The organism is Paenibacillus camerounensis (genome assembly GCF_000723885.1).
GTDB lineage: Bacteria > Bacillota > Bacilli > Paenibacillales > Paenibacillaceae > Paenibacillus_AQ > Paenibacillus_AQ camerounensis.
In genome coordinates, this window is the sequence record NZ_CCDG010000024.1 from 1 (window position 1) to 57,671 (window position 57,671).

Here is a 57,671-nt window from a genome sequence, read left to right on the forward strand (position 1 = left end):
CAGCCCGGCTGCGGCGCAGCAGCCGGGCCAGGCACCCGCCCCTGCCCAAGACGCGGAGTCTTGGGTCGGGCGGGTGCTGAAGCTGCTCGGTGCGGAGCACGAGCAGCAGGCGGTCCGCGGCGGCATGGCAGCCGCGGGAGGGCGCGAAGCAGCGCTGCCGCTGGCGGCGCTGCAGGCAGCGGCCGGCGGCGGGGCGGATGCCGCCGCCGATACGCTGAAGGGCGTGCTGCTGCAGGTTATGGGCAGCAGCGAGGCCCCGCCCGCGGTCAAGGATGCCGCGGGACAGCTTGTGGCGCAGCTGACGGGCCAGCAGCTGCTGCTGAATACGGACCGCACTGCGCCGTTCGCGCAGGTCACGCTGTTCCTGCCGCTGCGCGGACCGGACGGCGAGGAGACGGCGTCGGTGCATATCCAGTCGCGGCGGGGCCGAAAGGGCGAGCTGGATGCGGCGAATTGCCGACTCTGGTTCGATCTGGATATGAAGCAGCTGGGCCAGACCCTGGTGGACGTGCAGGTTGTAGACCGGATTGTCAGCCTGAAGCTGCATAATAACGATCCGTGGGTGCTGGAACTGCTTGAGGGCAGAAGGGAGGACGTAGCGGCGGCTGTTGAATCGATCGGATATCAGCTGTTAAGCTTGCGGACTGAGCCGCTGCCGGAATTAAAGGCGGCATCGGGGTTGTCAGCGTCAGCCAAGCTGGCTGATTTTACCCCTGATTCCTATAAAGGAGTCGATTTTCGCATATGAGCAAGCAGGAGAAGCAGGAAATGTCACCAAGGATGAAAAAGGCGGTTGCCCTCAAGTATAACCCCGGCCAAAGTGATGCCCCGGTCGTTGTAGCCAAAGGACAGGGTGTTATCGCCGATACCATTCTGCAGAAGGCGAAAGAAAGCGGGGTAGCAGTACAAGAGGATGCTGCCCTTGTCGAGGTGCTCTCTAAGCTCGATCTGGACCAGCAGATTCCGTCCGAGCTCTACAATCTGGTGGCAGAAATTTTAAGCTATGTCTATCAGAGCGACCGGCAGGCTGGAAAGCGGAACCTGCAATGAGCAGACCCTCGGCAAGCGGACAGTACACCCGGAAGCAAAAGGGGGCTGCGGCTGAAGCGGCGGCGGCACTCTATGTGGCCTCACGGGGCTACACTGTGCTAGAGACCAATTGGCGCTGCCGCAGCGGTGAGCTGGACCTTATAGCAGAATATCAGGGCGTGCTGGTATTTATCGAGGTGCGGAGCCGCAGCGGAAGTCCGCTGCCGGGAACGCCGGAGGAATCAGTGAATGCCCGCAAAATCCGCCAGGTGCGCAGCACTGCCGAGGTGTATCTGCACATGCGGAGTCTGCAGGAGCAGGCTGTTTCATTTGATGTAATCAGTGTACAGCTGAACCCGGACTTAAGTGTCGCAGCACTCCGGCATATCCGTGAAGCTTTTTGAATAAAAAGCTGTTCAGCCCTTTCTTTCTGCGCCTGCCGAAGCGGCCGAACCTGGTGCGGACGCACAGATTGGGTCATTCCTCCAAGGAAGTGGGTAAACATTATTGTGACTTTTAATGCTACCATGAGGAGGCTGTTCCCGTGAATAACCAACCGGTTAATATACAGGTAAGCTTTGCTTGCCAATATTGTGATCACAAAATAGAAGTGGAGATGGGAGAGCGGCCTTCAGCGGTGATCTGCTGCAGCAAGTGCGGTAAGAGCTTTACCATCATGCGTCCGGCTATTGCCGAGGAAATCCTGATTGACTGGGAGAATGAGGCACTGATTCAGAAGATCAGAGCCGAAAAAAGCTTGAGCAGCCATAGCAGTCTTATGTCTCTGGTCATCCGGGTGATCGAGCTGCTGACCTGGCGCGACAGGGGCAACGGCCAGGTTGAGGCGATTAAGGAAATGCGCAAATGGCTGGTAGAGCATGAAGAGATACCGTCATTAGCTGAATTAATTCATTTGGATTCCAACCAGCGCTCCGGCAAACGGGATTGGCCCAAATCATAGCCGTTACAGCCTGAATTTCAGATTATGCTGATGCCGGCCGCCGCTTCTTATGGGGTGCCTGAGTGATCATTGATCGTGAAGCCCCAGTTTGTGGGGTTATTTTAAAATGTAAGAGTTTATAAGATCTGTGTTTGAAATGACCTTATAGATCCCTTGGATACGGACTCCGCCCTCTGTCTTGGACAGCGGAGCCGTTTCAGCTTGGTATATCTTCAATAGGGTATAAGGATTCGTTACATAACAGGGGGGTTATAAGTTGCCGGATGTCTTTTTTACATCGGATCATCATTTTGGACATAAGCTGATTATAGATTTTGAGTCAAGGCCCTTCGCAAATGTGCAGGAAATGGATGAGGCGATGATTGAGAACTGGAATGCTTCGGTCGCAGCGGGAGATACCGTTTTTCATCTGGGGGACTTCTCATTTCTAGGTCTTGAGGCAACCCGTGACATTGTCAGCCGTCTGAACGGCTATAAGATACTGATCCTCGGCAATCATGACCGCGGGCGGGGCCGGAGCTGGTGGCTGGAGGCGGGTTTTGATGAGGTCAGTGAATATCCGCTGGTGTACAAGGATTTTTTCTTTCTCTCCCATGAACCGATGTATATGAACAGGCATATGCCCTACGTAAATGTGCATGGCCATATTCACGGACAGAAATATGAAGGCAAAAATCACTTTAATATTTGCGTAGAGCATACCGGGTATAGACCGCTGTCTTTTGAATCGATTAGAGATACGGTTGTAGTTAGTGAGGAGGGGTAATGCACATAAGCGCAGATTATGCTGCCGAAAGGCGGGAATTTCATATTTGTGCAAAAACGTATTGTGTACTGATGTTCGTTACAGTGCTTGATCAAGCGTAACCGTCTCTGTATACTATGACTAGACAGCTATACTGCAGAAAATGAGGAAGCACCTTTTTTCTTATGTGATAACGTCCCTTGCGGGCGAATTTCAGGAGAAGAGGTGCTTTTTGTTATGTACGGAAAAATGCATAGTGCCTGCCTTTACGGTATTGAAGGCGTGATGATCGGAGTTGAAATTGATCTGGCCAATGGTTTGCCGCAGACTCATATTATCGGCCTGCCGGATTCTGCGATCCGTGAAGCGGTGGAAAGGGTTCGGGCTGCTGTCAAAAACTGCGGCTACCGCTATCCCCAGCAGCGTGTCACAGTCAACCTGGCTCCGGCTGATCTGCGCAAGGAGGGCACTGCCTTCGATCTGGCCATAGCGCTGGGAATTCTGACGACCAGCGGCCAGCTGGTGATGCCGGCGGCAGAGAAGATGCTCCTGATCGGCGAGCTGGCGCTTGACGGAAGCTTAAGGCCGGTCACCGGGGTGCTGCCAATGGTTGAAGCGGCACGGCGGTCTGGTTTCGGGGCTGTGCTGGTGCCCCGGGGTAATGCAGCTGAGGCTGCGCTGATCAGCGGGATGGCTGTCTACGCAGCCGGCCATCTGCAGGAGCTGCCACCGCCAGAATCGGCTGGCAGCGATGCTCAGCCTGTAATTCCAGCAATGCCTGCTTGCGGATTCGAACAGCCGCTTCCTTTTCCGGTTGCCGTAATTGATGGTCCCGGCACACCTGCGCGGGACAAGCCGCCGGTAATTGCGCGTACTCTTGAACACCTGCGGTATGTCCCGCAATACGATATCCCCGGTTTCACACCATCAGCAGAAGCCCTGATGAGAGAGGATTACAGTGATGTAATTGGCCAGAGCCATGTGAAGCGGGCACTCACTATAGCGGCGTCCGGTATGCATAACATCGTTCTGATCGGACCGCCCGGGACGGGGAAAACGATGCTGATCAAACGGCTTTCCGGGATCCTGCCGCCGTTGAACGACAGTGAATCACTGGAGGTAACCAAAATATTCAGTGCAGCCGGCAAGCTCACGGATACCCGCAGCGGTCTTTTGCGCGGAAGGCCGTTCAGGTCTCCGCATCATACCATATCTGCAGCAGGCCTGATCGGTGGAGGAAGTATCCCGAAGCCGGGTGAGGTCAGCCTGGCACACAGAGGCATTCTTTTTCTGGATGAGCTGCCGGAATTCTCACGGAATGTGCTTGAGGTGCTGCGGCAGCCGCTTGAAGATACTGTAGTTACTATAAGCCGTGCGCGTGCGGCATTCACCTTTCCTGCCCGGTTTTTACTTGCGTGCTCCATGAATCCGTGCAGCTGCGGGTATCTCGGCAACAGCGGCAACCAGCAGCGGTGCACCTGCAGTCCGGCCAAGATTGCCCAATACCGGTCCAGAATTTCCGGGCCGCTGCTGGACCGTATAGATATGCAGGTGGATGTGCCCCGTCCGCCGGAATGGAGCGGCCAGGCTCCCTCGCGCTCTACGGCCGAGATGCGTGATGATGTAATGAGAGCCCAGCAGCTGCAGGCAGAGCGCTACAGTAAGCTGCCTATTTCCTGGAACAGCGAGCTGTCTGGAGCAGCACTCCGTCATTACGCGGCCCTGAATAAGGAGAGCAGCGTGCTGCTGCACGGGATATTGGAGAGCCTTGGACTGAGCATGCGGGCACATGACCGGATTATTAAGCTCGCCCGGACGATAGCCGACCTGGACGGGGAGGCTTCCATCAGCTCCGCTCATCTGGCTGAGGCTGTGCAGTACCGGAATCTGGATAGGAAGGTTCTGGCTGAGGAATCGTTCTGAATCTTTTCCTTCATTATATATGTCACTTCGCAGTATTAACTCCTCAGCGAATCTGCGCATTAGCAGCCCGCAGCAGAGCAAGCCGTCCGGATTGTTTCCGGACGGCTTGCTCTGTTTCCTGACTAATGTTTCACCGGCAAGAGCGGTGATTATAGGATATTAAGCTCAACTTCAATGTTACCGCGGGTTGCGCGGGAATAAGGACAGGCGCCATGAGCTGCTTCTACAAGCTGCCTGGCTGTTTCATGATCGACGCCCTTTACCAGCACATCAAGCTTCACAGCGATGCCGAACCCGCCGTCTTCTACCTTGCCGAAACTTACAGTAGCTGTAACTTCGCTGCCTTCAATCTTTACCTTACCCAGACGGGCCACCATGTTCAGTGCGCTGTCAAAGCAGGCTGAATAACCGGCTGCGAATAATTGCTCGGGGTTTGTGCCTTCGCCGCCGGCACCGCCCATTTCGCGTGGAGTACTGATTGTAAGGTTCAGCTTAGGACTTTCGGACTCAATATACCCGTTTCTTCCACCGACTGCCTTTACAGTTGTTTCATACATTTTTTGCTGAATAGTCATCATTATGAATCACTCCGTTTCGTGTTATAATAAACATTGTACACAACATAATTTAACACAATTAAAATAATAGTCAATAAATTTTTTGCTATTATCATGATATTGCATGTGAATTGTGTTAAAATAATGACACAAAGGCAGGTGAAGAAAATGCAAAAACAAACAACAACCCCTGAATTAATGCTGGACAATCAGCTATGCTTCACTATTTATGCATGCTCGCGTGAATTTACGAAGCTATACCAGCCTCATCTGGACAAAATCGGCCTTACCTATTCACAATACCTGGTCATGATCGTGCTGTGGGAGAAGCAGCAGTGCACCGTTAAAGAGCTTGGCGAGGCCCTCTTCCTGGATTCCGGGACGCTGACTCCGCTGCTGAAGCGGCTGCAGGCTGCAGGACTGATTCTCCGTGAACGTTCGCTGCAGGATGAGCGGAAGGTGCTTATTTCACTGACCGAAAAGGGCTGGGAACTGCAAAGTGAGGCCGTCTGTATTCCAGCAAAGATGGCGGAGGGTTCAATGCTCTCGGCAGAGGAGTTTGTTCATCTGCTGGGCCAGTTCAAAGGCCTGCTCTCCCGGATTCATGAAGCAAATAAAAGTGCGTCTAAATAGTATTGCCAGGGCAGTGTCAATGCAATCGTTCGCATTCCGGCATGAAATCAAGCGAAAAAATATGTATAAATAGTGAAAGTTTTTGAGGAAAGCCCGATTAAATCGTGTTACAATATTCTGGGTTTCACTTTATATAATATAAGTAGGTGCAAATCTGTACCCCGCTGATCAAAACGGAATGCGGTATGGCTGCAGGCTGCCTGTATAAGCCGCCGCAACACTTTAGGAGGCTTCCGGTATGAATATCCACGAGTATCAGGGAAAAGAAGTACTTAAGAAGTACGGCGTAGCCGTACCGAACGGAAAAGTAGCTTATACAGTGGAGGAAGCAGTAGAAGCTGCAGCATCACTCGGCACGCCGGTGGTGGTTGTGAAGGCTCAGATTCATGCTGGCGGACGAGGGAAAGCCGGAGGGGTTAAGGTTGCCAAGTCACTGGATGAAGTCCGCACCTTTGCGGGAGAAATCCTTGGTAAGACACTGGTGACCCATCAGACCGGACCGGAAGGCAAGGAAGTGAAGAGGCTGCTTATTGAAGAGGGCTGCCGGATTGCAAAGGAGTATTACATCGGTATTGTCGTTGACCGCAGTTCCGGACGGGTGGTCATGATGGCCTCCGAAGAAGGCGGAACAGAAATTGAAGAGGTGGCGGCAACCCATCCCGAGAAGATTTTCAAGGAAATTATTGATCCTGCTGTTGGACTGCAGACCTTTCAGGCGCGTAAGCTGGCTTACAGCATCGCTATCCCGAATCAGCTGGTCAATAAAGCAGTCAAGTTCATGCAAGCGCTCTATTTGGCTTTTGTGGATAAAGATTGCTCCATTGCCGAGATTAATCCGCTGGTCGTCACTGAAGACGGAGATGTAATGGCGCTAGATGCGAAACTGAATTTTGACTCCAATGCCTTGTTCCGTCATAAGGATATTCAAGAGCTGCGTGACCTTGATGAAGAGGACGAGAAGGAGATTGAGGCTTCCAAATTTGATCTCAGCTACATCGCCCTGGACGGTAATATTGGCTGTATGGTCAATGGTGCGGGCCTGGCCATGGCAACAATGGATATTATCAAATATTACGGCGGCGAACCGGCCAACTTCCTGGATGTAGGGGGCGGTGCGACGACCGAAAAGGTTACTGAAGCATTTAAGATAATTTTGTCTGACGACAAGGTAAACGGCATCTTTGTGAATATATTCGGCGGTATTATGCGCTGTGACGTCATCGCTGAAGGTGTAGTAGAAGCGGCGCGGCAGCTCGGGCTTACCAAACCGCTTGTTGTGCGGCTTGAAGGCACCAATGTAGCGCTGGGCAAGCAGATTCTGGCCGGCTCCGGACTGAATATCGTGGCAGCGGATTCTATGGCAGACGGTGCCCGAAAGATTGTTTCTCTGGTGTAACACCGTACTCGTATTCGACAAACTAAGTAGGGATGTGACTTAAATCATGAGCATTCTTGTAGATAAAAATACGAAAGTCATCACACAGGGAATCACCGGATCGACGGGCTTATTCCATACTAAAGGCGCGCTGGATTACGGTACCCAGATGGTGGGCGGAGTGACTCCCGGCAAAGGAGGAACCTCTGTTAACATTACGCTAGAAAATGGAAGCGAGGTCAGTCTGCCGGTATTTGATACTGTAGCCCAGGCCAAGGCTGCGACCGGCGCAACAGCAAGTGTCATTTATGTGCCGCCGGCGTTTGCCGCAGATTCCATTATGGAGGCTGTGGACGCTGAGCTGGAGCTGGTTATCTGTATCACGGAAGGGATTCCGGTGCTGGATATGGTCAAGGTATCCCGTTACATGGAAGGGCGTTCGACGGTTCTGATCGGCCCTAACTGTCCGGGCGTCATAACACCAGGGGAATGCAAAATCGGCATCATGCCGGGTTATATTCATACTCCGGGGTATGTAGGCGTAGTTTCCCGCAGCGGAACCCTCACCTATGAGGCGGTACATCAGCTGACAGAACGCGGAATCGGGCAGTCCTCTGCTGTCGGGATCGGCGGTGATCCGGTAAAAGGGTCAGAGTTTATTGATATTTTGAAGCTTTTCAACGAAGATCCGGGCACGAAAGCAGTCATTATGATCGGCGAGATCGGCGGTACTGCTGAGGAAGAAGCAGCACTTTGGATTAAAGAGAATATGACGAAGCCTGTAGTTGGATTTATCGGCGGTGTAACTGCACCTCCGGGCAAACGGATGGGCCATGCCGGCGCTATTATTTCCGGAGGTAAGGGTACCGCCAGCGAAAAAATAGCAGTACTTGAGTCCTGTGGAATCAGAGTCGCTCCGACTCCGGCTGAAATGGGTTCAACGCTTGTAAGTGTACTGGAAGAGCGTGGCGTACTCAACGCTTTTACCACTCATTAAATAATGATTGTGCTCTCTTCAGCCAAATAGTATGATTTGATAAAGGTAAGCAACCTTTTATTCCTGTGCGCAGGGTAAAAGGTTGCTTTTTTTTGCGTTTAACCAGCTCTTTGCTTCAGCAGCTTGCATTTTTATCCGCATTATCACAAAATAGGGAAGGTTGACCCTTCCAATCAAAGGGAGAGTATACATATGGATACACGTGACTTGATATTCGGGCTGAATGAAATGGAGGGTATCGGCTGGAAGAGCATCGACAAAATCCGCCGGGCGGGACTTTTGTCGGATCGTGCGTTTAGTTGCCGGGCAGATGATTGGCTTCAGGTCGGATTAAGCGCGAAAATGTCACAGCGGCTGGAAGCGGAATTTCATGCAGGCTGGATCAAGGAGCGCCGTCTTATAATGGAAGAAAGCGGAACAGCGATGGTAACCGTTCTGGATGAAGAATATCCCGCTATGCTGAAAGAAATAGCCGAGCCGCCTTGGATACTCTATTACCGCGGGCTATTGAAGCTTGCTTCCCGGCCGTCAATCGCTATGGTGGGAACCCGTGTGCCGACTGCTTATGGCCGAAAGATCGGGGAGATGCTGGCGGAACAGCTCAGCCGTTCCGGTCTTGCAGTCGTCAGCGGCTTGGCCCGCGGTATTGACAGTGTGTGCCATGAAGCTGCACTGGCCTGCGGCGGAAGCACAATTGCTGTTGTAGCCACAGGGCTTGACACTGTATATCCGCCTGAGAACCGTGAGCTGGAACGGGAGATTTCCCGTAAAGGGCTTGTGCTCAGCGAATATCCGCTGGGAACCCCAAGCCATCCGGGCCTTTTTCCGCAGCGCAACCGGATTATTGCGGGGCTGACGCTTGGAACAGTGGTTGTTGAAGCAGATTCCCGCAGCGGCTCGCTTATTACTGCTGATGCTGCCCTTGAAGCGGGAAGGGACGTGTTTGCTGTTCCCGGACCGGTTACTTCCCCGAAAAGCCGGGGGGCACTGGACCTGATTAAGCAAGGGGCAAAACTAGTAACCTGCGGTGAAGATATTATTGAAGAATATATAGCATATCTGCCGGTAAAGGCTGAAAATTCGGGACAAAGCAGACGCTCGGATGCCGGTGACGGTGACAGGCTTGCCGAAAAGAAATTGACAAGTGAGGAGTCGCACCTTTACCATATACTGCATCAAGGCCCGTTTACACTGGATGAGCTTCTCTCCAGAACAAGCTGGGATTTTGGACATTTGCATTCAGTTCTGTTATCTTTAATCATAAAAAAAGCGGTAACACAATTGCCTGGTGCAATTTATAAGGTCATTTAATATAGAAGGAACAGAATCGAGTGCATTCTATCAGTCCGTATAACCGGAATGACGGCCGTGCTCACAATACTTTTAGGAGGATTAACCTATGGCGGATACATTGGTCATTGTCGAATCGCCTGCCAAAGCGAAGACAATCGGCAAATATTTAGGCAGTAAATATATCGTAAAGGCGTCTATGGGACATATCAGAGATTTGCCAAAGAGCCAGATCGGCGTTGAGGTGGAGAATGATTTTAGTCCCAAATATATTACGATCCGGGGTAAAGGATCTATTCTTAAAGAACTGAAAGACGCCAGTAAAAAAGTGAAAAAAGTATATCTGGCGGCTGACCCGGACCGCGAAGGTGAAGCTATTGCCTGGCATCTGGCACATGCGCTGGATCTGGACAATACGCAGGAATGCCGGGTTGTTTTTAACGAAATTACGAAGCAGGCAGTAAAGGATGCCTTCAAGACTCCGCGAAAAATTAATATGGATCTGGTGAACGCACAGCAGGCGCGGCGTATTCTGGACCGGCTGGTCGGCTATAAGATCAGCCCGTTATTATGGAAGAAAGTCAAAAAGGGCCTGTCGGCAGGACGGGTACAATCGGTAGCGGTAAAGATTATTATGGACCGGGAGAATGAGATTTCTGCTTTTGTACCGACTGAATACTGGAGCATTACTGCAAAGCTTGGTGTAAAGGGTACGGACTTTGAAGCTAAATTTCACAGGCTGAACGGTGAGAAGAAAGAGCTGGGTAAGGAAAGTGACGTCCAGGAAGTTCTGGAAGCGATTAAGAATGCAGACTTTAAGGTGGCTGAAGTAAAAGAGAAGGAAAGACAGCGTCATCCGTCAGCACCTTTTACGACAAGCTCCTTGCAGCAGGAGGCTGCCCGTAAGCTTGGCTTCCGCGCCGCCAAAACGATGTCTGTAGCCCAGCAGCTGTACGAAGGCGTGGAACTCGGCAAGGAAGGTACAGTGGGTCTAATCACTTACATGCGTACGGACTCTACCCGTATTTCCACAACAGCCCAGGATGAGGCTAAGGAACTGATACAGGCTAAATACGGAGAGAAATTCATCCCGGAAACTCCTCGTCAGTATTCCAAAAAAGCGGCAGGAGCACAGGATGCGCACGAAGCGATCCGTCCGACCTCTGCCCTGCGTGAGCCTGAGCTTGTTAAGGAATACATGAGCCGGGATCAGTTCCGCCTGTATAAACTGGTCTGGGAGCGGTTTGTATCCAGTCAGATGTCCTCCGCCGTTCTTGATACTCTCTCGGTTGACATCACTGCTGGAACTGCTATTTTCCGGGCTGTAGGTTCTAAAGTATCCTTCCCCGGATTTATGAAGGTATATGTGGAAGGCAATGATGACGGAACGACAGATGAGGAGAAATTCCTGCCTCCGCTGAAGGCTGGCGACGAGCTCGACAAGCAGGCGATTGAACCTAAGCAGCATTTTACCCAGCCGCCGCCGCGTTACACGGAGGCCCGTCTCGTTAAAACGCTGGAGGAGCTGGGTATTGGACGCCCGAGTACTTATGCCCCAACACTGGAAACAATCCAGAAACGCGGATATGTGGCGATTGAAGAAAAAAAATTCATGCCGACAGAGCTTGGTGAACTGATTATAGAGCAAATGGAACAGTTCTTCCCGGAAATCCTTGATGTGGAATTTACCGCACATATGGAAGGTGACCTTGACCATGTGGAGGAAGGTGCGGAGGATTGGGTCAGAGTGTTGGCCGGATTCTACGAGTCCTTTGAAAAACGGCTGGAATTCGCGGAAGAAGAAATGAAGGAAATTGAGATTGAGGATGAAGTATCGGATGAGCTCTGTGAGAAATGCGGCAAGCCGATGGTTTATAAGCTTGGCCGGTTCGGAAAGTTTCTGGCCTGCTCCGGATTCCCGGACTGCCGTAACACCAAGCCGATTGTGAAGGATATCGGGGTCACCTGTCCGAAGTGTAACGAAGGCAAGGTTGTAGAGCGGCGCAGTAAAAAAGGGCGGGTGTTCTACGGCTGCGACCAGTATCCGGGCTGTGACTTTGTTTCCTGGGACCGTCCGTCCATCAAACCATGCCCGGCTTGCGGAGCCTGGATGGTGGAAAAGCGCAACAAACAAGGCACCAAGCTCCAATGTACTTCCTGTGATCACACAGAGGCAGTGCTTGAGAGTGATGAATTAGCAGAATAAAAGACCGTTAGCAGGAGGAACAGAAATTGAAAGACTCAGCAAAAGTTACAGTGATCGGAGCGGGCCTTGCAGGCAGCGAGGCTGCATGGCAGATTGCCTCAAGCGGGGTGCCGGTCAGACTATATGAAATGAGACCAGTGGTTAAAACACCAGCCCACCATACCGACCAGTTTGCCGAGCTGGTGTGCAGCAATTCGCTGCGGGCGAACGGGCTTGGCAATGCAGTTGGTGTACTGAAGGAGGAAATGCGGCGCCTCAACTCACTGGTCCTCGGGGCAGCCGACCGCCATGCGGTCCCGGCCGGCGGCGCGCTGGCAGTTGACCGTGACGGGTTCTCAGGAGAAATCACCCGCACGCTGCACGACCATCCGCTCGTAGAGGTTATCAATGAAGAGCTGACGCAGCTTCCTGAGGACGGGATTGTCGTCATTGCCACCGGTCCCTTGACTTCCCCGGCTCTGTCTGCCGAAATCAAGGCGCTGCTTGGCGAAGAGTACTTCTACTTCTATGATGCTGCGGCTCCGATTGTTGAGAAGGACAGCATTGATATGAGTAAGGTATATCTGGCTTCCCGGTATGATAAGGGAGAGGCAGCTTATTTGAACTGTCCAATGAATGAAGAGGAGTTTGACCGGTTTTATGATGCACTTATTACAGCTGAGACTGCAGCATTAAAGGATTTTGAGAAGGAAATCTATTTCGAAGGCTGCATGCCGATTGAAATTATGATGAAGCGCGGTAAACAGACGGCCTTGTTTGGACCTATGAAACCGGTAGGTCTGCTGAATCCCCATACAGGCAAGCTGCCATTCGCAGTTGTTCAGCTGCGCCAGGATAATGCAGCAGGCACCCTGTACAACCTGGTAGGCTTTCAGACTCATCTGAAGTGGGGCGAGCAGAAGCGGGTGTTCTCCATGATTCCGGGCCTCGAGAATGCCGAGTACGTCCGCTATGGTGTAATGCACCGCAACACGTTCATTAATTCTCCGAAGCTGCTTCATCCGACCTATCAGATGAAGGGGCATGAAAGACTGTTTTTTGCCGGCCAGATGACAGGTGTTGAAGGTTATGTGGAATCCGCTGCTTCAGGAATGATTGCAGGTATTAATGCGGCCAAAGCAGCGCTGGGCCAAGAAGGTCTTATATTCCCTGAGGACAGCGTCCTGGGCAGTATGCCTGCTTACATCACTTCTGCTGATCCGAAGCATTTCCAGCCGATGAATGCCAATTTCGGGCTGCTGCCGAAGCTGCCGAACAAAATCCGCAATAAAAAAGAGAAAAATGAACTGCTTGCCCACCGTGCACTGGATAGCCTGGCTGCATTTGCAAGGCAGACAGGCCTTGACTATAAGGAACCGGTAGCAGCTGTGGAGCAGGATCAGGCATAATTTGAAGTTTGCACAGCATAAGCTTATGATTTATAGAGGATGAACTTAAGAATGCCAGAATTTTCATTCTTAAGTTCATTTGCGTTTTGAAGTGAGTTTATCCTAGGAGGTTGCCCAATTATGTTACCCATTTTTCATGCAACTACTATTTGTGCCGTAAGACATAACGGCCAGGCCGCGATTGCCGGCGACGGACAGGTCACTTTCGGAGAGAGTGTTATTATGAAGACGACTGCCAAAAAGGTGCGCCGGCTGTATAGAGGACAGGTAATTGCCGGCTTTGCGGGTTCCGTAGCCGATGCTATCACTCTGTTTGAAAAGTTTGAGGGTAAGCTGGAGGAGCACCACGGTAACCTGCAGCGTTCAGCAGTCGAGCTTGCTAAAGACTGGCGGCAGGACCGTATCCTGCGTAAGCTTGAGGCTCTAATGATTGTGATGAATAAGGAAGGCATGCTGCTCATCTCCGGTAACGGAGAGATTATTGAGCCGGATGATGACGTGCTTGCTATCGGCTCGGGCGGTAACTTTGCCTTAGCCTCGGGACGGGCTCTCAAACGTCATGCGCCAGACCTGAGCGCAGCCGAGATTGCCAAGGAAGCATTGCAGATTGCTTCGGAGATTTGCGTGTATACCAATTCCAATATCATAGTTGAACAATTGTAGGCACGGTGCCACAGAAAGAGGGAGGAAGTCGTAATGGTGAATCAATCGCTAACACCCCGCCAGATCGTCGCTGAACTTGATAAATATATCGTAGGCCAGAAGCAGGCTAAGAAATCGGTGGCAGTAGCCCTCCGTAACCGTTACCGCCGCAGCCAGCTCAGTGAAGAGCTGCGTGATGAAATAGTTCCAAAAAACATTTTGATGATTGGGCCTACAGGTGTCGGGAAAACTGAAATTGCCCGCCGGCTGGCCAAGCTGGTTAATGCCCCGTTTATTAAAGTTGAAGCTACTAAATTTACCGAAGTCGGTTATGTTGGCCGGGATGTGGAGTCGATGGTCCGGGATCTGGTCGAGACCTCAATCCGGATGGTTAAGCTTGAACGGACGGAAAAAGTAAAAGACCGTGCCGAGGAGCTCGCTAATGAACGGATCGTTTCGATTCTGGCACCATCCTCTTCCAAAAATAAATCCCAGCGTAATCCGTTTGAAATGATCTTTGGCGGGAATGCCGGTGCTTCTGATGATGTTAAGGAGGAGCCGGAGGACGGAAGCCTTAGTGAACGCCGCCGCGGCATCAAATTCAAGCTGCTGGCCGGACAGCTGGAGGAAGACATCATCGAGATTGATGTGGAGGATACCGCTCCGACGATGCTCGATATGTTTGCCGGCCAGGGAAATGACCAGATGGGTATGAATATGCAGGAAATGTTCGGCAATCTGCTGCCCAAACGGACCAAGAAACGTAAGCTGCCGATCAAGGAAGCGCGCAAGGTGCTTATTCAGGATGAGGCTGCCAAGCTGATTGATATGGATGATGTAATTCAGGAGTCCGTTGCCCGTGCAGAGCAGTCCGGCATTATCTTTATTGATGAGATTGATAAGGTAGCCAGCCAGGGGAAAGGATCGGGGCCAGATGTCTCGCGTGAAGGCGTACAGCGTGATATTTTGCCTATCGTAGAAGGTTCTACGGTTATGACCAAATATGGTCCTGTGAAGACAGACTACGTGCTGTTCATTGCAGCAGGCGCTTTCCATATCGCCAAGCCCTCCGATCTTATTCCGGAGCTTCAGGGCCGGTTTCCGATTCGTGTTGAGCTGAGCAGTCTGACGCTGGAGGATTTTGTGTCCATTCTGACTGAACCGCAGAATGCGCTCACCAAGCAGTATGTGAATCTGCTTAAAACAGAGAACATTGAAATTCAGTTCCAAGCTGATGCGATTCAGGAAATTGCCAGAATTGCTGCCTCTGTCAACCAGAACATGGAGAACATCGGAGCACGTCGTCTGCATACAATCCTTGAAAAGCTGTTAGAAGACCTTTCATTTGAGGCGCCGGAGCTGACGCTGGAGACTATGGTGATCACACCGGAGTATGTTCGCGAAAAACTGTCAGGGATCGCGCAGGACCGCGATTTAAGCCAATATATCCTGTAAAGGGGCAAGATTTGGATTTACTTTAAATTTAGGTATATTGAATTAGTGACTTGCATAAAAGTCCTGAGAAACAGCTAAAACGTGTAATAAAATGCTAAATAAAAGCATATTATGGCATATAACTGGTAGCAATTTGAAAAAACATGCTTTAAGCCCTCTCTTTTCTGAAAAGATAGGGCTTATTTCTTATTGTAATAATATACAAATTCTACGAAAATCAATGTATATGAGATTGCCAATAGAATCATCCATCGACACCTTTCGACTGCTTGTTCAAGAAAATAGCGAAAATTTTAGCTTTTTTTGTCGAAACAAGCAGGTATTCGCAAGAAGTTGTGGAATTCTTTTCATTATGATAGCTTTGGAAGGGGGATTTCGATGGGTTTGCTGAATAGTGTCAGTTTTCAGAGATTGCAGGGAGGCCTTGAGGCCGCCACTAAACGACAAAGTGTTCTGGCCAACAACATTGCCAATGCGGATACACCGGGCTTTAAACGCTCCGACGTTACATTTGAGAGCATACTCGCCGGGCAGGATAGCGGATTAAAGCCGACGCTCGGCGCGAAGGTAACGGATTCCCGCCACTTCCAATTCGGTTATGTTTCTGCCGCACCGGCTGCTGTCGTCAGCACAGAAGCTTCTACTTCGATGAATAACAACGACAACAATGTGGATATGGACAGGGAGATGGCGCTCAGTGCTGAGAATCAGCTCAGATACAACTCTTATGTCGAACAGTTAAACAGTCAGATTACTATGATGCGTACAGTTGTGCAGGGAGGGTAATATATAGTGAACTTTGGTAGCAGCTTTGGAATCAGCGCATCCGCGTTAACCGCCCAGCGGCTCAGGATGGACGTGATTTCCTCCAACATTGCCAATGCCGAAACGACCAGAGCCTCAGTAGTAGACGGTAAGGCTGTTCCGTACAAGCGAAAGCTTGTCGTGCTTGGAACCGAGCAGAACAACAGCTTTTCAAACATTCTTAATTCCAAAATGAACAGTGGCAACGGTGCTGAAGGGGTAAAGGTAAAGTCAATTATAGAGGATGATTCACCCTTGAAGCCGGTTTATAATCCGACCCATCCGGATGCGGATGCTGACGGGTATGTATACATGCCTAATGTCGATCTGACTAAAGAGATGGTGGACATGCTGTCTGCTTCGCGTTCTTATGAAGCCAACATTACGATGCTGAATGCATCCAAAGCAATGGTAAGCAAGGCACTCGAAATTGGAAGATAGAAGCTTAAGCGAACATTAGGAGGGTAATCATTGATACAGAATCTTTTGATAGGAACGCAAACTGTCCAGCCCCTTGCGATGAAATCTGCCGCAGCACAGATGGGAGAAACGGCCGGTTCCGGTCAAAGCTTTGGAGCTTATCTGGAAGACGCATTGAATCAGGTGGCTGCCCAGGAGCAGCAGGCCAAGGATATGAGCAACAAATTTGTTTTGGGAGAAGTCAATATCGATGAGGCGATGATTTCTTCACAACAGGCATTGCTGAGTTTGCAGCTGACTACACAAGTCCGGAACAAAGTGATTGAAGCCTATCAGGAAATTATGAGAACTCAAATCTAAATGATCCTAGCTTAGTTTCGGATGGGGTGACACTGTGAATGAAAGATTTGCCCAATACAGGGAGAAGGCGACCGAGTATTGGAACAGATTTAGCGGTAAACAAAAAATATTATTCTTTTCTACGCTCTTTATCATCATTGTAATTATTATTGTTTTGACAATGCAGCTTTCGAAGACGGAATACGAAGTGGCTTTTCGGGATTTGGACAATACAGACTCCGCCGGAGTCATGACCTACCTGGATGGCGCGGGCATTCCTTACCGGCTAAGTCCAGACGGCAGAAGCATTTCAGTGCCAAGCACCCAAGCCAACCGCATTAAAATAGATATTGGTTCCCAGGGGATTGTGCAGGAGGGTTCCATCGGATACAAGGTCTTTGATGAGTCTTCATCTATGATCGGCACGACAGACAGCGAGTTCAATGTTAAATATAACAACGCGCTGAATGGGGAAGTTGAACAGCTGATGAGGCGGATGCAGGGGATTAAGGATGTCAAAGTGCTGATTACTCTCCCGAAAGAGACTGTATTTGCTTCTCAGGAGGGCCAGGAGCAGGCTTATGCATCAATTGTGCTTACGTTTGATCCGGGATTCAGGGCATCACAGGATAATATCGACGGATACTTCAATTTAGTTAAGACTGCCGTTCCTAATTTACCGGTTGACAACATTACGATTACCAGTAACGAAACTGAATTAATGCCTTCTGCCAAAGGCGGGCAAGCGGGAATATCCAGCCAGGTCGAAGAGAACTTTGCCCTTCAAAAGAAATTTGAAGAGGAAGTCAAAAAGAATGTAAAGCAATTTCTCAGTACCTTAACAGGTCCTGATAAAGTCGATGTTCTGGTTTTTTCCAAGCTGAATTTTGATAAGGAAAGCCGGACGGAAGATATTGTTACACCTGTGGATATGGAGAATATGCGGGGGATTGAGATAAGCTCGCAGATTATCAGCAATACCTTTTCGGGTCAGAGTAACACCACCGGGGGGGTTGCGGGTACGGGATCGGAAGATGTCTCGGGTTATCCTTCGGGGGCTGACACAGGCACCTCTACTTCTGAAGAATCTTCGGAAACGAGAAACTATGAGGTCAACCGAATTACAAAGGATATAATCGCAAGCCCATATACTGTTAAAGATTTAACCATTAATGTTGCAGTTGAACCACCTGCAGGGCAAACAACTTTGGATGAGGCGACTTCAGGTGCAATCCAGAATATTTTAGTTAACATCGTACGGGCATCACTGGCAGATTCAGGGGTCACTTATACAGACGCTGATTTGACTAAAAAAGTTTCGGTCTATTCCCAACAGTTCGGGGGCAATACAGCTGAAGCAGCCACAGGCGGTCTGGCTACCTGGATGATCTGGGCGATTGGAGCAGCAGCGCTGCTGGTTGGCGCAGGAGGCGGTTTCCTGATCTACCGGAGCCGCAAAAACAAACAATTGGAAGAAGAAGTGGAAGAAGACATTCCGCTGCAGGTTCCTACCGAATTCCCGTCCATTAACTTGGAGAGCGTGACGAATGAAAGTCAGGTTCGCAAGCAGCTGGAGAGCCTGGCGAAGAAGAAGCCGGATGAATTCGTAAACCTGCTGCGTACATGGCTTGCAGATGAACAGAGGTGAACTAATGGCAAAAGCTAGCCAGCAGGGTCTCAGCGGCCGCCAAAAGGCGGCGATCCTGCTTATCACACTAGGGCCCGAGGTATCGGCGCAAATATTCAAACATCTACGTGACGAAGAAATCGAACAGCTCACTCTGGAAATAGCTAATGTCCGCAAGGTGGACAGTGGAGAAAAAGAGTCGATTATGTCCGAATTCCATCAGATCTGTCTTGCCCAGGAATATATTTCGCAAGGCGGTATCAATTATGCCAAAGAGATTCTGGAGAAGGCGCTTGGCTCCACGAAAGCACTTGAGGTTATTAACCGGTTGACCGCAACGCTGCAGGTTAGGCCTTTCGATTTTGCCCGTAAGGCTGACCCTAACCAGATTCTGAATTTCATTCAGAATGAGAATGTCCAGACTATCGCCCTTGTTCTGTCTTATCTGCAGTTTGAGCAGGCTGCCAGCATTCTGTCTTCCCTGCCTCAGGAGAAGCAGGCTGAGGTGGCGAGAAGAATTGCCATTATGGACAGCACCTCGCCGGAGGTCGTTACCCAAATTGAGCGGGTGCTGGAACAGAAGCTTTCGGCTACAGTGACTCAGGATTATACTAACGCCGGCGGTATTGAATCGATCGTACAGATTCTGAACGGGGTTGACCGGGGGACAGAGCGTACCATTCTCGACTCTCTGGAAATTCAGGACCCTGAGCTGGCTGAAGAGATCAAAAAGCGGATGTTCGTATTCGAGGACATTGTCAATGTGGACAACCGCTCCATCCAGCGGATTATCAAGGATATCGAAAATGCCGATCTGCAGCTGGCTCTCAAGGTGGCAAGCGAAGAAGTGCGGGATGTTATTTTCCGCAATATGTCCAAACGGATGGCAGAAACCTTCCGCGAGGAAATGGAGTATATGGGTCCGGTGCGGCTGCGTGATGTTGAGGAAGCCCAGACACGCATTGTAGGCACGATCCGCAGGCTGGAAGAATCCGGTGAAATTATCATCGCCCGTGGCGGAGGAGATGACATAATTGTCTAAGCTGATAAAACACTCCCAATATGTTCCGGTAGATGTGCTCAAACGGCTGGAACAAGCCAGACAGAATGCCGGAATTGCCGAAGAACCCGCTGTGGCGGACTCGGCAGGTGAGGTCCATTATCATGACCCGGCCCGTGAAGAGGCAGAGCAGAGCCGCCGGCAAATGCTGAAGGATGCTCAGGAATTTGCTGAAGAACAGGTGCGGGGCGCATCGCTGGAAGCTGAAAATATTGTGGAATCGGCAAAGACAGAAGCGGAAGAATGGTGGCGCCAGCGACGGGAGCAGGACGAACATCTGATAGAAGCAGTGAAATCCGAAGCGTTTCAGCAGGGGTATCAGGAGGGGCTGACTCAGGCTGAACATGAAATGGCCAAACGAATGAATGAGATGATGGAAGAAGCGCGCATGGTGCTGCAGGAAGCTTACAAGGCGCGCGATGTCATTATTCAGGAAGCGGAACCTTTCCTGGTGGAGCTGAGCTGCTCTATTGCTGAAAAGATAGTGGACAAGCAGCTGACAGTTGAGCCGCAGTTCGCCATGGACTTGATCCGCAAAAACCTGGCGCGCAAGCGGGAGCAGGGATTGATCTCCCTGTGTGTCTCCCCTTCGCAATTCTCCTTTGTTAACGCGGCAAGGGAAGAGCTTGCACTTGCGGTGGATTCACAGGCCGAACTTCAGATTCTGCCAGATTCAACAGTTAAGGATATGGGATGTGTCATCCGATCCTCCTTCGGCAGTATTGATGCTCGGATAGATACCCAGCTCTCAGAAATTAAAAAATCACTGGTGAGAATCGCACTGGACACTGAGGAGCACAGAAATGGGGAAGCCGATGCTTGACAGTGGACGGTATAAAGAACATTTGCGAAATTTTGACCCGGTTAGGATCAATGGTAAGGTTACCCAGGTTATAGGATTGATGGTGGAATCCGAAGGCCCGGATGCCAGTATCGGTGATGTATGCTATATCTACCCTGCCAAAGGCAATAAACCGCTTCAGGCTGAGGTGGTGGGGTTTCGGGACAACAAGGTGCTGCTAATGCCGCTTGGCGAGCTTCAGGCAATCGGGCCGGGCTGTGACGTGGTGGGGACCGGCAAACCGCTGAGCGTCCAGGTAGGCTCTGAGCTGCTGGGTAAAGTGCTAGACGGACTTGGACAGCCGCTTGACGGCTCATTGATTCCGGCACGGATGCCGCACAGCTCTACCTTTAATATTCCTTCCAATCCGCTGACACGTCCTCGTGTGCATGAACCAATCAGCATCGGCGTCAGAGCAATTGACGGCTTGCTGACAATCGGCAAGGGTCAGCGGGTAGGCATTTTCGCAGGCTCAGGGGTAGGTAAGAGTACGCTGATGGGAATGATTGCCCGTAATACCGCAGCCGATGTCAATGTTATCGCATTAGTAGGGGAACGCGGAAGAGAAGTGCTCGATTTTATTGAGCGTGATCTCGGTCCTGAGGGACTGCAGCGGTCGGTTGTCGTGGTTGCTACATCGGATCAGCCCGCACTGATCCGGATCAAGGGGGCACTGATTGCTACTACCATCGCTGAATATTTCAGGGACCGGGGCCTCAACGTCATGCTGATGATGGACTCGGTTACACGTTATGCGATGGCCCAGCGTGAAGTTGGACTTGCGGTCGGCGAACCGCCGGCTATGAGAGGCTATACGCCTTCTGTATTTGCTAGTCTACCTAAGCTTCTGGAACGGGCAGGAACCGGCCCTACGGGCTCCATAACCGCTTTCTACACCGTGCTCGTTGACGGTGATGACATGAATGAGCCTATTGCTGATGCCGTGCGGGGGATTCTGGACGGACACATTGTCCTAAATCGCAGCATTGCCAATAAAGGACATTTTCCGGCTATCGACGTTCTGTCAAGCATCAGCCGAGTGATGAAGGATATCGCTCCTGAGGAGCAAATTGCCGCGGCTGAGAATGTAAAGCGGCTGATGGCCGTATATAAGGATTCTGAAGACTTAATCAATATCGGTGCCTATCAGAGAGGCTCCAACGCCCAGATTGACGAGTCCATGCACTATATCGACAGCATCTGGGAGTTCACCAAACAGAAGGTGAATGAGAAGGTAACCTTGTCGGAAGTTCAGCAGTCTTTAATTTCACAGTTCTCAAGGAGTTGATAGGCAATGAGGTTCCATTATACTTTTCAAAAAGTGGTGGACTTGAAGGGCAACGAGAAAACACAGGCAGAGTGGATGCTCTCAACTGCACTCGGAGAACTGCAGGCACAGGAAAAAAGCCTGGATGAATTAATGGCCCAGCGCAGTTCACTGATGCTGTCGCTGCAGAACGCAGCTGAACAAAAAACACCCATAGCCAAAATTATTGAAATGCAGCATTATGTGCAGTTTCTCGATTCCTGTATTGCCCGCAAGCACAAAGACATCAGACGTGCCCATCAGGAGGTTCAGCATAAGCAGGATCATCTCAGCACAAAGGTGCTGGACGAGAAGGTCTGGCTGAAAGCCAGGGACAAGGCAAAAACTATTTTTCAGCAGGATATGATTTTACGGGAACAAAACGAACTGGATGAGATGGCTACCGTCCGCTTCGCGATGAAATCCCTCTAACCCGGGAGGTTTCCGCCAGTGGCTAATAACGATATGGAACTTGAAAACGAAGAGTCGGCAAGCAAATTCGAGCGGTTTTTGTTTCTGATGATACCGATTATTTTTACGCTTGTGCTGCTTGGAGTGCTGCTGACTCTTTTTAATATGGACATCCGCAACAAGGCGCTGGAAGTGGCTAACAAGATTCCGGTAGTGAATCAATGGATTCCTGACCCGGTTGTGGAGCCGGGAAGTGAAGCGGCAGAAGAAGAAGCGGCCTCAGGCGAGGAGCAGGCGAAAAGCTCGGAATCAACAATTAAAGAGCTGAAATCCCAGCTTGCTGAAAAGGAGGCCCAACTGCAGCAAGTTAATGATGAAAAGACTGCACAGACTACACAGGTTGAAGCGCTGCAGAAGCAGATTGACACAATGACAGCAGAAGCTGCGGCGGCTGAGGCTGCCGTGGCGGAAGAGGATCCTTATCAGGACAAGGTGACCGAACTTGCTAAACTGTATTCAGGAATGAAGGCATCCAAGGCAGCACCGATTATGGAGAATCTGACCACTGAAGAGCAGGTACAGATTATGAGTGCCATGAATACAGCCAGTAAAACGGCAATCCTGGAAAAAATGGATCCGCAAAAAGCTGCAGAAGTGTCAGTAAAGCTAAAGGAAACAACCAATTCAACCGATATGGCTATTGCAGCCCTTCAATCAAGACTCAAACAGGACCAGGCAAGCACGGCTGCAACACCTGCAGCATCCGGTAATCTGGATCAGGAAAAGCTGAGCCAGACGTTCGCAACAATGCCGGCTGCAGAAGCGGCGACATTGCTGGGTTCAATGTACAGTGTCAGTCCTGATAAGGTTATTACAGTCCTGAATACAGTAGGAGACTCTGTAAGATCTTCAATCCTGGGTGAGATGACCAAGAATGACAGTGCGCTTACAGCAAAAATTCTAAACCGTCTGATGGGCGGTAAATAATTGCTTTGAAAGGAGGTGAAATCAAATATGGGTTTAGTTGTACCATCATTTTCAGGCGGCAATCTGCTTGCGAGCGCAAGTGGCGGAACAGCCGCAACTGCTGAGGCTGCTGCCGCCGGTACTGCTTCAACAGTACAGCCTTTTGCCCAGAGACTTGTTCAGACGATGAACGGAACAACCGGTGCAGCTGTAACGGCACCTCAACCGGGAAGCCTTGTTTCATTGCTGCAAGGTCTGCTGGCTGCCGTACAGTCCGGAGCGGAAGAGGCAAGCGCAGCAGACATTACAGGACACGCTGATTTAATGAAGAATCTGGATGACGATATGGATCAGCTTGATGAAAGTCTTGAGGCCGACCCGGCGCTGCTGGCAGCTCTTCAGGGCTGGCTGCTGCAGGCGGCACAGCTGCTTTCCGAAGCGACAGTATCCGGTCAGGGAGCAGCTGACGGAGGGACAGAAAGTGTGATGTTATCACCGCTCGCCCAGAATCCCGAAACAATCCGTTTCGCAGTGCAGGATGAGCTTAACGGTCTGGTCACTATGCTGCAGCAGGCATCTGCGGAGGGGGATAAGGCGCTGGCAGGTTCGGGTGCTGAACTGTTACAACAGTTCTCCGCTATTATGACTGAAGCTGCCGTTCCAGAGAGTAGAGCTAAGAGTAAGGGATTGAGTCATTCAGCTCCCGCTGCTCTGCCGCCTGTTAAAAACAATACCGCAGCAGAAAGCGGAGGCAAGCCACAAATTGCTGAAAAAGGTGTTCCGGTTCTATCTAATCCGTCAACTGCTGCTACAGCTGCAACAACTACAACTGCAATTCCGACAGTTACAGCTGAACAGAATGAGTTATCTCCCCTGGCACTTTCAGCAAATACAGGAGAAGAAAAAAACCTTACAGGATTGACTAAAACAGCTCTTACTGCGGACAATGGCACTACCGCTAAAGTAGAAGATTCTATGCCGGAAGTAGAAGTGACTGAAGACAGTAATGATGTAGTGACAGCCGGCCAATTAGTAATAAGAGAAGGCCTTACAGCACCGCTAAAGGCTGAATTAACCAAGGTGCCGGTCAGTCAATTTGCCCAGCAGATGGATACATTTATCACTGGCAAACTGGAAATTGTAAGCAAAGGCGGAATAGCTGAGGCGACGATTACACTGTTTCCTGAAAATCTGGGGCAGGTCGATGTGAAGATTACAATGCAGAACGGGAATTTGATTGCCCAGTTTGCAACGGTACACTCCGGGGCCAAAGAAATGCTTGAGCAGCAGATGAGTCAGCTTCGAACAGCTCTTCAAGCTCAGGGGATTCAAGTGGAAAAGCTCGAAGTAACACAGAGCACAGCGCCTTTCTCACAGTTCAATGATCAGCAGGGGCGCCAGCAGAATTCAGGCGGCCAGCAGAACAGAAATTCCAGAGAACGGCGTGAGGATATAGAGGATGCAATGCTCGCTGCTGAGCTGAATGGCGAGTTTAAGGAATGGGCTTCAAACAACCGGCAGGACATGCGGAACCAGAGCGGAGGCTTTTCGGCCAAGGCATAGCTTAAATGAATTGCGAGGTGAATTATAAATGGCGTCAACTACACCTGTCTCTAATAATAATCAGTGGAATTATGTAGCAAACAATTCTGGAACAGCCAAAACAACCGGTAATTCTACGCTGGGTAAAGACCAGTTTTTGAAAATATTGATCACTCAGCTGCAGAACCAGGACCCGATGCAGCCGATGGAGGATAAGGAATTTATCGCTCAGATGGCACAGTTCACATCTGTGGAACAATTAATGAATATTTCAACTCAGCTCACCGCCATGAATCAGTCTCTGGGCTCCGTTTCCGGATTGATCGGCAAGGATATAACCTGGACTGATGTATCTACAGAGCTGCCGAAGTCAGGTAATGTAGAGTCTATTGTAGTCAGCGGCGGTGTACAATACGCGGTTGTAGGCAGTGAGCGTATTGCTCTGGCTAATATTACCCAGATAATGAATGCAGCAGCAAAAGCCGAAGCCGTCAGCGGAAGTGAAGCACAGGAAAGCGGCGGGGAGAGCGGGGAGAGCATATGAGTGAACGGCTGACTATAGGCCAGCTGTACCCTAGCGCAGTTCATCCGCAGGTGCTCCAAAGATCACATACTGCTAAAACCGCCGGCAGTGAAGCCAGCTTTGAGAGTGTACTGCAGAAGAATATGCTTAAGTTCAGCAACCATGCCGCCAAACGGCTTGAGCAGCGGGGGATTGAGCTTGGCAGCCGCCAGCTGGACCAGATTTCGAATGCTGTGGAGAAGGCTGCCGCAAAAGGCAGTAAAGAATCTCTGATATTGATGAAGGACATGGCGCTTATTGTAAGTGTGCCGAACCGCACAGTGGTAACAGCGATGGATGGTAACTCAATGAAGGATAATGTATTTACGCAGATTGACAGTGCAGTGATCATTTCATAACCGGCCGGTCCTAACCGGAGAGCCGGAATGGCCGCCGACCGACTGACGCGGCCATGTCAGAATGAACCTATTTCATTAATATGAAGAGTCAGCTGACTCTTAATCTAGGAGGACAATAATAATGTTAAGATCTATGTATTCAGGCGTTTCGGGTATGCGCGGATTTCAGACGAAGCTGGATGTTATCGGTAACAACATTGCCAACGTGAATACTATCGGCTTCAAATCCGGCCGCGTTATGTTCAAAGACATCATGAGCCAGACAATTTCCGGTGTCTCAGCACCTGTAGACGGCGGACAAGGCGGTGTAAATGCCAAGCAGGTTGGTCTTGGGGTGAGCATCGGCTCGGTTGATACGCTTCATCTGCAGGGCAGTGCGATGACCACCAACAATCCGACCGATCTGCGGATTGACGGAGACGGCTTCTTCCTGGTACGGCTGTCTGATGACCAGGAGACCCCTTTTCTGACGCGAGCAGGTGATTTCCATGTGGATGCGAGCCGTAACCTGATCACTTCTGACGGCATGCATGTACTGGATTCTGACGGTGAAGCGATTCAGCTCGGTGAGGATGTAACTGCATTCTCAATCTCAAGCGACGGTACCATTGTGCAGACAATGGCTGACGGTACTACGGAGGCTGGTGTACAGATTGGTGTTGCTAAAGTAAGCAACCCTCAGGGTCTGGAAAAAATCGGCGGTAATCTGTTCCGGATGACATTGAACGCCAATGCGGATGGCGAGCTTGCCCCGACGACAGCAAATAATGCTGAGGTGGGAACAGGCTCAATCGTGGCAGGCCAGCTGGAAATGTCTAACGTCGACCTGACTGGTGAATTTACGGAGATGATCGTAACTCAGCGCGGTTTCCAGGCGAATTCCCGGATCATTACTACCTCCGATGAAATCCTTCAGGAAGTTGTAAACCTGAAACGCTAATTTTTTAGCCGTCATTACAAACTTGCTGTATAATAATAACGTTTCGCCTTTTGGCGCAGCTGTTATTGCGAAGTCGCGGGGGGGAACTCCTCCCCCTATTTTTTGTTAGGAGGCCTGTTATGATCTCGGTAACAAGATTGAACGGGGCGCCCATGTGGCTGAATGCCCTGCTCGTAGAAATGGTAGAAGAAAGTCCGGATACGTACATTACGCTTGTAACGGGTAAAAGATTGATCGTGCTTGAGAAGGCAGAAGAGGTAATAACCAAAATTCGGGATTATAACAGGGACATAGGCACATATGCTGCCACCATTAAAGTCCAATCAATGGAGGAGCTTTCATGAAAAAGATGCTGCCGTGGCTCATTACGATTTTACTGGCAATTACGCTTATTCTGGTTGCCGCGTTTTTACTGATGGATAGAATTTTTCCGAGTGATGTCAACGATGTAAATGCAGCTGTCCAAAATACGGAAGTCCAAAGATTAAGCGCTGACGAAATCGTGGAGCTGTCATCAGAAATCACAGACATCAAAACTAATCTTGCCGACACCGATTATATCGTTCTAATAAATTTTGCATTTCAGCTGGATACCGTCAAGGCCAAGGAAGATTTTGAAAAGATCAAGGACCTCAAGATCAAACCGCTGCTGATCAAAACACTTGCCGATACAAAGCCTGAGGAACTAAACGGGGCGAACGGCAAGGATCAATTGAGCAGCAAACTGGTAAATCTGATAAACAAGACCTTAACTGAAGGCAAGCTGACCCAGGTTGAAGTAACAAACTTCATTATGACTTCCATTTAGCTGCTGACAGGATAATTCCTTGATAGGGGGGTGAATAAATTGGTTGATGTACTATCACAAAATGAAATTGATGCTCTGCTTGCTGCACTATCTTCGGGTGAAATGGATGCCGATGAGCTGAAAAAAGAAGAAACCCAGAAAAGAATCCGTTCTTACGATTTCAAACGGGCTGTACGCTTTTCAAAAGATCATATCCGCAGTCTTACACGTATCCATGACAATTTCGCCCGCTATCTTACTACCTATTTTTCGGCCCAATTACGCACCTTCGTACAGATCAATGTCGTTCAAGTAGAGCAGCTCCCTTATGATGAGTTTATCCGCTCCATTCCCAAAATGACGATTTTGAACATTTTCGAGGCGGAGCCGCTGGAAGGCCGTATGGTGATGGAAGTGCATCCGAATATTGCCTTTGCAATGCTGGACAGAATGCTCGGCGGATTCGGAACAGCTCCCACCAAAATTACCACATTGACCGAAATCGAAACAACCATTATGGAAAGGATCTTCAGCAGGTGCTTTGAGAGTCTGCAGGAGGCCTGGAAAACCGTGCTTGACATTAATCCCAGGATGGAAGGGCTCGAAACCAATCCGCAGTTCATGCAGATAGTCTCGCCGAATGAAACGATCGCTCTGATCTCCCTAAGCACCAAAATTGGCGACACTACCGGGATGATCAATCTTTGTATCCCTCACGTCGTTCTTGAACCGATTATGTCAAGGCTTTCGGTCCATCAATGGTTTGTATCAGAGAAGAAGGTTCGGGACGAAGTTGAATTAGAGGCGATAAGGTCGAGAGTTAACATGGCACAGCTGCCAATTGTAGCAGAGCTAGGCGAATCGAGGTTATCCATTGCTGAATTTCTCGGGCTTAGTGTAGGCGACGTTATCTCTCTGAACAAGACTGTGGATGCAGGCTTGTCCATTAAAGTAGGGGACAGGCTAAAATTCATCGGAAGTCCCGGGATGATAAAGGATCGTGTAGCTGTACAAATAGACGAGATTGTCAGTGAAGGAGTTGAAGAGTTTGACGAGTAAAGATTATTTATCCCAGGAAGAGATTGATGCTCTTCTCAGGCAATCTGCGGAAGGCTCTCTGGCACCCGAGGTTAAGACAGTTGATGACTTTCTGACCCCGTTTGAGCAGGATGCCTTGGGAGAAATCGGAAACATTACATTCGGCAGTGCAGCAACTGCACTCTCTACCCTGCTTGGCAAAAAGGTTGATATTACTACTCCGAAGGTATCCATTATCACCCGCAGCGAATTTGAAGAAGCATTTCCGAAGCCGCATGTAGCTGTTCATGTACAGTATGTGGATGGATTCCAGGGAATTAACTCCCTGGTTATCAAAATCCGTGATGCCCAGGTTATCGCAGATCTCATGCTCGGCGGTGAAGGTGAACCCAAGGATGAAGAGCTGAACGAGATTCACATCAGTGCAGTGCAGGAAGCCATGAACCAGATGATGGGTTCTTCAGCGACATCCATGTCAACCATCTTCAACAGGTTCGTCAATATTTCGCCTCCGGGTATTGATATTCTAAATATGTCCAGCGGTGAAGGTGTAGGCAGCCTGCCCGATGATGAAACGCTCATTCAAATCTCCTTCCGCTTAAAGATCGGGGATTTGATTGACTCAACAATCATGCAGCTCCTGCCTGTGCAGTTTGCCAAGGATATGGTAACCATGCTGCTCGGTGATGTCGGTCAGCCTGAGCAGGAAACCGCAGCAGCGCGGACTGAAGCGCCGCCGGCGCCAGCAGCCTCTGCACCGCCTGCCTCTGAGCCGGCACCGCAAATGCCGCCGGCACAGCAGGCTCCGCCGCCGCAGGGCGGAATCCCGCCGCAGTATCCTCCGCAGGGAGTGCCGCCGTACCCTGGAATGGAGGGGGGCTATTATTATCCTCCGGCAGGAATGCCGGCTTACGGAATGCCGGGGATGCCGCCATATGGCATGCCTCCGTATGGAATGCCGCAGCAGGGCATGCCATATGAGCAGGCTCCGCCGCAGACACCGCAGCCAAACCGCAACGTAAACGTACAGCCTGTACAGTTTGCTAACCTGAGTGCAGGAGCTTTTGGCAATGTCGATGAAAATAATTTAAATTTATTGATGGACATACCACTGAGAGTAACCGTAGAATTAGGAAGGACCCAAAAGCAGATCAAAGATATTCTGGAAATGTCACAAGGCTCGATTATCGAGCTGGACAAGCTGGCCGGTGAGCCCGTTGACATTCTGGTAAACAACAAGCTGATCGCCAAAGGGGAAGTCGTAGTTATTGACGAGAACTTCGGGGTTCGCGTTACGGATATCGTCAGCCAGTGGGACCGAATCCAAAAATTACAATAAACATACTTAGGGAGGATTTTTTAAAAATGGCTAACCGAATTCTAATCGTGGACGATGCAGCATTTATGAGAATGATGATCCGTGACATTTTGTCGAAAAACGGATTTGAAGTAGTGGGGGAAGCCCAAGACGGCTCGCAGGCAATCGAGAAGTTCAAAGAGCTGCGTCCGGATCTGATTACAATGGACATTACAATGCCTGAAATGGACGGCATTGCCGCCCTTAAGGAAATTAAAAAAGTGGATGCCAACGCCAAAGTCATCATGTGCTCAGCCATGGGTCAGCAGGCTATGGTTATTGATGCTATTCAAGCCGGTGCAAAGGACTTTATTGTGAAGCCTTTCCAGGCAGACCGTGTTGTTGAAGCAATCAACAAAACGCTGGGCGTATAGGCAGGAATAAGGCATGTTAGCCAATTCCGAAATGCTCGGAGACAGCAATCCCCTGCTGAGTTTAATTAAGGTTATTTTTGTGCTTGCCATCATTGTTGTGCTTATAGTGCTGCTGATCCGTTTTCTCGGTCGCCGTAATCAGACTTTAATGAGCGGGCAATCCATCCGGACGCTTGGAGCGGTCGGCATGGGGCCCAACAAGTCAGTGCAGATACTGGAAATCGGAGGCAGCCTTTACTTAATCGGGGTCGGTGAGAATATTTCTATGCTGGATAAAATCACTGATCCTGCCGAAGTGGCGATTATCGTTTCAAGATTCGAGGATCAGGCGGCAGGACAGAATAATCTTCTGGTGCCGCTCCTGTCCAGGATCAAGGCAAAGGTACGCGGAGAGGTGCCCTCCCAGGAAATAGAATTGAATGAAACGTCCTCTTTTTATGAGACCTTGCAATCCAAGCTTGCGCAGTCGCCTGAGCGTAAAGAGAAAATGGAAGAGCTTCTCCGGGATGATAGTCTTAAGGATGAGTCGAGGAATTTATGAACAAAAAGCTGATTCTTTCTTTTCTGTTGCTCGGTATATTCAGTATGCTGCTCTTACATCCGATTCACGCAGATCCTATTCCGAATATCAACATTCAGGTCGGAGGCGGTGATAGTACAGCTGGCGGGGGAACCAGCTCCATCTCGATTCTGCTCCTTGTTACAGTATTGAGTGTGGCCCCGGCTTTTTTAGTCCTTATGACCAGCTTTACACGAATCGTCATCGTACTTGGTTTTGTCAGAACCTCTCTGGGTACTCAGCAGATGCCCCCGAACCAGGTACTGGTAGGACTTGCGTTGTTCCTCACCCTGTTTATAATGTCACCTACGCTCTCACAGGTGAATGAACAGGCTTTACAGCCCTACATGAAGGGGACGCTTACCCAATCAGAAGCGCTCACCAGAGCAGCTGATCCCATGAAGGAATTTATGTTTAAGCAGACGAACACCAAAGACCTGCTGCTGTTTATGAATTACACCGGCGGCAATGCTTCGGTTAAGCCTGAGACCTACAGCGATATTCCGCTTACTGTTATGGTACCTGCTTTTGCCATAGGTGAAATGAAAAAGGCTTTTATGATGGGGTTCATGATCTTTATCCCCTTTTTGATTATTGATGTTGTAGTTTCAAGTACTTTGATGGCTATGGGGATGATGATGCTTCCCCCGGTCATGATCTCATTGCCTTTCAAAATAATGCTCTTTGTACTGGTCGACGGCTGGTATCTGGTCGTTCAGTCCCTGCTGCTAAGTTTCAACACCTGACAATAAGAGGAGGCGTGTGGGATGAATGCGGAGTTTATTATCGGCCTGGCAGGTCAAGCCGTATATTTGATACTTGAAACAAGTGCCCCCATGCTTATTCTTGGTCTGGTGGTGGGACTCACCGTGAGTATCTTTCAGGCAACAACACAAATTCAGGAGCAGACGTTGGCATTTGTTCCTAAGATTGTCGCTGTATTACTGGCCTTGTTAATTTTTGGCCCTTGGATTATTACTAAGCTTGTAGATTTTACCGGTCAAATTTTGGGCAGTCTCTATATGTATATCGGTTAAGATTATGGATATGGAGACCCTGCTGCAAAGTTTTCCTGTTTTTCTGCTGATTTTTTGTCGAATTACCTCCTTTTTTGTTGTAGTTCCGGTGTTTTCTTCACGGAGCGTGCCAATGCAGTTCAAAATCGGATTGTCATTTTTTGTAGCCATGGTGGTTTATAGCTCAGGCGGGACGAGTATTACAGTACCGCAGGATCTGACCTATATCATTCTTATTATCAGAGAAGTATTAATCGGACTGCTGCTTGGATTTCTTGGTTATCTGATGTTCATGACTATACAGGCAGCCGGTTCTTTTATTGATATCCAAATCGGCTTTGCCATCGCTAACGTAATAGATCCTATGACCGGATCCTCAGCCCCGATTTTTGGTAACTTCAAATATATGATAGCACTGACCATGTTTGTCATTATGAATGGTCATCACTACTTGCTGGATGCCATCATTTACAGCTACAACTGGGTACCAATAGATAACACCATTTTTGTAAAAATGTTAGACGGGAGCCTGTCGGATTTCCTGGTTCGAAGCTTTGCGCAATCCTTTATGCTTGCTTTTCAAATGTCGGCACCGTTAGTCACTGCATTGTTTCTAACCGACATTGGCCTGGCTTTCCTGGCTAGAACCGCTCCCCAATTTAATGTTTTTGTTATAGGCGTTCCAATTAAAATTATTGTGGGACTTTCATTGTTCCTTGTTCTAATGCCAAGTCTTGCGTTCTTGTTTCAGAATCTTTACGACATCATGTTTGAGTCTATGCAAAATTTGCTTGGCCTCTTAGGGAAGAGCCCTTAGGTGACTGTAAGGAGAGAATTTGTTATGCCTGAAGCAGGGCGATATAAGCTTGATCTTCAGCTTTTCGGGGGTGACAAAACCGAGAAGCCAACAGGAAAACGGCGTTCAGATGCCCGGAAAAAGGGCCAGGTAGCCAAAAGCGCCGAGTTATCCGGTTCTATAGTCCTGTTCTCAGCATTAATCAGTTTGATTACTTTTGGTAGCTATATGCGAGAACGGCTAATGACGCTTTACACAGATGTTTTTCAAAACCGGTTGCTGATGGAGGTAACCTCGGACAACGTTATAAATATGTTTAATGAATTCGGGCTGCAAATTCTGATGCTGCTGGCACCGCTTCTGATTATTACCTTGATCGCAGCACTAGTTGTTAACTATGCAGAAGTCGGATTTCTTTATACTACAGCCGGAATCACGCCTAAATTCAGTAAGCTAAATCCGATTAGCGGCTTTAAAAATATTTTTTCAATGAAAGCTTTTGTCGAGTTTCTCAAGTCTGTATTTAAATTGCTGATTGTTGCGTATCTGGTCTACAGCGCACTTTGGGGTGAAATAGACAACATTGCTACGCTTACACATGTTGATGCTGAAAGTGCTTTCCGATATGCTGCAAAAATGACTATGAATCTGGGCATAAAAATTGCATCGTTTCTCTTAGTTTTGGCTGTGTTTGATTACATTTATCAAAAGTTTCAGCATGAGAAGAGCCTGAAGATGTCCAAGCAGGAAATTAAAGATGAATACAAAAATCAGGAGGGCGACCCTTTAATTAAAGGGAAGATAAAAGCTGCCCAACGTAAAATGGCTATGATGCGGATGATGCAGGAAGTTCCGAATGCAGATGTTATTATAACGAACCCTACACATTTTGCCGTAGCATTGAAATATGACGGGAAAACGATGGAGGCTCCGCAGATTATAGCCAAGGGCCAGGATTATGTGGCACTCCGCATCAGAGAACTGGCTAAGGAGCATGGTGTTATGACTATGGAGAACAAGCCGCTGGCACGGGCGTTATTCCAAAGGGCAGAAATCGGGGATGTCGTTCCCCAGGATCTGTTTCAGGCAGTTGCTGAAGTGTTGGCCTATGTATATAAGCTTAAAGGTAAGAGGAACTAACCGGGGGAGGTAGCGGACAGTGAAGGCTAGAGACATATCAGTACTAATGGGTATCATCGGTATTGTACTTATGATGATTTTGCCCATCCCGGTTTGGCTTCTGGATATACTGCTCATTATTAATATTTCATTGGCCCTCATGATCATACTGGTTGCTATGAACAATAAGGAAGCGTTGCAATTCTCTATTTTCCCTTCACTATTGTTGATAACAACGTTGTTTCGTCTGGCGCTGAATATTTCTACTACGAAGCTGATTTTAAAAGATGGACATGCCGGTGAGGTTGTGGCTACGTTCGGAAGCTGGATTGCCGGGGGACAAATCGCTATAGGATTTATTGTCTTTCTTATTCTTGTTGTAGTTCAGTTTATCGTTATAACAAAAGGTTCCGAACGTGTTGCTGAGGTAGGCGCCCGTTTTACCCTGGATGCTATGCCCGGAAAGCAAATGAGTATTGATGCGGATTTGAACGCAGGAATGATCAACGAACAGCAGGCAAGAGAGCGTCGTCTGAAAATCGAGCGTGAAGCGGATTTCTTCGGATCCATGGATGGTGCGAGTAAGTTCGTTAAAGGTGATGCGATCGCCAGTATTATCATCCTGCTGATTAACTTAATCGGCGGTTTTATTATTGGGATGGTTGTGCATGGTATGGACTTTTCCGAGGCTTTATCGACTTATTCTGTGTTGACCATAGGTGATGGCCTTGTCAGCCAGATTCCGGCTTTGCTCATTTCGACTGCTTCAGGCCTCATTGTTACAAGAGCCGCATCTGATGGCAATTTAGCTGAAGACCTCACTGGACAGTTAATGTCCTATCCTAACCTACTATACATAGTAGCCGTGACCATTGCATTTCTAGGTTTTTTCACCCCGATCACGGTATTATCCACCTTACCGCTTGCAGGACTTATGGCTTATGCAGCCTACACAATGGGACAAAAAGCAAATAAAAAGCAGATTGCCGATGAACAGCTTGTTGAAGAAAAGCAAATTGAAGAAGTCCGCAGTCCGGAAAGTGTTATTAATCTGCTTACGGTTGATCCGATTGAATTCGAGTTTGGCTATGGGCTGATTCCGCTGGCTGATACCGGGCAGGGCGGTGATTTGCTTGACCGGATTATCATGATCAGGCGGCAATGTGCACTTGAGATGGGACTTGTTGTGCCGGTTATCCGGATTCGCGACAATATTCAACTAAAACCGAATGAATATGTCATAAAAATTAAAGGAAATACTGTCGGCGGTGGTGAATTACTACTTAATCACTATCTCGCTATGAGTCCCGGGTATGATGATGAGTCGATTAACGGCATAGAAACTGTCGAACCGTCCTTTGGCCTTCCGGCTTTATGGATCGATGAGTCGGTCAAAGACCGGGCAGAGCTGTCCGGGTATACTGTGGTAGATCCGCCTTCTGTTGTAGCGACACATCTGACAGAGCTTATCAAACGCCATGGACACGAGCTGCTCGGACGCCAGGAAACGAAACAGCTGGTCGACAATCTGCGCGAGAATTATCCTGTACTGGTTGATGAACTTATTCCTTCAGTACTGGCTATCGGTGATGTGCAAAAGGTGCTGGGCAAGCTGCTGCGGGAGAAGATCTCTATCCGGGATCTGGTCACCATTTTCGAGACGCTTGCTGATTACGGCACTTATACCAAAGATCCAGATATTCTGACGGAATATGTGCGGCAGTCGCTTTCAAGACAGATTACCCAGCAGTTCTCCCAGACTGGAGAAACCTTACGGGTCATTACGGTTGGTCCTAATCTGGAAAAGAAAATTTCGGAAAGCGTCCAGCAGACCGAGCAGGGCAGTTATCTGGCACTTGATCCGGTCTCGACTCAAACGGTATACCAAAGACTTACCGAACAGATTAACCGTCTCCTGCAGTCCGGACAGCAGCCGATTGTGCTTACATCCCCAACCATCCGGATGTATCTGCGCCAGGTGATTGAGCGGACGATGCAGGATATCCCGGTGCTATCCTACAGTGAGCTGGAGCCTAATATTGAAATTCAAAGCGTTGGGGTGGTGAACTTATGAGAGTGAAGCGTTATGTGGTCGATACGATGCCAGACGCGATGCATTCCATCCGCAGCGAGCTGGGGAGCGATGCCGTTATCCTCAGTACCAAGGAGATTAAGATCGGCGGATTTATGGGAATGTTCCAGAAAAAAAAGATAGAGGTTGTAGCTGCAGTAGAGGAGGCGCGTAAACCGTCTGGAGCCGGCAGTGCTCCGGCAACACCGGCGAGTATACCGCGCAGCGCAGTTCCGCAGGCTTATCAGAAGGCTGTGGCAGCTACCCAGACGCCGCCTAAAGAGCAGAGGCCGGCGGCCGAGACGTTTGCTGCTGAAATAGCGGCGGCGCTGTCAGAGGCCAGAGAAGCCGGTGGTGTGGCGGTAATGCCCGCTGTTGCTCAGGAGGAGCTTCCCCGGCCGCCGGAGCGGAAGCCTGCTGAGCCTATTCCTGATTCCCATGCCCAGGATAGCAAGCAACCGTTATCAGAACGATTTGAACACTTGGATGCAGAGCTGGAGACCGCTGTACCCTCGGAGCCTGAAAGTGACGTGCTCCGTGAAATAAGGGATATGAAGCAATGGATGGAACGGATAGCGCGTTATTCCTCAAGCGGCATTGAGCTGCCGCAGATGCTGGATGAGCTGAAGCGTCTGCTGATTGATCAGGATACCGACGCAGTGCTTGTAGAGGAATGGATCAGCACTATTTATGACCGCTGGAATGAGGAGGGACGGACCTGGACCGCTGAGCGTTTTCCGGAAATGCTGCAGGAGCAGATAAACGGGTTTCTGGCTGGAAGAATTGCCGGAGGGATTGCTGCAGATACCAGTATCGTTTATATTGCCGGGCCAACTGGTGTAGGTAAAACCACTTCCATTGCCAAGCTGGCGGCAGAACAGCTGTTCAAGCATGGCCGGAAGGTCGGACTGATTACCTCTGACACATACCGGATTTCAGCAGTGGAGCAGCTGCGTACCTATGCTGCTATTTTGAATATACCGCTTGAGGTTGTACAGTCACCGGGTGATCTGCAGAGAGCAATGTTCCGCTTGGAGAGCTGTGACCTGGTGTTAATGGATACCGCCGGGCGCAATTACCGCAATGAAATGTTTGTTGCCGAGCTTCAGAGCCTGCTCGCTAAGGAACTGAAGAGCGAAACCTTCCTGGTACTGAGTATGACCTCGAAAAGCCGGGATATGAAGCTGATAGCCGAGCATTTCGGCCGCTACCAGCTCGACAAAGTTATTTTCACCAAAATGGATGAGACCGGGAGCTACGGGCCTCTATTCAATGTATTGAATGATTTTCCGCTCAAGCTGTCTTACCTGACGAACGGTCAGAATGTCCCGGATGATCTGCTGATGGCCTCCAAAGAATTACTCAGTGAAATGCTGCTGGGAACAGGAGGCCACTGATGGATCAGGCTCAATCTTTACGGCAGCTGGTATCCAGCCGTGACCCCAAACGCGAGCCAGGAGCCGGTCCCACTGCACGGATAATTACTGTGTGCAGCGGGAAGGGCGGTGTGGGCAAATCGAACTTTACGCTCAATTTCGCATTGACGCTGAAGGCGATGGGCAGACGTGTGCTTTTGTTCGATGCAGATATCGGAATGGCGAACATCGACGTGCTTATGGGCGTAACGGCTAAATATAACCTGTACCATCTGTTGAAAAGAGAAGCGGATATCGCACAGATTATCCAGAAGGGGCCCGGAGATCTGCCGTTTATTGCAGGCGGCTCAGGAATGGATGAGCTTTTCTCACTGTCTGAGAGTGACCTGAATTATTTCACGGCACAGATTGCCCAAATTGCTGACACCATGGATTTCATCCTGTTTGATACTGGCGCCGGTCTTTCGAAGGAAACGCTAAAATTTATAACCTCGGCAGATGATTGTCTGGTGGTTACAACACCGGAGCCAACCGCAATAACGGATGCATATGCACTGATGAAGGTTGTACACAATTCTCATCCTGACGTATCTTTCAAGCTCATTGTTAACCAGGCAGGGGATGAAAAGGAAGCAAGGGGCACCAGCGACAAAATCCGCATGGCGGCAAGCCGCTTCCTGCAGCTGGATATCCCCTTTCTCGGATTCATCAGCAGTGATGCGCATGTGGTTCAGGCAGTCAAGAAACAAGTTCCATTCTCAGTGGCTTTTCCGAACAGTGCAGCAGCCAAAGACGTGCAACGGCTTGCTCTGAATTACCTGTCCGCCGAACCGGCGGACACAACAAAGGTACAGGGCATCAAGGGATTTATCAACAAGTGGTTGAAGCGAAAACAGTAATTGTTCAGAATTAGATGGACAGAGGTGGAAGTGCTATGAGGCCATATAAAGTTTTGGTTGTGGATGATTCCGCATTTATGCGTAAGATCATATCTGATTTGATTGAAAAAGATCCTGATTTTAAGGTGACCGATACGGCTGTAAACGGCCGTGAAGCGATTGCGAAGGTGACCGAGCTTCAGCCTGATCTGGTGACAATGGATGTGGAAATGCCGGAGATGAACGGTCTGGAAGCGTTGAAAGTGATTATGGCCAATCACACGCTGCCGGTTATTATGCTCTCAGGCATTAATGAAGAGGGCATGAGGGAAACCATCATGGCGCTAGAATCTGGAGCCTTTGATTTTATCCGCAAGCCGTCGATAACCAATTCACAGGATATAATGGCGGTTGGTGTATCCCTGATCGAACAGATGAAAGGGGCAATGCTGGCCCGGGAGCAGCGCGAGGCACGGATAGCTTCCCAGAAGCCATCTGATAGTACGATTTCCGAGCCTCTCCGTCCGCCTGGTACCAGCAAGCCTGCTGTAACTGAGCTGCCGGTGCGGATGCCGGATCTTCCGAAGAGCGCAGCAGTGACTCCGGCAAAACAAGCGGCGGATAAGCCTAAGCCGCCTGTCACGGAATCCGGTACTAAGCTGTCTGGCTCTGCCAAATCAGGAATAGATTCGATCCGGAAGCTGCCTAAACCTCCGGTATCTCATCCTAAGCCCGCTGCAACCGAACGGTTTAAGAGCCGCCGGCAGCTTGATGCAGTCACGCCTGCGCCGCTTGAGGTTACTGCAGTGCCGGAGCTGCCTGCTTCCTATCCTGCTGGGCCGCCTGCTGCAGCCGGTGACCGTAAGTCCGGAACCAAGGGGCTGCGCAAGCTGGTTGCGGTTGGCTGCTCTACAGGAGGCCCGCGGGCACTTAAAACATTTCTTGAGAACATTCCGGCGGATTTTCCGGCACCGATTGTAATCGTGCAGCATATGCCGCCGAACTTCACAAAGTCACTGGCCCAGCGGCTGAACACCTTCAGTCCGCTTGAAGTGTCAGAGGCTGAGCACGGCATGATACTCCGCCAGGGAGCTGCTTACATTGCTCCCGGTGGGTATCATGTGAAGGTTGTTCCGGCAGCGGGAGGACAATATGCCATTGAGCTTACGAGTGAAGATGCCCGTAACGGCCATCGTCCATCCGTTGATACGCTCTACGAATCCCTGCTGCCGCTGACCGGGCTGGAGCGCCATGCGGTTATCATGACCGGAATGGGCAGCGACGGTGCCAGAATGATGAAAGCCCTGTACGATTCAGGTGTAACCTCAACATTCGCCGAGAACGAAGAGACCTGCGTTGTCTATGGAATGCCGCGCTCAGCGGTCGAACTGCACTGTGTTAAATATGTACTGCCGCTGCAGGAAATTGCACCCCGGCTGGTACAGGCTGTTAAATAAAGGAAAAGTGAACTCGAAGGGGAGGTGCTCGTTAGTGGACATGAATCAATATTTATCCATGTTTATTGATGAGTCAAATGATCATCTGCAGTCATTGAATGAGAGCATGATGGGACTGGAAGCAAATCCTGAAGATATTAGTATAGTGCAGGTGATTTTCCGCTCAGCGCACACCCTAAAGGGTATGGCGGCTACAATGGGGTTTGAGGATCTTGCATCTCTTACCCACCAGATGGAAAATGTGCTCGACCTGGTGCGCAATAATAAACTGCGGATGCAGGATTTTATTTTTGACACCCTGTTCAAAAGCCTGGATGCCCTTGAATCCATGGTGCAGGATATTACAGCTGGAGGCGAGGGCAAGGCAGATGTAACTTCGATTGTCACTGCCCTGCAGGCTATTGTCCGCGGTGAGATTCCTGCGGCGGGCGGAGCTGCGGCTGCGCCGGCTGCTGAAGCCTCTGGTGATCTCCAGATCACCCTGGATGAATTCCAGTATTCTGTCCTGGAGCAGTCGCTTCAGGAAGGGCATCAGGTGCTGTATATCGATGTAGCTATCCGAAAGGATTGTCAGCTAAAAGCGGTACGGGCTTACATGGTTTTTGATCTCCTGGAGCGTTCAGGAGAAGTGATCAAATCCTTCCCTTCGGTTCAGGATATAGAGCAGGAGAAATTCGATTACGGCTTCTCACTCTATTACATAACCCAAAAGGGTGCCGACGAAATGAAGTCGATGATAATGAACGTATCGGAAATCGACACGGTGACAGCGGTAGCACTTGATCAGGAGTCACTTGCCCAAATGGCGCTGGAGGCCGCTGCTACTGCTGAAGCGCCTGCTCCGGCAGAGACAGCCCCAGCAGCCGCCACCCCGTCGGCTTCTCCGGCAGCTCCAGCAGCTCCGGCAGCCAGAGAAGAAAATGCTGCTAAGGCAGCGCCTTCCCGGACAGGAGCTGCGCCTTCCCGGACAATCCGCGTTGACATCGAGCGGCTGGATGTGCTGATGAACCTGTTCAGCGAGCTGCTGATTGACCGGGTACGCCTGGAGCAGCTGGCTTCAGAGGTACAAAACACTGATCTAACTGAGACAGTTGAGCACATGGGCCGTGTCAGCGGTGATCTGCAGAACATTGTTATGAAGCTGAGAATGGTGCCCGTGGACACTGTGTTTAACCGGTTCCCTCGGATGGTCCGTGACCTTGCTAAATCTCTGGACAAAAAAATCGATCTTATTGTTACCGGTGCTGAGACTGAGCTTGACCGTACGGTTATTGATGAGATCGGCGATCCGCTGGTGCATCTGCTGCGTAATGCGGTTGACCACGGTGTCGAGTCGGTTCAGGACCGCGTTGCTTCCGGTAAGTCCGATACGGGTACAGTTAATCTTCGTGCCTTCCACAGCGGCAACCATGTATTTATTGAAATCGAGGATGACGGCGCCGGTATTAATCCCCAGAAAATTCTGCAATCTGCCATCAAAAAAGGAATTATTACACAGGAGCAGGCAGCAGGCTATTCAGATGATGAAGCTATTCAGCTGCTGTTCGCAGCGGGCTTCAGCACTGCCGAGGTAATCTCCGACGTATCAGGCCGCGGAGTCGGACTGGATGTTGTCAAATCGAAGATCACTTCACTTGGCGGTAACGTGGTAGTCTATTCCACACCAGGTAAGGGTACGAACTTCTCGGTACAGCTTCCGCTGACCCTGTCCATCATTGCGGCCATGCTTGTAAAGATCGGATCTGAGAAATATGCAATCCCGCTCTCATCGATTGTTGAGACTGGAATTGTAAAGAAAAACCAGATCCGTACCATTCACGGCACAAGAATGATCGAGTTCCGCAACAGCCATATTCCGCTGCTCTCGCTCAGTAAGTTCTACGCCATTCCTGATTTTGATGATAGCGCAGAAGAGGAGACAGAGATTATCGTTGTCCGTAAAAGTGACCGGATGGCGGCTTTGGCTGTCCAGGATTTCATCGGGCAAAATGAAATTGTTATCAAGAATCTCGGTAAGTATCTGCCGGAGATTCAAGGTATCTCCGGTGCGACTATTCTGGGGGACGGACAGGTTGCTCTTATTATTGATCCTAACGCATTTATAAAATAATCAGGATAGAACAGGGAGGTTCATTCCATGGCTGAGGATATTAAAGTAATTGTGTTTAAGCTTGGATCTGAAGAATACGGCATTGAAGTGGACAAGGTACAGACTATCGAGCGCATGATGCCGATTACACGCGTTCCGAAGACGTATTCCTTCATCAAAGGCGTTATTAATCTGCGCGGTGTCGTTATTCCGGTAATTAACCTGCGCGGCCGTTTCGCAATTGAAGAAACTGAGCATACGGACCAGACCCGTGTAATAATTGTTAATGTCAATGAGATGGAAGTCGGCTTCATCGTGGATTCGGCTAATGATGTCATTGACCTGAACCGTGATTCTATCGACACACCGCCAGAGGTTGTGGGCGGGATCAAGGCGAAATATCTGGACGGAGTGGCCAAAATTGGAGAAGACCGTCTGTTAATCATGCTTAACCTGTCTGAAGTGCTGAATAAGAGTGAAATCGTGCAACTGGAAAGCCTAGAGGGATAGGTTATGGAGCTGTTCAAGAATTTCAAGGATTTCAAAATGGATGTTTTGAAGGAAGTGGGGAATATTGGAGCGGGTAACGCCGCCACCGCATTATCCCAGCTTTTGAATAAGCCGATTGATATGGCTGTACCCAAGGTTCAGCTGCTGAACTTTGAAGAAATCACTGATAAGGTTGGCGGAGCAGAGGAATTGGTCTATGCCGTGTTTCTGCGCGTTGAAGGAGAAGCGCCGGGTAATCTTTTCTTTATTCTTACTCCGGATGCGGCTATCAGTCTACTGAACCGGATTGCCGGAATTGAAATTCTTCCGGATCAGGAGCTGGGGGAGATGGAATTCTCCGCGCTGAGTGAGATCGGCAATATTCTGGCTGGGTCTTATCTTTCATCGCTTGCCGACTTTACCTCACTGTCCATGTTTCCGACTGTGCCTGCGCTGGCCATGGATATGGCGGGGGCCATTCTCGGCTACGGGCTGCTGCAATTCGGCCAGATGGGTGATGATGCGCTGCTTATTGATACTACCTTCCTGGAAGGGCAAAATGAAATTGAAGGCCAATTTTTCCTGATTCCGGATCCCGAGTCATTCCCGAAAATCTTCAAAGCTCTAGGAGTACCGTTTGATAATGATTGAGGAGCAAAGCATTATTAAGGTCGGAATGGCAGATCTTAACGTAGGCAGCCAGGATAGTCTGATCCGTACGACCGGCCTTGGTTCCTGCGTGGGTCTTACCTTATTTGATCCGGGCAAAAAACTGGCGGGGATGGCACATGTCATGCTTCCTTCGTCAGAGATTGCCCGTGAGGGCCAGCTTAACATAGCCAAGTTTGCGGATACTGCAGTACCTGAACTGCTATCCCGCCTACTGGCTCTTGGCGCGGTCCGCAGCCGGATCGTAGCCAAAATGGCCGGCGGTTCACAAATGTTTGCTTTTGCCGGAGGGAATGACACCATGAGGATCGGGCCTCGTAACGTCGAATCCTGCAAGCTTGCCCTGGAGTCGCTTCGTATTCCTCTGATCGCTGAGGATACGGGCGGGAATTTCGGACGTACGATCGAAATTGCCTGCAGCTCAGGGTTGCTTCATATCCGCAGTGTCCAAAAAGGCACTAAGGAAATATAGCGATGGGGAAAATTATAATTAGCCTTTTATCCGGTTTGATCGGTTTTTTATTTACCTTTTTATCAAATTACGGGCATAATTTACTTGGGACGAGTCTGATTCGGGGGATTTATGGATTTATTCTTTGGTTTGTGCTTGCTTTCTTCCTGAGATGGGTATTGGGTTTTATTATTAAACAATCTGTGTCAGCCGGGGACAATGAGTTTACCGATACAGATGAAGCATTGGGCGGCAATCTTGATCTGAGCACGCCTGATGAAGACGAAGAATTAATCAATCTGCTTAAGCAGAAGCCAGAAGTGGATAACGGGGGCAGTGAAGGCTTTACTCCCCTGCAGCCGCCTAAGCTGGTATCCATGAAAGATCCTGAAGAATTGGCCAAGGCCGTTCGTCACCTGAAAGAAGAATAAGCGGAATCCTTGCGCGCATTAACGGCTTTCCAGCGCGCAGATATCTGCTGACTAAACTTTGGGAAGGGTGAAAGCCATTGAACGAGCAAAAAGCTTCTCAAGCAGTAACAGACGGTTTATGGGAGCAGTGGAAAGAGCACGGTGACCCTGAGGCCAAAAAAAGACTGATTGAGAACTACCTCCATATTGTTGATTATGTATCAAGCCGACTGGCTGTCGGACTGCCCAAAAATGTCTCCAAGGATGATTTAGCCAGCAATGGCGTAATGGGGCTTATAGATGCCATCGAAAAGTTTGACTATAAACGCGGTTTGCAGTTTCAGACTTATGCTTCCTGGCGTGTACGCGGGGCTATTCTGGACTCATTGCGCCAAAGCGACTGGGTTCCCAGATCCGTACGGGAAAAAGCCAAAAAAATCGAGGATGCCTATCAGCAGCTGGAGCAGAAATACTTAAGATCAGTCAGTGATGAGGAAATGAGCCAGCATCTGAACATTTCAGAGATTGAGTTTCAAAACATGCTGCAGGACGTGGCCGTTATGTCGCTCTGCTCTCTGGAAGACCCGATCCGCGAAGAAGAATCGGAAACACGGATGTCCATACTGGTGGACGATAAAGCCAAAAATCCGGACCGTAAAGTAAATGAGTTTTATTTGCGCGACACACTCACCAAAGGTATCGAAAAATTAACGGTGAAAGAACGGACCGTAGTGTCCCTTTTATATTATGAAGATCTGTCTTTAAGCGAAATCGCCGAGGTCATGTCTTTATCACCTTCGCGGATTTCACAGCTTCATTCAAAAGCTATTTTGCGTCTGCGCGGAACGCTTGAGAAAAACCGTGACCTGCTTATGCAAAATGATTAACCGGACGACGGTGACAAGGGGGAGCAGTAATTGATCGGTCAGCATGCTTTGAACCAGTACGTAAGTATTACGTTTTCGGAGGATAAAGGAATTGCTTATCTGGAATTCACTAAGAAGGATGAGGATTTCTCCTGCTCAGCCGAAGATCTGGAAGGCTTCCTTAACGGTCATGATATTCGGTTCGGTATTCAGCACGACATTGTCAAACGGATCAGCAGTAATCCGGAGGAGTATTTTTTCAGCAGAGTGCCGGTAGCTATCGGCTATGAGCCGGTCCATGGCGTTGACGGGCGTGTTGTTATGGCCATGGATCTGGATGAAGACCGAAAGCCGCTCGAAAGAGAAGACGGCAAGGTGGATTACAAGGATCTGGTACGGCTTAACAATGTGCTTAAGGGGCAATTAATCTGTGAAGCCATTCCGCCGGTGCCCGGCCAGAAGGGCAAGGCCGTTACCGGTGAAGAGATTCCCTGCAGGCCCGGAAGAGAAGCGCGGTTTAAGATTGGTAAAAATGTGCTGCTTGACCAGGGTGAGACGGCAATGTACGCGGCAATCGACGGGTTAGTTACGCTGACAGACAATGGTAAAATTAATGTCTTTCCCGTATATGAGGTAAACGGCGATGTGGATTACAGCACCGGCAATATCGACTTTGTAGGTACTGTGGTTATCCGCGGTAATGTGCTGACTGGCTTTTCTGTAAAATCTGCAGGAGATATCCGCATTGTCGGCGGAGTAGAGGGCGCTGAGCTGACTGCCGGCGGTTCTGTGGAAATAACAGGCGGTATAATCGGCTATAACAAAGGCCTTATCAGCGCCGGTAAAAATGTCAAGGTTAGCTTCATTCAGGACGGCAATGTGCTTGCCGCTGAAGATGTAATCGTATCCCAAAGTATAATGCATTCCAATATTCGGGCAGGACGGGATGTTTTGTGCAACGGCACCAAAGGGCTCATTGTCGGCGGCATTGTTCAGGCGGGAGAAAGAGTGGTTGCCCGGACAATCGGGAATACAATGTCAACTGCTACTGCAATTGAAGTAGGTGTAGTTCCCGAACTGCGCAACGAAATCAACGAGCTCCGCCAGGAGCTGCGTCAGCTGCTGGAGAATGAGGATAAGACGAACAAGGCACTCTACCTGCTGAATCAGCTGGCTAACAACGGACAGCTGTCTTCAGATAAAGTAGCGCTGCGTGTGAAGCTGAATGCGACCAAACAGGCCCATATACGTGATGAAAAACGGATCAAAGAGCGTGTGCTGGAAATTGAGAAAATGCTGGAGGATACTGCAAGAGCCAGGGTCGAGGTTGTAAAAACCATCTATGGCGGATCCAAGATTGTAATCGGCAGATATACGAGGTTTGTCAAGGATCCGACGGAGCGGGTTGTTTTTCATTATTCCGACGGCGATATTACCCTGGCGCCATATATTTAACAGGCGGGCAGCACAAGCGGCCGGCCATTCCTTTATGCTGGGACAGTACATTTGGTTTATGGGGAGGGGAATATTGTGAGCCTGAGACCAGTTGAATTGCAAATTGCACTGCCCCGGACTACGGATGCAGGCAAAGTCCAGAACGAGCTGCTTCACCGTCCTATGCTTGACCAGCAGCAGTTGGCCGTACATAACGTAAAGCAATCTGCAGAACTGGCCCAGCGTACGGGCGAAATTGATGAGTCCTCGGAAGCGAAGCTCCGTAATGACGGAGAACGGGGGAATGACCAGGGCAACCATCCATCAGGACAAGGGCAGCGCAAAAGCGAAGCCCCTAATGATGCTGAGCACCCTTATAAAGGGCGGCGGCTTGACCTGAGCCTCTGAGCTGTCCAAATGATACCGTAAAGGAGAACACGCATTTGCAACCATGGATATACATTGTGCTGGTAGGCGCAGTTGCTATTGTCTACGCTCTTATCCTGCCGGCACGCCGCAAAGAAGAAGGGGCCGAGAAGCAGAGCCTGAAAGATACTGAGGCTGCACTTGAACTGTATATGGCGGATTTGGAGCGCGAGAACAGTGAGATGCTGCAGCTGGTCAGCAGCATCAAAACGCAGTCACAGAGCACTAAGGCGGCTTTGCAGGAGGAGATTAGCGTACTGCGTGATCAGATTGCAGATCTGCACAAGAGCACTGCACTGCTTGATGCCCGTCTGACAGCCGAAGAAAAGGGGCTGCTTCAGCTTACAGCCATCGCCAGAGATAATGCCGTCCGTCCGGCTGCTGCTGATACTTCCGCAAGTCTGGTAGCCGCCCCTGAGCCCAAAGCAAAGCCGGTAAGCTCAATTAAGCTGCGTTATCCGCGTCTGTTCGAGCTGCATGAGCAAGGCAAGTCTATCGACTCCATCGCCAAGACAGCCGGCCTGCAGCGGGGCGAAGTTCAGCTTATCCTGCAGCTGGCCAAGCAGGAGGAATCGGTATGATTAAGAACCGTTCATTCATGCTAGGCCTGGGTGCGGGACTAATTGCAGGAGCGCTGCTCCTGCAGCTGATGATTTCCGGGGGCGTAGCGCCGCTGACCCGGGAGGAGCTTGTCAGGCAGGCTGCACTGCTTAATCTGACTGTTACAGACCCGGCTGCCGCACCGCTGGCTACTGTAGCGCCAGATGAAGCTGATCCTGCTCCTGAAGGTCAGGCAGGCGGCGCAGCGACGCCAGTGCCTACATCTACGCCTGCAGCTACAGCGGCCGCTGCGGTCCAGCCCAGTGCCGCAGCCAAGCCTAGCATGCCGGCCTCTCCGTCCCAGCCGGCCCCGAGCAGCGGAACTGCTGAAGCTCCGGCTGCTCCGGCTACACCGCAGGCTGCGGCGCCGGGAGGCATTGCTGTGCGTATTCCTGCAGGCAGCACACTTACTGAAACAGCACGGATTCTTGCAGCTTCCGGCGTCATCAGTGATCAAAACGAGTTTTTGCAGACCGCTGTCAGCCGTAAAATCAATACTAAAATTCAATACGGGAGCTACAATTTTGTGAAGAATGAAAGTGTAGATTCGATTATTGAAAAGCTGATTACAGTGAAATAACGCAGGGAACACCAGGAAATCACAAAATATTTCTTAAATCATTGCAACCCGTATTTTAATATGTTATAGTAATTGACGGTGTTAAAACACACGCCGGTTGATTTCGACAAGAGGTGCTTTCTTCTGAAGAAAGTCTTGTAGGAAAATGACGCACGGCGGAGGAGACACACAATAAACCAAATCTAGGAGGTGTGTGAAGATGGCAGTAATCTCCATGAAACAGCTTCTCGAAGCTGGGGTACACTTCGGTCACCAGACCCGTCGTTGGAACCCGAAGATGGATCGTTATATCTTCACTGAAAGAAACGGAATTTACATTATTGACCTGCAAAAAACGGTTAAAAAGGTAGAGGAAGCTTACAACTTTGTTAAAAGTGTAGCTGCCGACAACGGCACAATCCTCTTCGTAGGAACCAAGAAACAAGCTCAGGATTCCGTTAAGGAAGAAGCTGAGCGTTCCGGAATGTTCTTCATCAACCAGCGTTGGCTGGGTGGTACCCTGACTAACTTCCAAACTATTCAGAAGCGTATTGACCGCCTGAAGAAACTGGAAGCTTGGGAAGAAGACGGTACCTTCCAAGTTCTGCCTAAGAAAGAAGTTATCCTTCTCCGCAAAGAGAAAGATCGTCTTGAAAAATTCCTGGGCGGTATCAAGAACATGAAGGGCCTGCCAAGCGCGCTGTTCATCATTGACCCGCGTAAAGAGCGTATCGCTGTTGCGGAAGCCCGCAAATTGGGTATCCCTATCGTAGCTATCGTTGATACTAACTGTGATCCGGACGAAATCGACTATGTAATTCCAGGTAACGATGACGCTATCCGCGCCGTTAAATTGTTGACTGGTAAAATGGCAGATGCTGTTGTAGAAGCTCACCAGGGCGAAGATACAACTACTGCTTAATAGTCAGCCGGGATATAAACAAGAACTTAAATGAAAAGGGTGGTTGGCAGGTGGATAACCTCTCACTGCCCTTTTTTTAGGATAAAGGCCTTGAATGGAATAAAACGACAATTATCTGGAGGGAATAACAATGGCAGTAGATGCAAAATCCGTAAAAGAACTTCGTGAAAGAACAGGCGCAGGTATGCTTGATTGTAAAAAGGCGCTTGAAGAAGCAAACGGCGATATCACTAAAGCGGCTGAACTTCTCCGCGAAAAAGGTCTTTCTGCAGCAGCTAACAAAGCTGGACGTATTGCTACTGAAGGTACTGTAGAATCTTACATCCACGCTGGCGGACGTATCGGCGTACTGGTAGAAATCAACTGCGAAACTGACTTCGTTGGTAAAACAGATTCCTTCAAAGAATTCGCACGCGATATCGCTATGCAGATCGCTGCAGCAAGCCCGCAGTATGTACGCCGTGAAGAAGTTCCGGCTGATGCTGTTGAGAAAGAAAAAGAAATTCTGAAAGCTCAGGCTCTGAACGAAGGTAAGCCGGAGAAAATCGTTGAAAAAATGGTTGAAGGACGCATCAGCAAGTTCTACGAAGAATACTGCCTGCTTGAGCAGCCTTTCGTTAAAGATCCAGACAAAACAATCAATCAGCTGCTGAATGAAAAAATCAGCACTATCGGCGAAAATATCTCTATCCGTCGTTTCGTTCGTTACGAGCTGGGTGAAGGCCTTGAGAAAAAAGTTGAAAACTTCGTTGATGAAGTAATGGCGCAAGTTAAACAATAATTAATACTGTATTGAAACATCTTTAGAATTGAATAAAGGCAAGCATCAAAAGAACGGAACACGTACACCTAGTGTTCCGTCTTTTGTAAGAAAGTGAGGGTATACAATTGGGACAGCCGGTATTTAAGAGAGTCGTTCTTAAAGTAAGTGGTGAATCTCTGTCGGGACAAAACGGATATGGTATTGATGCGGAGACAATTAATTCCATTGCCCAGCAGGTTAAGGAAGTGGTTGAGCTTGGTGTTCAAGTAGCCATCGTCTGCGGAGGCGGCAACATCTGGCGCGGAATCGCCGGCAGTGCAAGCGGTATTGACCGTGCAACAGCCGACTATATGGGGATGCTTGCTACCGTTATGAACTCGCTCGCTCTACAGGATGCTTTGGAGCAGATTGATGTTCCTACCCGGGTGCAGACCTCTATTTCCATGCAGCAGATTGCTGAACCGTACATCCGCCGCCGGGCCATCCGCCATCTGGAGAAGGGCCGTGTGGTTATTTTTGCCGCCGGAACAGGGAATCCTTTCTTCTCCACAGATACAACTGCGGCGCTTAGAGCAGCTGAGATTGAAGCAGAAGTGATTTTGATGGCGAAGAACAAGGTGGACGGTGTCTACTCAGCAGATCCGTTCAAAGATCCTACAGCCGAGAAATTTGAACAGCTGACCTATATGGATGTGCTGAACAAAAATCTGGGAGTAATGGATTCCACAGCTTCCTCTCTGTGCATGGATAATAATATACCGCTCATTGTGTTTGCTATTACAGAGCAAGGCAATATCAAACGTGTCGTTCTTGGTGAAAGAATCGGAACGATTGTTAAAGGGAGTGTAGATTAATGCCACAGACGGTTAAGAAAAATGCCGAAGAACGTATGGAAAAAGCGATTGCTTCCCTGAAGCGTGATCTGGCAACCTTGCGAGCAGGTCGTGCATCTACAGCGCTTCTGGATCGGATCCAGGTTGAATATTACGGTGCGCCTACACCGGTTAACCAGCTGGCCAATATCAGCACCCCGGATTCCCGTACCCTGCTAATCCAGCCTTGGGACAGATCCTCTGTAGCTGATATTGAACGGGCGATTATGAAATCCGATCTGGGCCTTACACCAGCCAATGACGGTACCATTATCCGCCTCAGCATTCCTGCTCTTACCGAAGAGCGCCGCACCGAGCTGGTGAAATTCACCAAAAAGTTCGGTGAGGAAGCAAAGGTTGCTATCCGCAACATCCGCCGCGATGCCAATGATGACATCAAGAAGATGGAGAAAAACGGTATTTCGGAAGATGAGTCGCGCGGGCATCAGGAAGATATTCAAAAATCAACGGATAAGTTCATAGCTGAAGTTGATAAGGTGCTCTTGTCCAAAGAAAAAGAGATTATGGAAGTATAATGATAATCAAGAGACCTCAAAGCCCCTCCGCATATGGTGGGGTTTGTCTCTTTCTGATAAGAGCTTGGAGGAAACGGAAATGATCAAACGGATTCAAGCATGGCTTAGCCGTAACGACAGGCAGGAAGAACAGCCCGCTGAGATCTCACCGGACAATATTCCCCGGCATATAGCGATTATTATGGACGGGAACGGACGCTGGGCAAAACGGCGCGGCCTTCCCCGCATTGTCGGTCATCAAAACGGGATGAAGGCTGTAAAACGTGCTACCATCGCAGCTAATGATCTGGGAGTGGAGTTCCTGACGATGTATGCTTTCTCAACAGAGAACTGGAAGCGGCCCAAGGATGAGGTTGATTTCCTGATGAAGCTGCCTGTAGAATTCCTTGCCCTTGAACTGGATGAGCTGATCGAAAAAAATGTGCAGGTACGTGTGATGGGTGACAGTGAAGCGCTGCCTTCCCATACCCGCAAAGCAATGGAAGAAGCCGTAGAGCGGACCCGGCACAATAACGGACTTGTCTTAAATTTCGCGCTGAATTACGGCGGACGCAAAGAGCTTGAAGACTGTATGCGTGAGCTTGGTAATGACATCAAGGCCGGCCGGCTAACACCGGAGGACATTACCTCAGAGCTGATTGACAGCAGACTGCTGTCCGGCGGCTTGCCTGATCCGGATCTGCTGATCCGTACAAGCGGAGAGATGCGGCTGAGCAATTTCATGCTGTGGCAGGTTGCCTACAGTGAGTTTTGGTTTACTGATGCCTTCTGGCCTGAGTTTGACAAGAAGCACTTGACGCAGGCTGTGGCAGAATATCAGCGCCGTACACGCCGTTATGGCGGATTGAAGTAGCCTGATGGGAGATGAGAACCTTTGAAGCAACGACTCATTACCGGAATTGTGGCCGGGGCGCTGTTTTTGGGCCTTTGTGCAATTGGAGGCTGGTCCTATCACCTCTTGCTGACTGCCATGGCGCTTGTCGGGTTATATGAATTTGTCAAAATGACAGGGCTCACTCCGTTTAGCGGCACTGCTCTGCTTGGTTATGGTTCGATTGTCGGCTTCATGATCCCCTGGGAGCTGCTGGATGTTCCTGCCTGGCTGTCATGGGAACAGGGAGTATGGCTATTATTGCTAGTTCTTCTGCTTGTAACGGTATTTAGTAAAAATAAACTCGATATTAAGCTCATTGCACTGTTGTTTACCGGCATTGTATACATAGGAACGGGTTTTTCCTATATGGGTACCGCCCGCGCTGCAGGCGACGGCAACGGGCTGTTCTGGACACTGCTGCTGCTGTGCTGCATCTGGGGCAGTGATGCCGGTGCTTACTTTGTAGGCCGAAGCTTCGGAAAAAATAAGCTGTGGCCGGCTATAAGCCCCAATAAAACGGTCGAGGGCGCGCTCGGCGGTGTAGCAATTTCTGTAATTATTTCGGTTGCGTTTGCTTTGTTCGCTCCTGATCTGCTGAATATTGGACGGGCACTGCTGATCGGCTTGTCTGCTGCTGTTTTAGGCCAGCTTGGTGATCTGGTGCAGTCTGCCTATAAACGGGTGTACGGTATTAAGGATTCAGGCTCGCTGCTGCCTGGTCATGGTGGTATTCTTGACCGCTGCGACAGCTGGATTATCGTATTTCCTTTCGTACATATCGTAATGCTGATGCCTTACTATTAAACGACAGGGAGAAGATATAACTGTGAAAAAAATAAGTATACTCGGCTCCACCGGTTCAATCGGTACCCAGACTCTGGATGTGGTTGCCATGCATCCAGAGCAGTTTACAGTGGATGGGTTAGCCGCAGGCAGCAACACGGATCTGCTGCTTGAGCAGGTCCGCCGCTTTAACCCGCGCCGTGTATCGGTCTCAACAAAGCAGCATGCAGATCAACTGCGGTCCAGCCTGCCGTCCGGCGTAGAGCTCTACTACGGCAATGAGGGCCTGGTGGAGATAGCAGCCGGAGGAGATGCCCAGACGGTTGTAACAGCGCTGGTGGGCAGCATCGGCCTTGAGTCTACGCTTGCTGCAATAGAAGCCGGCCGCCATATCGGGCTGGCCAACAAGGAAACGCTTGTCACCGCAGGCCATCTGGTAACAGAGCTTGCCGGCCGTAAGGGAGTGAAGCTCCTTCCGGTTGACAGCGAGCATTCCGCTATCTTCCAATGCCTGAACGGTGAGAACCGTGCAGATGTTGCCTCTATAACAGTGACAGCGTCCGGCGGCTCATTCCGGGATTACACTCGTGACCAGCTGGTAAATGTTACCGTAGAAGATGCGCTTCGCCACCCGAATTGGACCATGGGAGCCAAGATTACTATTGACTCGGCTACGATGGTTAATAAGGGACTGGAGGTCATTGAGGCGCATTGGCTGTTCAATCTTCCGTACGAAAAAATTAATGTATTGCTGCATCCGGAGAGCATTATTCATTCTTATGTGGAATTTTGCGACAGCAGCATCATTGCCCAGCTTGGCAGCCCGGACATGCGTGTTCCGATTCAATACGCCCTGACTTATCCGGACCGCTGGCCTTCACCGGCAGCCCGGCTGTCGCTGGCGGAGACCGGCCGCCTGACCTTCCGTGATATGGACTTTGTACGGTATCCGCTGCTTAAGCTGGCGATAGAGTGCGGCAAGGCCGGCGGGACGGCAAGCACCGCCTATAACGCGGCGAATGAGGTTGCGGTTGCGCGCTTCCTGAACCGTGAAATTTCGTTTTTGCACATTGAAGAGATCGTGGATAGGGTGCTGCAGCAGCATCAAAATGTGAACAGCCCTGATCTGCAGCAGATTAAGCATTGTGATACAGTAACCCGGGAAATTGCCGCTAAGCTCTAAGCGCTGATCAGGCGGTAGGCTTAAGCGGGGCGGTAGATTTACGTTGCCCTGTAAAAATAGGCTGAGACAGTTGATTCTCTTGTGCCGAACCTTGGAATAATGATAAATTAAGAGGACATACTTCGGTCTTACACCTAAAGGGGGAATGTTACGGATGGAAATGGTAAGGGTCGTGTTTTTAACGGTGCTTATGTTTTTTGTTCTGGTGACTGTCCATGAATGGGGACATTATTATTTTGCCAGACGCGCCGGTATACTTGTACGTGAATTTGCTATCGGTTTCGGCCCGAAACTGTTTTCTTATAGACGCGGTGAAACCCAGTTCACGCTCCGTCTGCTGCCGTTCGGCGGTTATGCACGGATGGCCGGGGAGGATCCCGAAATTGTTGAGATCGGCCAGGGGCAGACGATTGCGGTCAGGCTCGGCCAGGACAACAAGGTTAAGAATATTTATCTCGACTCGCTTGACACCCGCAGAAATGTAATCCGCGGTGAAGCGCAGTTTACCGATCTTGAGGATGAACTGAAAATCCGTCTTGACGTAGACGGTGAGGTGACAACCTACGACGTGCATCCGCAGGCGATGATGATTAAGGGTGGACAGCAGACCCAGATCGCGCCTAAGGACCGTCAATTCGGCAGTAAAACTGTCGGACAGCGTGCGCTCGCAATTGTAGCGGGACCGGTAATGAACTTCATTCTTGCTTTCGTGCTGTTTGCGCTGCATCTGCAGCTCGCCGGCATTCCTATCGAGAATCCAACCGTGGTCAGAATCGGTGAGATTTCTGCTGGCATGCCTGCAGAAGAGGCCGGATTGCAGGTGGGGGATATCGTAGTCTCTGTTAACGGTGAACAAATCGGCGGAGATTATATGAAAATGATCAACCTGACCTCTGCTTCCAAAGGTGAAGAAATGAACTGGGTGCTGAAGCGAGGGAATGAAACGTATGAAGTGACGATGATTCCCCGGACGATGGAGGGGCAGGAAGGCGGTAAAGTTGGGGTCACTCGGGATGTAGAGACACGAAAAGCAGGCTTTGGCGAGACGATTACCAAATCAGGCACAGCCATGGTTACTACAACCGAGCTCATCTTTACAGGATTCAAGCAGCTGATCAACAACTTTAACCTGGATGATGTTTCCGGTCCTGTAGGAACAGCACAAATGACAGGCAGAATTGCCCAGCAGGGTATTGAATATCTCACATACTGGGCTGCCATTCTCAGTCTGTATCTGGGGATCTTTAATCTGCTGCCGGTTCCGGCGCTGGACGGAAGCCGTCTGGTCTTCCTGGGTGTCGAAGCGCTGCGCGGGAAGCCGGTTGATCCGAACCATGAGGGGATGGTCCATTTTGTCGGCTTTGCCCTGCTGTTCCTGGTTGTAATCGTTGTAACCTATAATGATATATTGCGCCTGATTACAGGCTGATTTATGGCGGAACCGCAAATGAAGGCCGGGCGGCTAAGGAGCCGGCAGCAATTTGCCTGACAATTTAGGAGGATTTCATGACATGGCTAAAGATAAGCAGTTCGTTACGGAAATAACGCCGCAAAGCGAGGATTTCTCGCGCTGGTATATTGATGTAATCAAAAAAGCAGATCTGATGGATTATTCGCCGGTCCGCGGCTGTATCGTATTCAAACCGGAGGGCTACGAAATCTGGGAGCATATCCAGGAGGAAATGAACCGCCGCCTGAAGGCTACCGGTCACCGCAACGCCTATTTCCCGGTATTTATTCCGGAGAGCTTTTTCCAGAAGGAAAAGGATCACATCGAAGGCTTCAATCCGGAGCTTCCCTGGGTAACTGAAGCGGGCGGAGATGTGCTGGAGGAGCGTCTGGCTGTCCGTCCGACCTCAGAAACCATGTTTGGGCACATGTATTCCAAATGGATTCAGTCTTACCGCGACCTGCCGGTGCTGATCAACCAGTGGGCGAATGTGGTACGCTGGGAAAAACGCACCCTGCCTTTTATCCGGACAACAGAGTTCCTGTGGCAGGAAGGCCATACAGCACATGAGAATGAAACCGAGGCACGGGAAGAAACCATGCGGATGCTGGAGAACTACCGTGATTTCGTCGAGACCTTCCTGGCAATCCCGGTTGTTACCGGCCAGAAGACGCCTTCGGAGCGTTTTGCCGGTGCAGTGGATACTTACTCCATTGAAGCCATGATGAAGGATGGACGGGCTGTTCAAGCCGCCACTTCCCATTATCTTGGAACCAAATTTGCTGAAGCATTTGAAATTCAGTATCTGAGCCGCGAAAATGTACTGGAGCACGTGCATACTACTTCGTGGGGATCTACAACCCGCCTGATCGGCTCGCTAATTATGGTTCACGGGGATGACCGCGGACTGGCGCTTCCGCCTAAGGTTGCTCCGACTCAGGTTATTATGATTCCTATCGGACCGCCTAAGACCCGTGAAGCTGTTATCGGCCGGACGGACGAGCTGTTCAAGCAGCTGAAGGATGCCGGAGTGCGTGTACGTGTAGACGACCGGTCCGATCTGACTCCTGGCTGGAAGTTCAATGAATATGAAATGCGCGGTGTGCCTGTCCGTCTGGAACTGGGTCCGCGTGATATGGAGAACGGTGTTTGTGTGCTGGTGTCCCGTATTAGCGGTGAAAAGAAAGTTATCCAGCAGGACAACCTGGTGGAAGAAGTGCAGGCCATGCTGGAGCAGGTGCATAATGAAATGTTTGAGCGTGCACTGAAGTTCCGCGAGGATCACTTCTATTCTGCGGACACACTTGAAGAGATGAAGGCCTCGATGGAGGAGAAGCGCGGCTTTGCCCTGGCAGGCTGGTGCGGAACCGAGGAATGCGAGGATAAGGTAAAAGAAGTAACGGGTGCGGGCAGCCGCAATATTCCGTTTAATCCGGCTGTGCAGAAGACCACCTGTATCTGCTGCGGTAAGCCGGCCAAGCATACGGTTGTTTTTGCCAAAGCCTATTAAGCAGGAAACAAGTATAATAGACAGTATCTGAATGCAGCTTCTGGCGAGAGGAGTCGGCGGTCCGAAAGAACCCAACACTTTGTCGACCCGGAAGCTTTTTATAATTTATTATTGCGTAAGCGGGTGGGGGAAGCATGGAACAGAACGCGGAGAGAAGAAGAAGGTTCGAGCTCCTGATGAAGCAGGGCGAAATTCCGCCTGCACTGATTGATCCCTATTTTTTGGACGGACAGATTGAGCGGGTAGAGATCAGCCGGGGCAATAAGGACTGGCATATTGTCATCACCAAGAGCAGTCTTGTGCCGGCGCAGATGTACCGGACATTTTGTTTGAGAATGCGTGAGAAGCTGCAGCATATCGCCAAAGTCAGCTTCCTGTTTGTATATGATGTAGAGAAGGTTGGCAGGCAGGAGGTTGTACAGGAGTATTGGGGACTGTTCCTGGAATGGGCACAGCGGGAAATTCCTTCGGTTAACGGCTGGCTGACCCGGTCTGCACAGGAGCTTCAGGACAGTACGCTTGTGCTTAGCCTGAACGATAAGATGTCACTGGAGCTGGCCCGCAAAAAGGGAATCGAAGCCGCCATTATTAAATTTTATAATAAATATTTCGGAATGGAACTGAAGGTCAAGCTGCAGATTGCCGAGAATGAGACCAGCAAAGCGGATGCCTATGAGGAATTCCAGCAGAAGCTGCAGCAGGAGCAGCGTGAAATCGTTGAATTGATGATGATGAACAGTGAACCGGAGGAACCTGAGGACGAAACCGATCCGAACGAAGTGATTAAGCTTCAGGTAGGTTATGAAATTAAGGAGCAGGCTACACCGATTCTGCAGATTCAGGACGAAGAGAAGAAAATAACGATTCAGGGAACGATTTTTGGCCTGGAGAGCAAGGAGCTGCGCAACGGAAATACGCTGTTCACCTTCTTCATAACAGACTTTACGGATTCTTTGCAGATCAAAATGTTCGCCAAGACCAAGGAAGATCTCAAAATTATGAGCCAGCTGGCTAATGGCAAGTGGGTCAGAGCGCGCGGCAAGGTTGAATACGACCGGTTCATGCAGATTCCTGAGCTGGTAATGATTCCATCGGATCTGTCCGAGGTAAACGCACCGCCGGCCCGCAAGGATAATGCCAAGCAAAAACGGGTAGAATTCCACCTGCACACAACAATGAGCACAATGGATGCCGTCACGCCGATTGGTGAATACATTAAAACTGCCGCCAAATGGGGCCATCCGGCGATTGCTGTTTCCGATCACGGGAACGTGCAGAGTTTTCCGGAAGCCAATCATGCTGTCCATAAGCATAAAATCAAAATGCTCTACGGTGTGGAAGCCAATGTTGTCAACGATGCGGTCAATATAGTGGAAAATGCACAGCCGATGGATCTCAAGACAGCAACCTATGTCGTATTCGATATCGAGACCACCGGTTTGTCCATCACCCGCAATAATATTACCGAGCTTGCTGCTATCAAAATGTGCGAAGGCAAGGAGATCGGCCGTTATACAACATTCGTTAATCCGCACGAAAAAATCCCGTACCACATCCAGCAGCTGACTAACATCACTGA

The 57,671-nt window shown here is 49.8% G+C and carries 61 protein-coding genes and 1 pseudogene (1 of these 62 running past the window's edge); 61 read left to right on the forward strand and 1 reads right to left on the reverse strand.

The window, feature by feature from the left end; all coding sequences use genetic code 11:
* The 6 genes and pseudogenes from BN3772_RS09820 to BN3772_RS09845 form a co-directional block, all read left to right on the forward strand.
* Window positions 1–748: pseudogene (locus tag BN3772_RS09820) on the forward strand (DNA ligase); the annotation flags it as partial.
* Window positions 745–1,050: an EscU/YscU/HrcU family type III secretion system export apparatus switch protein gene (locus BN3772_RS09825; RefSeq protein WP_042199146.1), complete on the forward strand. Its 306-nt coding sequence runs from the start codon at window positions 745–747 to the stop codon at window positions 1,048–1,050. The pseudogene BN3772_RS09820 and the gene BN3772_RS09825, both read left to right, overlap by 4 nt.
* Window positions 1,047–1,433, forward strand: coding sequence for a YraN family protein (locus tag BN3772_RS09830; RefSeq protein ID WP_042199147.1), 387 nt, complete (start codon window positions 1,047–1,049; stop codon window positions 1,431–1,433). Before BN3772_RS09825 ends, BN3772_RS09830 begins: the two co-directional genes overlap by 4 nt.
* A gap of 140 nt (window positions 1,434–1,573) precedes the next feature.
* Entirely contained in the window at window positions 1,574–1,990 is a 417-nt protein-coding gene (locus BN3772_RS09835; RefSeq protein ID WP_052380449.1) for a hypothetical protein, read from the forward strand.
* A gap of 256 nt (window positions 1,991–2,246) precedes the next feature.
* Window positions 2,247–2,756 carry a metallophosphoesterase gene (locus BN3772_RS09840; protein WP_042199148.1) on the forward strand — a complete coding sequence of 170 codons (510 nt, stop codon included), beginning with the start codon at window positions 2,247–2,249 and terminating at the stop codon, window positions 2,754–2,756.
* Between the two features lie 216 nt (window positions 2,757–2,972).
* A complete protein-coding gene (locus tag BN3772_RS09845; RefSeq protein WP_042199149.1) occupies window positions 2,973–4,658 on the forward strand; it encodes a YifB family Mg chelatase-like AAA ATPase in 1,686 nt (561 codons plus the stop codon).
* 149 nt (window positions 4,659–4,807) lie between these two features.
* Here BN3772_RS09845 and BN3772_RS09850 read toward each other — a convergent pair whose 3' ends face one another.
* Window positions 4,808–5,236 carry an organic hydroperoxide resistance protein gene (locus tag BN3772_RS09850; protein ID WP_042199150.1) on the reverse strand — a complete coding sequence of 143 codons (429 nt, stop codon included), beginning with the start codon at window positions 5,234–5,236 and terminating at the stop codon, window positions 4,808–4,810.
* 147 nt (window positions 5,237–5,383) lie between these two features.
* Between BN3772_RS09850 and BN3772_RS09855 the strand changes: the two genes are divergently transcribed.
* From BN3772_RS09855 to BN3772_RS10130, 55 genes are all read left to right on the forward strand, one after another.
* Window positions 5,384–5,848, forward strand: coding sequence for a MarR family winged helix-turn-helix transcriptional regulator (locus tag BN3772_RS09855; RefSeq protein WP_042199151.1), 465 nt, complete (start codon window positions 5,384–5,386; stop codon window positions 5,846–5,848).
* Between the two features lie 238 nt (window positions 5,849–6,086).
* Window positions 6,087–7,244 (forward strand): ADP-forming succinate--CoA ligase subunit beta, encoded by a 1,158-nt coding sequence (gene sucC, locus BN3772_RS09860; RefSeq protein WP_042199153.1) that lies wholly within the window; start codon window positions 6,087–6,089, stop codon window positions 7,242–7,244.
* 46 nt (window positions 7,245–7,290) lie between these two features.
* Window positions 7,291–8,220, forward strand: coding sequence for a succinate--CoA ligase subunit alpha (sucD, locus tag BN3772_RS09865; RefSeq protein ID WP_042177551.1), 930 nt, complete (start codon window positions 7,291–7,293; stop codon window positions 8,218–8,220).
* Window positions 8,221–8,412: 192 nt separating this feature from the next.
* Window positions 8,413–9,531 (forward strand): DNA-processing protein DprA, encoded by a 1,119-nt coding sequence (gene dprA, locus BN3772_RS09870; RefSeq protein ID WP_209443634.1) that lies wholly within the window; start codon window positions 8,413–8,415, stop codon window positions 9,529–9,531.
* Between the two features lie 88 nt (window positions 9,532–9,619).
* The gene (gene topA, locus BN3772_RS09875) at window positions 9,620–11,716 is read left to right on the forward strand and encodes a type I DNA topoisomerase (protein WP_042199154.1); all 2,097 of its coding nucleotides are present in this window, start codon (window positions 9,620–9,622) and stop codon (window positions 11,714–11,716) included.
* 26 nt (window positions 11,717–11,742) lie between these two features.
* Window positions 11,743–13,104 carry an FADH(2)-oxidizing methylenetetrahydrofolate--tRNA-(uracil(54)-C(5))-methyltransferase TrmFO gene (gene trmFO, locus BN3772_RS09880; RefSeq protein WP_042199155.1) on the forward strand — a complete coding sequence of 454 codons (1,362 nt, stop codon included), beginning with the start codon at window positions 11,743–11,745 and terminating at the stop codon, window positions 13,102–13,104.
* Window positions 13,105–13,224: 120 nt separating this feature from the next.
* The gene (hslV, locus tag BN3772_RS09885; protein WP_042199157.1) at window positions 13,225–13,767 is read left to right on the forward strand and encodes an ATP-dependent protease subunit HslV; all 543 of its coding nucleotides are present in this window, start codon (window positions 13,225–13,227) and stop codon (window positions 13,765–13,767) included.
* 33 nt (window positions 13,768–13,800) lie between these two features.
* A complete protein-coding gene (hslU, locus tag BN3772_RS09890; RefSeq protein WP_042199158.1) occupies window positions 13,801–15,201 on the forward strand; it encodes an ATP-dependent protease ATPase subunit HslU in 1,401 nt (466 codons plus the stop codon).
* Window positions 15,202–15,579: 378 nt separating this feature from the next.
* The gene (flgB, locus tag BN3772_RS09895) at window positions 15,580–15,987 is read left to right on the forward strand and encodes a flagellar basal body rod protein FlgB (RefSeq protein WP_042199159.1); all 408 of its coding nucleotides are present in this window, start codon (window positions 15,580–15,582) and stop codon (window positions 15,985–15,987) included.
* A gap of 6 nt (window positions 15,988–15,993) precedes the next feature.
* On the forward strand, window positions 15,994–16,446 hold the full coding sequence (gene flgC / locus BN3772_RS09900; protein ID WP_042199161.1) for a flagellar basal body rod protein FlgC: 453 nt from the start codon (window positions 15,994–15,996) through the stop codon (window positions 16,444–16,446).
* Window positions 16,447–16,476: 30 nt separating this feature from the next.
* Window positions 16,477–16,785, forward strand: a complete 309-nt coding sequence (gene fliE, locus BN3772_RS09905) for a flagellar hook-basal body complex protein FliE (protein ID WP_042199162.1) — start codon at window positions 16,477–16,479, stop codon at window positions 16,783–16,785.
* A gap of 34 nt (window positions 16,786–16,819) precedes the next feature.
* Window positions 16,820–18,412: a flagellar basal-body MS-ring/collar protein FliF gene (gene fliF, locus BN3772_RS09910; RefSeq protein WP_042199164.1), complete on the forward strand. Its 1,593-nt coding sequence runs from the start codon at window positions 16,820–16,822 to the stop codon at window positions 18,410–18,412.
* 4 nt (window positions 18,413–18,416) lie between these two features.
* Window positions 18,417–19,433, forward strand: coding sequence for a flagellar motor switch protein FliG (fliG, locus tag BN3772_RS09915; RefSeq protein WP_042177531.1), 1,017 nt, complete (start codon window positions 18,417–18,419; stop codon window positions 19,431–19,433).
* Window positions 19,426–20,274 carry a FliH/SctL family protein gene (locus BN3772_RS09920; RefSeq protein WP_042199166.1) on the forward strand — a complete coding sequence of 283 codons (849 nt, stop codon included), beginning with the start codon at window positions 19,426–19,428 and terminating at the stop codon, window positions 20,272–20,274. Before fliG ends, BN3772_RS09920 begins: the two co-directional genes overlap by 8 nt.
* Window positions 20,267–21,580: a flagellar protein export ATPase FliI gene (gene fliI, locus BN3772_RS09925; protein WP_039878987.1), complete on the forward strand. Its 1,314-nt coding sequence runs from the start codon at window positions 20,267–20,269 to the stop codon at window positions 21,578–21,580. The genes BN3772_RS09920 and fliI overlap by 8 nt, the downstream gene beginning before the upstream one ends.
* A 6-nt stretch (window positions 21,581–21,586) precedes the next feature.
* Window positions 21,587–22,030 (forward strand): flagellar export protein FliJ, encoded by a 444-nt coding sequence (fliJ, locus tag BN3772_RS09930; RefSeq protein ID WP_042199167.1) that lies wholly within the window; start codon window positions 21,587–21,589, stop codon window positions 22,028–22,030.
* Between the two features lie 18 nt (window positions 22,031–22,048).
* Window positions 22,049–22,996, forward strand: coding sequence for a MotE family protein (locus BN3772_RS09935; protein ID WP_052380450.1), 948 nt, complete (start codon window positions 22,049–22,051; stop codon window positions 22,994–22,996).
* Window positions 22,997–23,023: 27 nt separating this feature from the next.
* A complete protein-coding gene (locus BN3772_RS09940) occupies window positions 23,024–24,538 on the forward strand; it encodes a flagellar hook-length control protein FliK (protein ID WP_052380451.1) in 1,515 nt (504 codons plus the stop codon).
* A 28-nt stretch (window positions 24,539–24,566) separates the two neighbouring features.
* Entirely contained in the window at window positions 24,567–25,061 is a 495-nt protein-coding gene (locus BN3772_RS09945; protein ID WP_042199168.1) for a flagellar hook capping FlgD N-terminal domain-containing protein, read from the forward strand.
* Complete coding sequence (locus BN3772_RS09950; RefSeq protein ID WP_042177526.1) at window positions 25,058–25,438, forward strand: TIGR02530 family flagellar biosynthesis protein; 381 nt, start codon at window positions 25,058–25,060, stop codon at window positions 25,436–25,438. Before BN3772_RS09945 ends, BN3772_RS09950 begins: the two co-directional genes overlap by 4 nt.
* A 121-nt stretch (window positions 25,439–25,559) precedes the next feature.
* Window positions 25,560–26,378: a flagellar basal body rod protein FlgG gene (gene flgG / locus BN3772_RS09955; RefSeq protein WP_042199169.1), complete on the forward strand. Its 819-nt coding sequence runs from the start codon at window positions 25,560–25,562 to the stop codon at window positions 26,376–26,378.
* Between the two features lie 119 nt (window positions 26,379–26,497).
* Complete coding sequence (locus BN3772_RS09960; RefSeq protein ID WP_039874275.1) at window positions 26,498–26,722, forward strand: flagellar FlbD family protein; 225 nt, start codon at window positions 26,498–26,500, stop codon at window positions 26,720–26,722.
* The gene (locus BN3772_RS09965) at window positions 26,719–27,186 is read left to right on the forward strand and encodes a flagellar basal body-associated FliL family protein (protein ID WP_042199170.1); all 468 of its coding nucleotides are present in this window, start codon (window positions 26,719–26,721) and stop codon (window positions 27,184–27,186) included. The genes BN3772_RS09960 and BN3772_RS09965 overlap by 4 nt, the downstream gene beginning before the upstream one ends.
* Before the next feature lie 39 nt (window positions 27,187–27,225).
* A complete protein-coding gene (fliM, locus tag BN3772_RS09970; protein WP_042177523.1) occupies window positions 27,226–28,224 on the forward strand; it encodes a flagellar motor switch protein FliM in 999 nt (332 codons plus the stop codon).
* A complete protein-coding gene (fliY, locus tag BN3772_RS09975) occupies window positions 28,214–29,542 on the forward strand; it encodes a flagellar motor switch phosphatase FliY (RefSeq protein WP_042199171.1) in 1,329 nt (442 codons plus the stop codon). The genes fliM and fliY overlap by 11 nt, the downstream gene beginning before the upstream one ends.
* A gap of 26 nt (window positions 29,543–29,568) precedes the next feature.
* Window positions 29,569–29,934, forward strand: a complete 366-nt coding sequence (locus BN3772_RS09980; protein ID WP_039874260.1) for a response regulator — start codon at window positions 29,569–29,571, stop codon at window positions 29,932–29,934.
* A 13-nt stretch (window positions 29,935–29,947) separates the two neighbouring features.
* Window positions 29,948–30,475, forward strand: a complete 528-nt coding sequence (locus BN3772_RS09985; RefSeq protein ID WP_042199173.1) for a flagellar biosynthetic protein FliO — start codon at window positions 29,948–29,950, stop codon at window positions 30,473–30,475.
* Complete coding sequence (gene fliP / locus BN3772_RS09990; RefSeq protein WP_042199174.1) at window positions 30,472–31,239, forward strand: flagellar type III secretion system pore protein FliP; 768 nt, start codon at window positions 30,472–30,474, stop codon at window positions 31,237–31,239. Before BN3772_RS09985 ends, fliP begins: the two co-directional genes overlap by 4 nt.
* A gap of 21 nt (window positions 31,240–31,260) precedes the next feature.
* Complete coding sequence (gene fliQ / locus BN3772_RS09995; RefSeq protein WP_042199175.1) at window positions 31,261–31,530, forward strand: flagellar biosynthesis protein FliQ; 270 nt, start codon at window positions 31,261–31,263, stop codon at window positions 31,528–31,530.
* Window positions 31,531–31,540: 10 nt separating this feature from the next.
* Entirely contained in the window at window positions 31,541–32,326 is a 786-nt protein-coding gene (gene fliR, locus BN3772_RS10000) for a flagellar biosynthetic protein FliR (RefSeq protein WP_042199177.1), read from the forward strand.
* 24 nt (window positions 32,327–32,350) lie between these two features.
* Window positions 32,351–33,445 (forward strand): flagellar biosynthesis protein FlhB, encoded by a 1,095-nt coding sequence (gene flhB / locus BN3772_RS10005; RefSeq protein ID WP_042199179.1) that lies wholly within the window; start codon window positions 32,351–32,353, stop codon window positions 33,443–33,445.
* A gap of 46 nt (window positions 33,446–33,491) precedes the next feature.
* Complete coding sequence (flhA, locus tag BN3772_RS10010; RefSeq protein ID WP_425280432.1) at window positions 33,492–35,498, forward strand: flagellar biosynthesis protein FlhA; 2,007 nt, start codon at window positions 33,492–33,494, stop codon at window positions 35,496–35,498.
* Complete coding sequence (gene flhF / locus BN3772_RS10015) at window positions 35,495–36,892, forward strand: flagellar biosynthesis GTPase FlhF (protein WP_042199182.1); 1,398 nt, start codon at window positions 35,495–35,497, stop codon at window positions 36,890–36,892. Before flhA ends, flhF begins: the two co-directional genes overlap by 4 nt.
* Window positions 36,889–37,770, forward strand: coding sequence for a MinD/ParA family protein (locus BN3772_RS10020; RefSeq protein ID WP_042177514.1), 882 nt, complete (start codon window positions 36,889–36,891; stop codon window positions 37,768–37,770). Before flhF ends, BN3772_RS10020 begins: the two co-directional genes overlap by 4 nt.
* Window positions 37,771–37,805: 35 nt before the next feature.
* Window positions 37,806–39,206 carry a protein-glutamate methylesterase/protein-glutamine glutaminase gene (locus BN3772_RS10025; protein ID WP_042199183.1) on the forward strand — a complete coding sequence of 467 codons (1,401 nt, stop codon included), beginning with the start codon at window positions 37,806–37,808 and terminating at the stop codon, window positions 39,204–39,206.
* Between the two features lie 34 nt (window positions 39,207–39,240).
* The gene (locus tag BN3772_RS10030) at window positions 39,241–41,316 is read left to right on the forward strand and encodes a chemotaxis protein CheA (protein WP_042199184.1); all 2,076 of its coding nucleotides are present in this window, start codon (window positions 39,241–39,243) and stop codon (window positions 41,314–41,316) included.
* Between the two features lie 27 nt (window positions 41,317–41,343).
* Window positions 41,344–41,805, forward strand: a complete 462-nt coding sequence (locus BN3772_RS10035) for a chemotaxis protein CheW (protein WP_042199186.1) — start codon at window positions 41,344–41,346, stop codon at window positions 41,803–41,805.
* Between the two features lie 3 nt (window positions 41,806–41,808).
* Entirely contained in the window at window positions 41,809–42,435 is a 627-nt protein-coding gene (locus BN3772_RS10040) for a chemotaxis protein CheC (RefSeq protein WP_042177510.1), read from the forward strand.
* Entirely contained in the window at window positions 42,428–42,925 is a 498-nt protein-coding gene (locus tag BN3772_RS10045; RefSeq protein WP_042177509.1) for a chemotaxis protein CheD, read from the forward strand. Before BN3772_RS10040 ends, BN3772_RS10045 begins: the two co-directional genes overlap by 8 nt.
* A 2-nt stretch (window positions 42,926–42,927) precedes the next feature.
* A complete protein-coding gene (locus BN3772_RS10050) occupies window positions 42,928–43,335 on the forward strand; it encodes a hypothetical protein (RefSeq protein ID WP_042199187.1) in 408 nt (135 codons plus the stop codon).
* Window positions 43,336–43,412: 77 nt separating this feature from the next.
* On the forward strand, window positions 43,413–44,201 hold the full coding sequence (locus BN3772_RS10055) for a FliA/WhiG family RNA polymerase sigma factor (RefSeq protein ID WP_042177507.1): 789 nt from the start codon (window positions 43,413–43,415) through the stop codon (window positions 44,199–44,201).
* A gap of 30 nt (window positions 44,202–44,231) precedes the next feature.
* Window positions 44,232–45,635 carry a DUF342 domain-containing protein gene (locus BN3772_RS10060; protein WP_042199189.1) on the forward strand — a complete coding sequence of 468 codons (1,404 nt, stop codon included), beginning with the start codon at window positions 44,232–44,234 and terminating at the stop codon, window positions 45,633–45,635.
* Window positions 45,636–45,710: 75 nt separating this feature from the next.
* On the forward strand, window positions 45,711–46,022 hold the full coding sequence (locus BN3772_RS10065; RefSeq protein WP_052380452.1) for a hypothetical protein: 312 nt from the start codon (window positions 45,711–45,713) through the stop codon (window positions 46,020–46,022).
* Window positions 46,023–46,057: 35 nt separating this feature from the next.
* Window positions 46,058–46,621 (forward strand): hypothetical protein, encoded by a 564-nt coding sequence (locus tag BN3772_RS10070; protein WP_042199193.1) that lies wholly within the window; start codon window positions 46,058–46,060, stop codon window positions 46,619–46,621.
* Window positions 46,618–47,220, forward strand: a complete 603-nt coding sequence (locus tag BN3772_RS10075) for a hypothetical protein (RefSeq protein ID WP_042199195.1) — start codon at window positions 46,618–46,620, stop codon at window positions 47,218–47,220. The genes BN3772_RS10070 and BN3772_RS10075 overlap by 4 nt, the downstream gene beginning before the upstream one ends.
* A gap of 199 nt (window positions 47,221–47,419) precedes the next feature.
* Complete coding sequence (rpsB, locus tag BN3772_RS10085) at window positions 47,420–48,121, forward strand: 30S ribosomal protein S2 (RefSeq protein ID WP_039874217.1); 702 nt, start codon at window positions 47,420–47,422, stop codon at window positions 48,119–48,121.
* Window positions 48,122–48,251: 130 nt separating this feature from the next.
* Window positions 48,252–48,902 (forward strand): translation elongation factor Ts, encoded by a 651-nt coding sequence (tsf, locus tag BN3772_RS10090; RefSeq protein WP_042199196.1) that lies wholly within the window; start codon window positions 48,252–48,254, stop codon window positions 48,900–48,902.
* A gap of 107 nt (window positions 48,903–49,009) precedes the next feature.
* Window positions 49,010–49,738 (forward strand): UMP kinase, encoded by a 729-nt coding sequence (gene pyrH / locus BN3772_RS10095; protein WP_042199199.1) that lies wholly within the window; start codon window positions 49,010–49,012, stop codon window positions 49,736–49,738.
* On the forward strand, window positions 49,738–50,292 hold the full coding sequence (frr, locus tag BN3772_RS10100; protein ID WP_042177500.1) for a ribosome recycling factor: 555 nt from the start codon (window positions 49,738–49,740) through the stop codon (window positions 50,290–50,292). The genes pyrH and frr overlap by 1 nt, the downstream gene beginning before the upstream one ends.
* Window positions 50,293–50,371: 79 nt before the next feature.
* Window positions 50,372–51,145, forward strand: a complete 774-nt coding sequence (locus tag BN3772_RS10105; RefSeq protein ID WP_042199201.1) for an isoprenyl transferase — start codon at window positions 50,372–50,374, stop codon at window positions 51,143–51,145.
* Between the two features lie 21 nt (window positions 51,146–51,166).
* A complete protein-coding gene (locus BN3772_RS10110) occupies window positions 51,167–51,970 on the forward strand; it encodes a phosphatidate cytidylyltransferase (protein ID WP_042199203.1) in 804 nt (267 codons plus the stop codon).
* A 22-nt stretch (window positions 51,971–51,992) separates the two neighbouring features.
* Window positions 51,993–53,132 (forward strand): 1-deoxy-D-xylulose-5-phosphate reductoisomerase, encoded by a 1,140-nt coding sequence (locus BN3772_RS10115; protein WP_042199204.1) that lies wholly within the window; start codon window positions 51,993–51,995, stop codon window positions 53,130–53,132.
* A 154-nt stretch (window positions 53,133–53,286) separates the two neighbouring features.
* A complete protein-coding gene (gene rseP, locus BN3772_RS10120) occupies window positions 53,287–54,561 on the forward strand; it encodes an RIP metalloprotease RseP (protein ID WP_042199205.1) in 1,275 nt (424 codons plus the stop codon).
* 82 nt (window positions 54,562–54,643) lie between these two features.
* Window positions 54,644–56,092, forward strand: coding sequence for a proline--tRNA ligase (proS, locus tag BN3772_RS10125; protein WP_042199206.1), 1,449 nt, complete (start codon window positions 54,644–54,646; stop codon window positions 56,090–56,092).
* 134 nt (window positions 56,093–56,226) lie between these two features.
* On the forward strand, window positions 56,227–57,671 hold the start of the coding sequence (locus BN3772_RS10130) for a PolC-type DNA polymerase III (RefSeq protein WP_042199208.1). Its footprint extends 2,887 nt past the window's final position; the window shows 1,445 of its 4,332 coding nt (coding positions 1–1,445); it begins with the start codon at window positions 56,227–56,229; its stop codon lies beyond the right edge, outside the window.

Coding starts and splice junctions, on each gene's coding strand:
- BN3772_RS09825 (WP_042199146.1), top strand. CDS start 745: ATGAGCAAGCAGGAGAAGCAGGAAATGTCACCAAGGATGAAAAAGGCG.
- BN3772_RS09830 (WP_042199147.1), top strand. CDS start 1,047: ATGAGCAGACCCTCGGCAAGCGGACAGTACACCCGGAAGCAAAAGGGG.
- BN3772_RS09845 (WP_042199149.1), top strand. CDS start 2,973: ATGTACGGAAAAATGCATAGTGCCTGCCTTTACGGTATTGAAGGCGTG.
- BN3772_RS09850 (WP_042199150.1), bottom strand. CDS start 5,236: ATGATGACTATTCAGCAAAAAATGTATGAAACAACTGTAAAGGCAGTC.
- BN3772_RS09855 (WP_042199151.1), top strand. CDS start 5,384: ATGCAAAAACAAACAACAACCCCTGAATTAATGCTGGACAATCAGCTA.
- sucC (WP_042199153.1), top strand. CDS start 6,087: ATGAATATCCACGAGTATCAGGGAAAAGAAGTACTTAAGAAGTACGGC.
- sucD (WP_042177551.1), top strand. CDS start 7,291: ATGAGCATTCTTGTAGATAAAAATACGAAAGTCATCACACAGGGAATC.
- dprA (WP_209443634.1), top strand. CDS start 8,413: ATGGATACACGTGACTTGATATTCGGGCTGAATGAAATGGAGGGTATC.
- topA (WP_042199154.1), top strand. CDS start 9,620: ATGGCGGATACATTGGTCATTGTCGAATCGCCTGCCAAAGCGAAGACA.
- hslV (WP_042199157.1), top strand. CDS start 13,225: ATGTTACCCATTTTTCATGCAACTACTATTTGTGCCGTAAGACATAAC.
- hslU (WP_042199158.1), top strand. CDS start 13,801: ATGGTGAATCAATCGCTAACACCCCGCCAGATCGTCGCTGAACTTGAT.
- flgB (WP_042199159.1), top strand. CDS start 15,580: ATGGGTTTGCTGAATAGTGTCAGTTTTCAGAGATTGCAGGGAGGCCTT.
- fliG (WP_042177531.1), top strand. CDS start 18,417: ATGGCAAAAGCTAGCCAGCAGGGTCTCAGCGGCCGCCAAAAGGCGGCG.
- fliI (WP_039878987.1), top strand. CDS start 20,267: ATGCTTGACAGTGGACGGTATAAAGAACATTTGCGAAATTTTGACCCG.
- fliJ (WP_042199167.1), top strand. CDS start 21,587: ATGAGGTTCCATTATACTTTTCAAAAAGTGGTGGACTTGAAGGGCAAC.
- BN3772_RS09940 (WP_052380451.1), top strand. CDS start 23,024: ATGGGTTTAGTTGTACCATCATTTTCAGGCGGCAATCTGCTTGCGAGC.
- BN3772_RS09945 (WP_042199168.1), top strand. CDS start 24,567: ATGGCGTCAACTACACCTGTCTCTAATAATAATCAGTGGAATTATGTA.
- BN3772_RS09950 (WP_042177526.1), top strand. CDS start 25,058: ATGAGTGAACGGCTGACTATAGGCCAGCTGTACCCTAGCGCAGTTCAT.
- flgG (WP_042199169.1), top strand. CDS start 25,560: ATGTTAAGATCTATGTATTCAGGCGTTTCGGGTATGCGCGGATTTCAG.
- BN3772_RS09960 (WP_039874275.1), top strand. CDS start 26,498: ATGATCTCGGTAACAAGATTGAACGGGGCGCCCATGTGGCTGAATGCC.
- BN3772_RS09965 (WP_042199170.1), top strand. CDS start 26,719: ATGAAAAAGATGCTGCCGTGGCTCATTACGATTTTACTGGCAATTACG.
- BN3772_RS09980 (WP_039874260.1), top strand. CDS start 29,569: ATGGCTAACCGAATTCTAATCGTGGACGATGCAGCATTTATGAGAATG.
- BN3772_RS09985 (WP_042199173.1), top strand. CDS start 29,948: ATGTTAGCCAATTCCGAAATGCTCGGAGACAGCAATCCCCTGCTGAGT.
- fliP (WP_042199174.1), top strand. CDS start 30,472: ATGAACAAAAAGCTGATTCTTTCTTTTCTGTTGCTCGGTATATTCAGT.
- fliQ (WP_042199175.1), top strand. CDS start 31,261: ATGAATGCGGAGTTTATTATCGGCCTGGCAGGTCAAGCCGTATATTTG.
- fliR (WP_042199177.1), top strand. CDS start 31,541: ATGGAGACCCTGCTGCAAAGTTTTCCTGTTTTTCTGCTGATTTTTTGT.
- flhB (WP_042199179.1), top strand. CDS start 32,351: ATGCCTGAAGCAGGGCGATATAAGCTTGATCTTCAGCTTTTCGGGGGT.
- flhA (WP_425280432.1), top strand. CDS start 33,492: ATGGGTATCATCGGTATTGTACTTATGATGATTTTGCCCATCCCGGTT.
- flhF (WP_042199182.1), top strand. CDS start 35,495: ATGAGAGTGAAGCGTTATGTGGTCGATACGATGCCAGACGCGATGCAT.
- BN3772_RS10025 (WP_042199183.1), top strand. CDS start 37,806: ATGAGGCCATATAAAGTTTTGGTTGTGGATGATTCCGCATTTATGCGT.
- BN3772_RS10035 (WP_042199186.1), top strand. CDS start 41,344: ATGGCTGAGGATATTAAAGTAATTGTGTTTAAGCTTGGATCTGAAGAA.
- BN3772_RS10040 (WP_042177510.1), top strand. CDS start 41,809: ATGGAGCTGTTCAAGAATTTCAAGGATTTCAAAATGGATGTTTTGAAG.
- BN3772_RS10045 (WP_042177509.1), top strand. CDS start 42,428: ATGATTGAGGAGCAAAGCATTATTAAGGTCGGAATGGCAGATCTTAAC.
- BN3772_RS10050 (WP_042199187.1), top strand. CDS start 42,928: ATGGGGAAAATTATAATTAGCCTTTTATCCGGTTTGATCGGTTTTTTA.
- BN3772_RS10075 (WP_042199195.1), top strand. CDS start 46,618: ATGATTAAGAACCGTTCATTCATGCTAGGCCTGGGTGCGGGACTAATT.
- rpsB (WP_039874217.1), top strand. CDS start 47,420: ATGGCAGTAATCTCCATGAAACAGCTTCTCGAAGCTGGGGTACACTTC.
- tsf (WP_042199196.1), top strand. CDS start 48,252: ATGGCAGTAGATGCAAAATCCGTAAAAGAACTTCGTGAAAGAACAGGC.
- frr (WP_042177500.1), top strand. CDS start 49,738: ATGCCACAGACGGTTAAGAAAAATGCCGAAGAACGTATGGAAAAAGCG.
- BN3772_RS10105 (WP_042199201.1), top strand. CDS start 50,372: ATGATCAAACGGATTCAAGCATGGCTTAGCCGTAACGACAGGCAGGAA.
- rseP (WP_042199205.1), top strand. CDS start 53,287: ATGGAAATGGTAAGGGTCGTGTTTTTAACGGTGCTTATGTTTTTTGTT.
- proS (WP_042199206.1), top strand. CDS start 54,644: ATGGCTAAAGATAAGCAGTTCGTTACGGAAATAACGCCGCAAAGCGAG.